47 protein-coding genes and 2 pseudogenes (2 of these 49 cut by a window edge) are annotated in these 57,671 nt (G+C 68.6%); 22 read left to right on the top strand and 27 right to left on the bottom strand.

Translation table 11 applies throughout. The annotated features are described in order from the left end of the window. The 4 genes from rseP to IPG50_14885 all read left to right on the top strand — a co-directional run. Positions 1-943, top strand: the 3' portion of a protein-coding gene (gene rseP, locus IPG50_14900) for an RIP metalloprotease RseP (protein ID MBK6693476.1). Its footprint begins 755 nt before the window's first position; 943 of the gene's 1,698 nt are visible here — the last part of the coding sequence; the start codon falls outside the window, past its left edge; it ends in the stop codon at positions 941-943. Positions 944-1,071: 128 nt separating this feature from the next. After that, positions 1,072-2,889, top strand: a complete 1,818-nt coding sequence (locus tag IPG50_14895; protein MBK6693475.1) for a hypothetical protein — start codon at positions 1,072-1,074, stop codon at positions 2,887-2,889. Continuing rightward, complete coding sequence (locus IPG50_14890) at positions 2,886-4,223, top strand: Sun protein (GenBank protein ID MBK6693474.1); 1,338 nt, start codon at positions 2,886-2,888, stop codon at positions 4,221-4,223. Before IPG50_14895 ends, IPG50_14890 begins: the two co-directional genes overlap by 4 nt. A gap of 50 nt (positions 4,224-4,273) precedes the next feature. Next, positions 4,274-5,623 carry a 2-oxo acid dehydrogenase subunit E2 gene (locus IPG50_14885; GenBank protein MBK6693473.1) on the top strand — a complete coding sequence of 450 codons (1,350 nt, stop codon included), beginning with the start codon at positions 4,274-4,276 and terminating at the stop codon, positions 5,621-5,623. Between the two features lie 45 nt (positions 5,624-5,668). Here the strand turns inward: IPG50_14885 and IPG50_14880 are convergent, their stop codons facing one another. The 4 genes from IPG50_14880 to IPG50_14865 all read right to left on the bottom strand — a co-directional run bounded on the left by IPG50_14880 (position 5,669) and on the right by IPG50_14865 (position 9,545). Next, a complete protein-coding gene (locus tag IPG50_14880; GenBank protein MBK6693472.1) occupies positions 5,669-6,976 on the bottom strand; it encodes a hypothetical protein in 1,308 nt (435 codons plus the stop codon). Positions 6,977-7,004: 28 nt separating this feature from the next. Then, positions 7,005-7,658 carry a hypothetical protein gene (locus tag IPG50_14875; protein ID MBK6693471.1) on the bottom strand — a complete coding sequence of 218 codons (654 nt, stop codon included), beginning with the start codon at positions 7,656-7,658 and terminating at the stop codon, positions 7,005-7,007. A 185-nt stretch (positions 7,659-7,843) separates the two neighbouring features. Continuing rightward, positions 7,844-8,818, bottom strand: a complete 975-nt coding sequence (locus IPG50_14870; GenBank protein ID MBK6693470.1) for a putative sulfate exporter family transporter — start codon at positions 8,816-8,818, stop codon at positions 7,844-7,846. A gap of 10 nt (positions 8,819-8,828) precedes the next feature. Next, positions 8,829-9,545, bottom strand: coding sequence for a class I SAM-dependent methyltransferase (locus IPG50_14865; protein ID MBK6693469.1), 717 nt, complete (start codon positions 9,543-9,545; stop codon positions 8,829-8,831). A 22-nt stretch (positions 9,546-9,567) separates the two neighbouring features. Here IPG50_14865 and IPG50_14860 point away from each other — a divergent pair, with 22 nt between their 5' ends. The 4 genes from IPG50_14860 (at position 9,568) to IPG50_14845 (ending at position 14,132) form a co-directional block, all read left to right on the top strand. After that, positions 9,568-10,713, top strand: coding sequence for a tetraacyldisaccharide 4'-kinase (locus tag IPG50_14860; protein MBK6693468.1), 1,146 nt, complete (start codon positions 9,568-9,570; stop codon positions 10,711-10,713). A gap of 70 nt (positions 10,714-10,783) precedes the next feature. After that, positions 10,784-11,683, top strand: coding sequence for a GGDEF domain-containing protein (locus tag IPG50_14855; GenBank protein ID MBK6693467.1), 900 nt, complete (start codon positions 10,784-10,786; stop codon positions 11,681-11,683). Further along, on the top strand, positions 11,674-13,011 hold the full coding sequence (locus IPG50_14850) for an aspartate aminotransferase family protein (protein MBK6693466.1): 1,338 nt from the start codon (positions 11,674-11,676) through the stop codon (positions 13,009-13,011). The genes IPG50_14855 and IPG50_14850 overlap by 10 nt, the downstream gene beginning before the upstream one ends. After that, a complete protein-coding gene (locus tag IPG50_14845) occupies positions 13,008-14,132 on the top strand; it encodes an acyl-protein synthetase (protein MBK6693465.1) in 1,125 nt (374 codons plus the stop codon). The genes IPG50_14850 and IPG50_14845 overlap by 4 nt, the downstream gene beginning before the upstream one ends. 7 nt (positions 14,133-14,139) lie before the next feature. On the opposite strand, the gene IPG50_14840 is transcribed toward IPG50_14845, so the two are convergent. The 12 genes and pseudogenes from IPG50_14840 to rpmH form a co-directional block, all read right to left on the bottom strand. Further along, positions 14,140-15,879 (bottom strand): VCBS repeat-containing protein, encoded by a 1,740-nt coding sequence (locus tag IPG50_14840; GenBank protein MBK6693464.1) that lies wholly within the window; start codon positions 15,877-15,879, stop codon positions 14,140-14,142. 39 nt (positions 15,880-15,918) lie between these two features. Then, positions 15,919-18,090, bottom strand: a complete 2,172-nt coding sequence (locus tag IPG50_14835) for an SLC26A/SulP transporter family protein (protein ID MBK6693463.1) — start codon at positions 18,088-18,090, stop codon at positions 15,919-15,921. Between the two features lie 175 nt (positions 18,091-18,265). Next, the gene (fdhF, locus tag IPG50_14830) at positions 18,266-20,851 is read right to left on the bottom strand and encodes a formate dehydrogenase subunit alpha (protein MBK6693462.1); all 2,586 of its coding nucleotides are present in this window, start codon (positions 20,849-20,851) and stop codon (positions 18,266-18,268) included. Then, entirely contained in the window at positions 20,848-22,284 is a 1,437-nt protein-coding gene (locus IPG50_14825; GenBank protein ID MBK6693461.1) for an SLBB domain-containing protein, read from the bottom strand. The genes fdhF and IPG50_14825 overlap by 4 nt, the downstream gene beginning before the upstream one ends. Positions 22,285-22,392: 108 nt before the next feature. Next, positions 22,393-22,863 (bottom strand): hypothetical protein, encoded by a 471-nt coding sequence (locus tag IPG50_14820; GenBank protein MBK6693460.1) that lies wholly within the window; start codon positions 22,861-22,863, stop codon positions 22,393-22,395. 195 nt (positions 22,864-23,058) lie between these two features. Continuing rightward, complete coding sequence (locus tag IPG50_14815) at positions 23,059-23,553, bottom strand: hypothetical protein (protein MBK6693459.1); 495 nt, start codon at positions 23,551-23,553, stop codon at positions 23,059-23,061. A 12-nt stretch (positions 23,554-23,565) separates the two neighbouring features. Further along, positions 23,566-24,258: a KH domain-containing protein gene (locus IPG50_14810; GenBank protein MBK6693458.1), complete on the bottom strand. Its 693-nt coding sequence runs from the start codon at positions 24,256-24,258 to the stop codon at positions 23,566-23,568. After that, positions 24,251-24,964 carry a membrane protein insertase YidC gene (locus IPG50_14805; GenBank protein ID MBK6693457.1) on the bottom strand — a complete coding sequence of 238 codons (714 nt, stop codon included), beginning with the start codon at positions 24,962-24,964 and terminating at the stop codon, positions 24,251-24,253. The genes IPG50_14810 and IPG50_14805 overlap by 8 nt, the downstream gene beginning before the upstream one ends. A 4-nt stretch (positions 24,965-24,968) precedes the next feature. Continuing rightward, a pseudogene (gene yidC, locus IPG50_14800) lies at positions 24,969-26,003 on the bottom strand (membrane protein insertase YidC). A 33-nt stretch (positions 26,004-26,036) separates the two neighbouring features. After that, positions 26,037-26,312, bottom strand: a complete 276-nt coding sequence (gene yidD / locus IPG50_14795) for a membrane protein insertion efficiency factor YidD (GenBank protein MBK6693456.1) — start codon at positions 26,310-26,312, stop codon at positions 26,037-26,039. Beyond that, positions 26,309-26,758, bottom strand: coding sequence for a ribonuclease P protein component (gene rnpA / locus IPG50_14790; GenBank protein ID MBK6693455.1), 450 nt, complete (start codon positions 26,756-26,758; stop codon positions 26,309-26,311). The genes yidD and rnpA overlap by 4 nt, the downstream gene beginning before the upstream one ends. Beyond that, positions 26,755-26,904 (bottom strand): 50S ribosomal protein L34, encoded by a 150-nt coding sequence (rpmH, locus tag IPG50_14785; protein ID MBK6693454.1) that lies wholly within the window; start codon positions 26,902-26,904, stop codon positions 26,755-26,757. The genes rnpA and rpmH overlap by 4 nt, the downstream gene beginning before the upstream one ends. A gap of 183 nt (positions 26,905-27,087) precedes the next feature. Here rpmH and IPG50_14780 point away from each other — a divergent pair, with 183 nt between their 5' ends. Next, the gene (locus IPG50_14780) at positions 27,088-28,848 is read left to right on the top strand and encodes an OmpA family protein (protein MBK6693453.1); all 1,761 of its coding nucleotides are present in this window, start codon (positions 27,088-27,090) and stop codon (positions 28,846-28,848) included. Between the two features lie 77 nt (positions 28,849-28,925). Continuing rightward, a complete protein-coding gene (locus tag IPG50_14775) occupies positions 28,926-29,918 on the top strand; it encodes a hypothetical protein (protein MBK6693452.1) in 993 nt (330 codons plus the stop codon). A gap of 552 nt (positions 29,919-30,470) precedes the next feature. Here the strand turns inward: IPG50_14775 and IPG50_14770 are convergent. From IPG50_14770 to IPG50_14760, 3 genes are all read right to left on the bottom strand, one after another. After that, positions 30,471-31,700, bottom strand: a complete 1,230-nt coding sequence (locus IPG50_14770) for a CAP domain-containing protein (GenBank protein MBK6693451.1) — start codon at positions 31,698-31,700, stop codon at positions 30,471-30,473. 141 nt (positions 31,701-31,841) lie between these two features. Beyond that, positions 31,842-33,524, bottom strand: a complete 1,683-nt coding sequence (locus IPG50_14765; GenBank protein ID MBK6693450.1) for a DUF4339 domain-containing protein — start codon at positions 33,522-33,524, stop codon at positions 31,842-31,844. A 367-nt stretch (positions 33,525-33,891) separates the two neighbouring features. After that, a complete protein-coding gene (locus tag IPG50_14760) occupies positions 33,892-35,463 on the bottom strand; it encodes a hypothetical protein (protein ID MBK6693449.1) in 1,572 nt (523 codons plus the stop codon). A 241-nt stretch (positions 35,464-35,704) separates the two neighbouring features. Between IPG50_14760 and IPG50_14755 the strand changes: the two genes are divergently transcribed. Further along, positions 35,705-37,624: an OmpA family protein gene (locus IPG50_14755; GenBank protein ID MBK6693448.1), complete on the top strand. Its 1,920-nt coding sequence runs from the start codon at positions 35,705-35,707 to the stop codon at positions 37,622-37,624. Positions 37,625-37,645: 21 nt separating this feature from the next. On the opposite strand, the gene IPG50_14750 is transcribed toward IPG50_14755, so the two are convergent. The 3 genes from IPG50_14750 to IPG50_14740 all read right to left on the bottom strand — a co-directional run bounded on the left by IPG50_14750 (position 37,646) and on the right by IPG50_14740 (position 40,859). Beyond that, positions 37,646-37,960, bottom strand: a complete 315-nt coding sequence (locus tag IPG50_14750) for a hypothetical protein (protein MBK6693447.1) — start codon at positions 37,958-37,960, stop codon at positions 37,646-37,648. Positions 37,961-38,424: 464 nt separating this feature from the next. Continuing rightward, a complete protein-coding gene (locus IPG50_14745; protein MBK6693446.1) occupies positions 38,425-39,945 on the bottom strand; it encodes an FHA domain-containing protein in 1,521 nt (506 codons plus the stop codon). Between the two features lie 155 nt (positions 39,946-40,100). Next, positions 40,101-40,859, bottom strand: coding sequence for a competence/damage-inducible protein A (locus tag IPG50_14740; protein ID MBK6693445.1), 759 nt, complete (start codon positions 40,857-40,859; stop codon positions 40,101-40,103). Between the two features lie 71 nt (positions 40,860-40,930). Between IPG50_14740 and IPG50_14735 the strand changes: the two are divergent. From IPG50_14735 to IPG50_14705, 7 genes and pseudogenes are all read left to right on the top strand, one after another. Beyond that, positions 40,931-41,397, top strand: a pseudogene (locus IPG50_14735) (response regulator). Between the two features lie 9 nt (positions 41,398-41,406). Continuing rightward, the gene (locus IPG50_14730) at positions 41,407-43,560 is read left to right on the top strand and encodes a chemotaxis protein CheA (protein MBK6693444.1); all 2,154 of its coding nucleotides are present in this window, start codon (positions 41,407-41,409) and stop codon (positions 43,558-43,560) included. Beyond that, positions 43,557-44,045 (top strand): chemotaxis protein CheW, encoded by a 489-nt coding sequence (locus IPG50_14725; GenBank protein ID MBK6693443.1) that lies wholly within the window; start codon positions 43,557-43,559, stop codon positions 44,043-44,045. The genes IPG50_14730 and IPG50_14725 overlap by 4 nt, the downstream gene beginning before the upstream one ends. Next, the gene (locus IPG50_14720; protein ID MBK6693442.1) at positions 44,042-44,512 is read left to right on the top strand and encodes a purine-binding chemotaxis protein CheW; all 471 of its coding nucleotides are present in this window, start codon (positions 44,042-44,044) and stop codon (positions 44,510-44,512) included. Before IPG50_14725 ends, IPG50_14720 begins: the two co-directional genes overlap by 4 nt. Further along, a complete protein-coding gene (locus tag IPG50_14715) occupies positions 44,509-46,575 on the top strand; it encodes a HEAT repeat domain-containing protein (protein ID MBK6693441.1) in 2,067 nt (688 codons plus the stop codon). The genes IPG50_14720 and IPG50_14715 overlap by 4 nt, the downstream gene beginning before the upstream one ends. A 1-nt stretch (position 46,576) precedes the next feature. Further along, positions 46,577-47,467 carry a protein-glutamate O-methyltransferase CheR gene (locus tag IPG50_14710; GenBank protein MBK6693440.1) on the top strand — a complete coding sequence of 297 codons (891 nt, stop codon included), beginning with the start codon at positions 46,577-46,579 and terminating at the stop codon, positions 47,465-47,467. A gap of 60 nt (positions 47,468-47,527) precedes the next feature. Further along, a complete protein-coding gene (locus tag IPG50_14705; protein ID MBK6693439.1) occupies positions 47,528-48,040 on the top strand; it encodes an N-acetyltransferase in 513 nt (170 codons plus the stop codon). 3 nt (positions 48,041-48,043) lie between these two features. On the opposite strand, the gene IPG50_14700 is transcribed toward IPG50_14705, so the two are convergent. Further along, positions 48,044-49,558 (bottom strand): PAS domain-containing protein, encoded by a 1,515-nt coding sequence (locus IPG50_14700; protein MBK6693438.1) that lies wholly within the window; start codon positions 49,556-49,558, stop codon positions 48,044-48,046. Between the two features lie 174 nt (positions 49,559-49,732). Between IPG50_14700 and IPG50_14695 the strand changes: the two genes are divergently transcribed. Further along, positions 49,733-50,998 (top strand): hypothetical protein, encoded by a 1,266-nt coding sequence (locus IPG50_14695; GenBank protein ID MBK6693437.1) that lies wholly within the window; start codon positions 49,733-49,735, stop codon positions 50,996-50,998. Between the two features lie 19 nt (positions 50,999-51,017). Here the strand turns inward: IPG50_14695 and IPG50_14690 are convergent, their stop codons facing one another. Next, the gene (locus tag IPG50_14690; GenBank protein ID MBK6693436.1) at positions 51,018-52,049 is read right to left on the bottom strand and encodes a hypothetical protein; all 1,032 of its coding nucleotides are present in this window, start codon (positions 52,047-52,049) and stop codon (positions 51,018-51,020) included. 102 nt (positions 52,050-52,151) lie between these two features. Further along, a complete protein-coding gene (locus IPG50_14685) occupies positions 52,152-53,156 on the bottom strand; it encodes an MBL fold metallo-hydrolase (GenBank protein ID MBK6693435.1) in 1,005 nt (334 codons plus the stop codon). A 65-nt stretch (positions 53,157-53,221) separates the two neighbouring features. Here IPG50_14685 and IPG50_14680 point away from each other — a divergent pair, with 65 nt between their 5' ends. Continuing rightward, positions 53,222-54,145 carry a LysR family transcriptional regulator gene (locus IPG50_14680; GenBank protein ID MBK6693434.1) on the top strand — a complete coding sequence of 308 codons (924 nt, stop codon included), beginning with the start codon at positions 53,222-53,224 and terminating at the stop codon, positions 54,143-54,145. Between the two features lie 469 nt (positions 54,146-54,614). After that, complete coding sequence (locus IPG50_14675; GenBank protein MBK6693433.1) at positions 54,615-55,028, top strand: rhodanese-like domain-containing protein; 414 nt, start codon at positions 54,615-54,617, stop codon at positions 55,026-55,028. Positions 55,029-55,077: 49 nt separating this feature from the next. Here the strand turns inward: IPG50_14675 and IPG50_14670 are convergent, their stop codons facing one another. Beyond that, positions 55,078-55,473: a hypothetical protein gene (locus IPG50_14670; protein ID MBK6693432.1), complete on the bottom strand. Its 396-nt coding sequence runs from the start codon at positions 55,471-55,473 to the stop codon at positions 55,078-55,080. A gap of 162 nt (positions 55,474-55,635) precedes the next feature. Next, positions 55,636-56,031, bottom strand: a complete 396-nt coding sequence (locus tag IPG50_14665) for a hypothetical protein (GenBank protein ID MBK6693431.1) — start codon at positions 56,029-56,031, stop codon at positions 55,636-55,638. A gap of 138 nt (positions 56,032-56,169) precedes the next feature. Here IPG50_14665 and IPG50_14660 point away from each other — a divergent pair, with 138 nt between their 5' ends. Further along, positions 56,170-57,671, top strand: the 5' portion of a protein-coding gene (locus IPG50_14660; GenBank protein ID MBK6693430.1) for a hypothetical protein. The gene runs 211 nt beyond the window's last position; only the first 1,502 of its 1,713 coding nucleotides appear in the window; its start codon is at positions 56,170-56,172; its stop codon lies beyond the right edge, outside the window.

Genomic DNA, 57,671 nt, shown 5'->3' with positions numbered 1-57,671 from the left:
CACGCAGCTCCTCTCGGCCAACCGAGGCGACACCGTCACGCTGTCTTATCTGCGACCCGTCCCGGTCCTCGCGCAAGGTGGGCTCTTCGATCTCGCGGTGATGGAGCCAGGCGTCGCCACGTTGACACCGCTCCCGCGGCCCGCACCCGTGGAGGGCGGCGTTTTGCGCGAGCGCGACGTCCTCGATCGCGTCGGCATCGAGAGCTCGGAGATGTTCGTGGCCTTCGTGCCCGAGGGCTCGAGCGAGTGGAAAGCGGGCCTCCGCGCAGGGGATCGCATCACGCACCTCGACGGGAAGCCGCAGCGGCTCTGGCTCGCCATGAAGGACGAGCTGAAGCGCGGCGCCAGTCAGATGCGGGAGCTCCGCTGGACGCGCGAGGGCGAGCCCAAGCGAGGCTTCTTTCAGCTTCGCCGCGAGGGCTGGCAAGACGAATACGGGCAGAGCTACGAGCGCTACGTCTTCCGTACGACCTCTTGGGCGCCGCGCCACGTGGAGCTCGTGCCGAACCCGAACCCGGTCCTCTATGCCCTTCGGAGTGCCATCGAGGAGACGGGCAGCGTCATTCGCTTCATCAGCGTCGGCTTCGTCCGGATTCTCCAAGGCAAGATCAGCCTTCGCTCGGTGAGCGGCCCCATCACGCTCTACGACGTGGCCGGCCAAGCGGGCGCCAAGGGCACCACGTATTTCGTCTGGGCCATGGCCGTCATCTCCATCAACCTTGGCCTCGTGAACCTCTTGCCGATCCCGGTCCTCGACGGCGGGCACCTCGTATTCCTCGGTCTCGAGGCCCTAAAGAAGCGCCCCGTCAGCATGCGCGCTCGAGAGATCGCGAGCCTCGTCGGCATGAGCATGTTGGCGCTGCTCATGCTTCTGGCCTTCAAGAACGACGTCGAGCGGCGCTGGGAGCTCATCTTGGGGCAGCTCCGCGATCTGTTTGGTTAGGCCTTCTGCGTACCGCAAAAAGCTGCGGCAAAATACCTAGGCTCGTCCGTTCAGTGCCGGGGTCCCCGAGAACTTTTGCAGCGGAGCTGGCACGGGGCCCGAGGTTGTGCCACTTTCCCGGCGAACCAATGAAGTGGCTTGCCTGGGGCTCTGTGTTCGTTCTCTGGGCCGCTGCCTGCGCCACGACGGAGCCCATCGAAGCGAGCGACGTCCCGACGCCTCCGAGTCCGGAGGCGGCGCCGCCTCCCGCCGACGCCGGCACCGACGCGCGCGCTGAAGCGTCCGTGAAGCCTGAGGCCGGCGGCGGTGACAGCTCCTTCGTGGCTCCCGCGCCCATCGTCTCGGCCATGACGCCGCTCAAAGCCACCGCCGGCGGCGTTGGCCCCACGCTCGTCGTCACGGGCGATAAGTTCGTGAGCTGGTCGGTCGTTCGCGTCGATGGCGCCGACTTGCCGACGACCTTCGTCAGCCAGACGAAGCTCCAGGCGCAGCTCCCGGCGTCCCGCATCGACAACGCCGGCATTCTTCAAATCGACGTCTTCACAGCGGCGCCGGGCGGCGGAAAGAGCGCCAACCTGGGCTTCTTGGTCGAAAACCCGATCCCCGTGCTCGCCTCCATCGCGCCGTCCTCGGTCCAGGTCGGGTCCGGTGACATGATCCTCACCCTCAACGGAACGAATTTCTCGAAGTCGCCGAAGGTCACCTTCGACAACGTCGACCTCGTGATTCAATCCGTCACAGCGAACGTGCTCACGGCCACGGTGCCCGCCGCCCTCGTCGCGGTCGCCGGCAGTCGGCCCGTCACCGTCGCCAATCCCGCGCCCGGCGGCGGCAAGAGCTCCACCATCGCGTTCATCGTCACCAACCCCCAAGCCATTACAGTCACGGGCGTGAGCCCCACGACGGCGCTCGTGGGCAGCGGCAACGTAACGTTGACGATCGCCGGCGCGGGCTTCGTGCAGGGCTCCGGCGGCTCCGGCTCCAGCGTCTCGTTCAACGGCGTCAACATCCCGACGACGGTCACCGACCAAACGCAGATGAGCGCGACGATCCCCGCGGCGCTCCTCACCACGTCGGGCACGTTCCCCATCGTCGTGACCAACCCGCCGCCCGGCGGTGGCGTCTCGAGCCCCGTGACCTTCGAGGTGCAGAACCCCGCGCCTTCCATCACCAAGCTCCAACCGAACACCGCCTTCTACGGCGGCTCCGACAAGAAGATCTCGGTCCTCGGCACCGGCTTCGTCCCGCAGTCGGTGGTGCGCGTGGCCAACACCGACGTGACGACGACCTTCGTCTCGGGCAACGAGCTCGAAGCGCTCGTGCCGGCGCCGAAGCTCGCCGCGCTGGGCACGCTGGGCATTCACGTTCATTCGCCCGGACCGGGCGGTGGCGACTCGGCGACCTCGCCGCTCCTGGTCGTGTGTGATCCCTCTGGTGTCGACGTCGCGCTCGGCGCCGCCGGCGACGTCACGACGGTGTTCACCAGCTTCAGCACCGCGCCGACGGCGCCGCCGCTGAACGCCGGCGTGTGCCCCACGAGCTTGGCCACGACGCGCACCCCGCAGCCGTATCGCACGTGGGTCGTTCAGAACAACCAACCGCAATCGCTCACCCTCTCGGCGTGGGCCGTCTGTTCGACGGGCACCCTGTCGGAGGACGACGCATTGCTTGCAATCTACAAACGCCCCACGCCGCCCGCGACCGACGGCGAGCGCCTGCAATGTGCGACGGTCATGTCGGAGGGCTCCTTCGGCTCCTACCCGGCCGGGGCGACCTACAAGAGCCCCGAGTCGAACGGATCGAGCTGGTGCCCCGGTCTCACGAAGGCCAACGGCGGTGGCGTCGCGCTCGCGGCTTGTGAGAAGGCCGTCGTCTTCACGATGCCCTACGACGCGAGCAGCATCTACTACACGCCGCCGTACGCGCTCCGCCTCAAGGTCGAGTGAGCGTCGCCACCAAGTCCCGCGTGCCTACGGCGCGGCTCGTGGCGGAGGCGGCCCTGGCGCGCGTCTTCGACGACGACGCCTTCGCTTCCGCGGCGCTCGAGGCCGAGCTTGTTCGCGCGCCGCAGCTCGACGCGCGCGAGCGCGCCTTGGCGACCGAGCTATGTTACGGAACGTTGCGGGTCTTGCCTTGGCTTGAGGCGAAGCTCGACAAGCACGCGAAGAAGAGCGTCACCAAACAGAGGCCGCGCGTGCGCGCCTCCTTGGCCATCGCCTCGTATCAGATTTGTTTCCTCGACCGCATTCCGCCCTACGCCGCGGTCAACGAAGCGGTGGTGGCCATCCGCGCCGCGTCGGATGCGCGCGTCGCTGGGTTTGCCAACGCGATCCTGCGCAAGGTCGCCGCCTCCGTGAGTCCCGAGCGTCCTTCGTTGACGCTCGCGCTTCGGGCCTCCGTGCCGCCGTGGCTCGGGCGCGCGCTCGAACGTTCCATCGGCAAAGAAGGCCGAGACCAAATGATCGATCTTGGCGCTAGTTCGCCGCCGCTCGGTCTCGTGGTGCCTCATGCGGAGGAGCGCAACGCGATTCTCGAGCGGCTGCGCGCCGTCGCTCCGCCAGAGGCGGTGCTGGAGCCGGGCCAAGTCTCGCCGCTCGCCATCGTGGCGCGGGGCGCCGGCCGCATCGATGAGCTGCTCCCCGGCGAGTCCGTCTCGATCCAAGAGGAAGGCTCGCAACTCGTGGCGCTCGCGCTCGGGGCGAAGGGCGGTGAGCGCGTTCTCGACGCGTGCGCCGGTCGCGGGCACAAGACGCGACTCCTTGGCTTCCGCGTCGGCGCCGGCGGCACCGTCGACGCGGCGGACCTCCACCCGTTCAAGCTCGACCGAATCGCGACGCCCAGCGGCGGACCGTCGTCGACGACGTACGCCGTTGATTGGACCGCCGGCAGCGGCGATGTGCCGGCGGGCTACGACGCGGTGCTGGTGGATGCGCCGTGCTCCGGCAGCGGCACCCTTCGTCGCCGCCCGGACCTGCTCCTTCGTCGAAGCGAAACGGGGCTCGCGGAGCTGCAGGCGCTGCAGCGCGCCATCCTCGAGCGCGCCAGCTCGCATGTGCGGGTCGGCGGCCGTCTCGTCTATGCCGTGTGCAGCGTCCTTCGTGAGGAGGCCGAAGACGTCCTCGCCGCCGCGGCCCTCGACGCCCATGGATTTAGGCCCGCGCCCTTCGCGAGCGACGAGGCGCGCGCGATCTTCGGTGACGCAACCATGGGGCGACTCTTGCCGCACGTCCACGGCACCGACGGCTATTTCCTCGCCAGCTTCGTGCGCACCGCCCCGTAGGCCCGACCGCCTGTTGCCAGCGCCCACCCAGGGGCGTAAAAGCATTGCCAATGCTCATCGACGTCAAACTGCCCCAGCTCGGCGAGAGTGTGGCCGAAGGCACCGTCAGCAAGTGGCTCGTCCGTGAGGGCGACGTCGTGAAGAAGGATCAGGGGATCGTCGAGATCGGAACGGACAAGGCCGACAGCGAAATTCCCGCCCCTGCGGCAGGACGAATCGCCAAGCTCGTCGCGCACGAAGGCGACGTCGTCCCCGTCAACGCTGTGCTCTGCCAGATCGAAGAGGGCGTGACGGCGGCGGCGGCCGCGGCTCCCGCAACAACCGTCGCGTCGGCCGTCGCGGCGCGGACGCCCATCACCGAGCCGCCGGGGGCTGTGCGCAGCGCCACCGGCGCCGCTCTGGCGACGCCCACGGCCCGCAAGGCGGCTCTCGAGAACGACGTCGACTTGAGCGCCGTCAAAGGGTCCGGCGACTTCGGGCGGATCACGAAAGACGACGTGATGCGCGCGAAGCCCGGCGCCGCGGGTGCCGATGGCAACGGCGCGCCGCTCGTACCCTCCGCGCCGGCCCGGTCCGCAGCGGCGGCGTCGCCACGAGCCCAGGAGCTTGCCCAGATGGTCAACCAAGGTGGCGGCTTCGTGCCGCCGATCCCCGGCGTCGGATACGGGTCCTTCAAGGTGCCCGCCTACAAGCAGCACGACGGTGACACGGTCGTGCCGTTCACCCGTCGTCGGCGCATCACCGCCGACCACATGACGTACTCGAAGGTCTCCTCGCCGCACGTCGTGACGGTGGCGGAGGTCGACCTCCATCGCGTGTCCCTTCTGCGCGAGGCCAACAAGGACGCCTACAAGAAGGAGGGCATGTCGCTCACGATGCTCGCCTTCGTTTGCGTCGCGACGGCGCGAGCGCTCCGCGAGAACCGCTCGCTTAACGCGCGCGTCCTCGACGACGCCTACGTGCTCTTGAAGGACGTCAACCTCGGCGTGGCGGTGGACTCGCCCGACGGCCTCGTCGTGCCCGTGGTGCGACGCGCCGACGAGCTCGGGATTCGTGGCATGGTGCGCGGCGTGGACGACCTGGCGAAGCGCGCCAAGTCGGGCAAGATCACCATCGACGACTTGAGCGGCGCATCGTTCTCCGTCTCGAATCCCGGCATGAAGGGCAACCTCTTCGGCGGCGCCATCATCAACCAGCCGAACGTGGGCATCCTCCGCATGGGCGAGATCCAAAAGCGCGTCGTCGTCGTCGAGGGGCCAAACGGCGAAGACCTCATGGCGATTCACCCGGTGATGTACGTGGCGCTCAGCTACGACCACCGCATCGTCGACGGCGTGGCCGCCAACTCCTTCTTGTGGCGCGTCACGGAGATCTTGGAAAAGGGCGAGTTCGAGGTCTAGCTCGCTGAGCGTGATCTGCTTGAGCCCAGGGCGTGCTGGCTTCGCTCAGCGTCGTCGGCGCCGAAGCACAATCACCACCGCGGCGAGCGCGACCCCTGCCGCCAGCTTGCCGGCGCCAGCGTCACGTCCGGCGAGCGTGGAGCAACCGCCCTCGGCGCTGTAGATGCCGAGGCCCTTGCCGCCGGGGCCCGCTGAGCCCCCATCGACGGCGCCGTCGGTCGTGCCGTCGGCGCGCAGCGTGGCGCGGAGCGCGGGCCAGTCGGCTTCGCACTGGGCCGTGGAGCTTCCGGCGCCGCAGGCCAGCGGGCCGCGAACGTCCTTGAGTTCAAGCACCGGTTTGAAGGTGCGTCCTTCGTCGGTCGACGCGCCGAGCGCGAAGCTGCCGCCGGTGGCGCCGCATGCGTAGAGCGTCTTCGCCGTTCGAAACAAGCACTGCACCGCGAGCTCCGAGACGCGCGCAAACGCGAGCGCGTCACGGTCCGCCACGTAGACGCCCTCCGGCGACCCGATGGTGATCCGCGAGCCGTCGGGCGCGAGCGCGAAGCCGACGAGCGGCGCACCCGAATGGACCGCGCGGAAGGATTTACCGCCGTCGTCGGTCACGAGGAGACGGCCCGACTTGCCGCTCGTGCGGACGTAGACGCGGTCCTTGTTGTTGGGATCGACGGCCGCGATGAACGGGTTCAGCTCGGCCGGCTTCTCGAGCGGGACGGTGCGCTTCTCGTAGGTGACGCCGCCGTCGTCGGAGACATAGAAGAGCCCCTGCCCGTCGCCGCTGCCGGAGACGTAGACCCGCTGCGGCTCGCTCTTTGCGACCTCGATCGTTTGCGCGATGAACGTCGGTTCGAAGGCGCTCGAGACGACCGTCCACGTCACGCCCGCATCGAGGGTTCGGAAGATCTCGGTCGTGTAGAGCGCGGCGCCGGCGTCGGTCGCCCCCACGTTCTTCGTGGCGAGCACCAGACCCTCGCGCGGTGCGTCGCCCCGCACCGTGGAATCGATGATCGCCTTCTTGCCGAGCGTCGCGTCAAAGGCCCAGCCGCAGCCGCCGTTTCGCGAAATCGCCAGGCCGTCGATGGTGCCCGCGAGAATCGCGCCGCCCTCGAAGACCGACATGGGCGGATCGTAGAGGCCGCCGTAGCCGATGGCGCGCTCGCAGATCCAGTCCCAGCTCGCGCCGCCGTTCGATGAACGAAGGACCCCGAAGGTGACCCTGAGCGTGAGCTCCTGCTCGTTGCCCGGCGTCACGACGAGCTGGTTGGCCGCCGGAAAACGGCCGTTGGCGCTGGCGCTCCCTGCGACGGAGAGGGCCAGCGCGGCGGCCGCGGCGGCGAACGAGCGGGCGAACTTCACCGCGCCATCTTAGCAGCCGCGAGGATGTTTAGAACGACGCGCCGAAGCTGATGTAGCCCCACGGCAGGACGCCGAACTCGCCGGCCTTCGCGGAGAGGCCGACGCCGCTTCCTGCGAAGGCCATGAGGCCGACGCGAAAGTTGAAGCCGGCGCCGTCGACGGGGTGCAACCGATAGCCGATCATCGCGAGCGGCAGCGCTCCGAGGCCCGAGCTCGACGATTCGCGGCCAAGGCTTGACCCGGCTCCCGACGCGTACATGAGGTTGACGCCGCCGCCGACCTCGAGGCCGCTCTTTCGGCCGCGAACGCCGAGGTAGCTGGCGGTGATGGGGAAGCTCATGAGCGACGCACTGGACGACGCCGTGCCCGCCGACGCGCTGAAGGAGAGGTAGCTGAAGCCGGCGCGGACACCGAGGTCGTCGATGACGCGGCGCTCGTAGTTGATCGAATAGGCGATCGCGGCCCCGAGGCCTTCGGCGTAGATGGTGTTGGGCGAGGGCTTGTCGGCGGCCGCGGTCTCGCCGCTCGCGGCTGCGGGCGTTGCGGCCGGGGGTGCGGCGGCCGTCGCCGATGCAGGCGCGCCTGCGGGGGCGGCGGGCGCGTCGGCCCACGCCATAGGCGAAGCGAGAGCGGCTGACACGAAGGCGAGCGAAGCGACAGCGCGACCGATGGTATGCGTCATGGAGGTCCTCCCAGCTTGAAGAGACGAGGCTAGGAGGGTCCTGATGGAACGGGACAATATCCGACAACGATTTGCCTCCGACGTGTCGGCCCGTGTCGTCGCGATCGGTCGCTTCGTCGACCATGGGCCGGTCTGAGCAGTGACCAGCCAAGCGTGGTCCTATGTGGTGTTTGAGTCAGGCGCGACTACGAGATGAGCCCGAGCCTCAGCGCCGCGAGCGTGGCCGCCGCGACGACGACCCACAACGCAAGACCCATCGCGAGCGGACGTGCACCCACCGAGCGGAGCGCGCCGCGCGTGAGGTTTGCGCCGATGAGGAAGAGCGTCAGCACGAGGGACTGGCGCGCCACGCGTGCCGCGAGCGCACCCGCTGTCGCGACCTCAGGGACAAATGTGACGACGGCCGCCGCCGCGAGGAATCCCACGATGAACCACGGCTTCTTGACGCTGGGGCGCGGGCCCGCTTCCGCGGACCGACTCCGCGAGCGCCACCACCCGATGAGCAACGCGAGCGGCACGATCCAAAGCGCGCGCGCCAGCTTCACGGTCGTCGCGACCTCGAGGGCGACCTTGCCGTATTGGCTCGCCGCACCGACCACCGAGCTCGTGTCGTGAATCGCGAGGGCGGCCCACAGGCCAAAGCGCGCTTCGTCGAGGCCAAGGGCGTGGCCGATGAACGGAAACGCGACGAGGCCCAGGGCGTTCAGGAGGAAGACCACGGCGAGCGACACGGTGGCGTCGTCATCGTTGGCGCCGATGGCGGGCACCACTGCCGCGATGGCGCTGCCGCCGCAGATGGCTGTGCCGACCGTGAGGAGGAGCCCGACGTCGCGCGGAACACGGAGCAGGACACGGAGGAGGGCGCCGACGATGAAGCAGCCGACGATGCCCGCGAAGGTCATCGCAAAGCCTTGGAGGCCGGCGGCGAGGACGACCCTGAGGTTCATCCCGAAACCGAGCGCCACGACGGAGAGCTGCAGCAGCGTCGCCGTCGCCTTCTTGGTGAGCTTGGCGTACGGGTTGCCGAAGGTAAGCGCCGCTGCGATGCCTACGATGAGCCCCACGCTCGCCGTCACAGCGGGATGCAGCGTCGCGGCGGCGAGCGCGAGGAAGACCACACGCGCCAGGAGCGATGGCGGCGCGGCCTTGGAGCTCGTCATGGGGCCGTGACTACCTCGATCGCGCGGGCACCGCCAGCGTCTGACGCGTCGCGAGCACCAAGAGCTCGACGGGGCTCATGGGCTCGATGCGCACCCGAAAGTGCTCGCCCAAAAGGGCCGCCCACTCGGCGTCGCTCAGCACGTGGCCCTCGATGTGCACGCCGAGCCGCCGATCCTCGTGGAGGACGGCTTGCGGGCCCGTCCGCCGGACGGCGCGCGCGCCATCGTCGATGGGCCGGTGGTCGAGCTGCGCCAACCAGCCCAAGGACGGCACCTCGAAGGCGAAGAGGCCACCGGGAGCGAGGACGCGCGCGACCTCGCCGATGAGGCGTGCCTGCGCCTCCGCATCGGGCGGATGCGACAGCGTTCCGTGCAGCGCCAGCACCGCGTCGAACTCGCCATCGGCGAAGGGGAGCGGCGCGTAGAAGGTCTGGCACACGAGGGGGATGGGGCGTGCGCGCCGCCGGCAAAGCTCGAGCATCGCCTCGGAGGCGTCGAGGCCCGTCACCCGAAAGCCGAGATCCAAGAGCGTTGGGAGCTCGCGTCCCGTGCCAACGCCGAGGTCCAAGACCTTGCCGCCCGAGCTGCTGCTGCTGCTGCTGCTGCTGCTGCGCGGGATGTCCTTGGCAATGCGGCCCACGCGTGCGCGCGTCGTCGCCGCGTCGAGCGCGTAGTCGCGATCGTAGCGAGCCGCGATGGCATCGAAAAACGAGATGGCTGACGACACGGCTCGACTGTAGCTTGGCCCGATGCGGCTTTCGAGCAGCATCCGGGCGAGCGTGGCGCAGGCCCTCGAAGAGGGGCGCCTTCAAGGTGCACTCGCGCGCTCTCTCTCCTCCGCGTGGGCGAAGGCCGCCGACGCGCGACTCGTGAAGTCTCTCGACTGGCCGCCGCACGTTCGCGCCATTGGTGTCGGTGGGGGCACGCTCGGAGGGTCGTACAAGACGCCGCTGGCGCTCGCCGTCGCGCATCAGGTCGCAAGCTCCGGGCGAAACCGCGTCGCCATCGTCGGGCACGGCTACGGCGCGCGCGTCGAACGCGCTCGCGCGGTGGTGCGCACCGACGAAGCCCGTGACGTGGGCGACGAGGCCGTCTGGCTCGCGGAGAAATTCACGCGCGGCGTGGTCGTTGTTGCCGCGGAGCGGAGCGACGCGGTCCGCTACGCCGTCGCGCAAGGGGCCAATGTCATCGTCTTCGACGGCCTCCACCAGACCACGCCCCGGAGGCTCGACCACGCGCTCTTGGTGCTCGACGCGGAGAGGCCGTGGGGCGCGAGCCAGAGCCCGCCGAGCGGCGACGCCCGGGCGTCGGCGTCGCGCCTCCGGTCGCTCGCCGACGAGGTCGTCCTCGTTCGCACGCGACGGGGGAGCGCCGAGCGCCACGCCGACGACCACGACCGCGACCGCGACCACGACCACGACCGCGACCGCGACCGCGACCGCGACCACGACCACGACCACGACCACGACCGCGACCACCACCAGAGGGTGCACGAGGGGAGGTACCTCCTTGAGGGCGCGCGGCTCCTTGGAGGGGCCGAGCGGCTATCGATGGCCGAGCTGCGGGGCAAGCGACTCGGGCTCTCGACCGCCATCGCACGGCCGTCACGGCTCGTTGGCATGCTCCTCGATGAAGGCATCGTGCCCACGCGTGTGGTGAGATCGGCCGACCATGCGGGGCCAGCCTTCCCCCCTGTCCTCGAAGGTGAGCGCCCTCCCGTGGACGGTTGGCTCGTGACCGAGAAGTGCGCCAGCTGGCTCCGCGCGGAGCAGCCCGAATCCTACAAGCGCTTACAAGTTCCGGTCTTCGTCCTGGAGGCAACCCTCGCGGTTCCTACGCTGCTCCGAAAACTCGAGGCGGCGAGCGACCTTGACCGGCACAGGGGGGCGCCATAGCATCGGCCGAGCGCCGATCTCGGCGGTCTCAGCGAGCGGATCCTGGTGAATTTGCCTCTTTTGGTGCGACGTGTCTGAAGACGAGAAGACGCGCGTCACGACCATCGTTCAGAAGCCCGTCCGCGACGAAGATCGGCCGCGGGGCACGGACTGTTTGGTCGTGATTTACACGAAGGAGCCTTCGCTCCTCGGCAAGCGCTTCATGCTCGACCAGAGCCCCATCCGTGTGGGCCGAGGCTCCGAGAACCACATCGTCCTCGAGGGCGACTCCGTCTCGCGGCGTCACGCCCACTTCGAGCTGCGCAACGGTCGCTGGTACGCCGTCGACGACAACTCGACCAACGGCACCTACGTCAACGACGACATGATTCCGCGCGAGCTCACGCTCGGCAACGGCGACCGCGTCAAGGTGGGCCCCACCATCTTCAAGTACTTGTCAGGCCACGACGTCGAGGCCCAGTACCACGAAGAAATCTACCGGATGACGATCATCGACGGTCTCACGGGAGCGCACGTGAAGCGCTACCTGCTCGAGGCCCTCGAGAAAGAGATCGTGCGAGCGCGGCGTCACCAACGCGACCTCGCGTTCATGATGTTCGACATCGACCACTTCAAGAAGATCAACGACTACCACGGTCACTTGGCTGGCGATTACGTCCTCAAGGAGCTGGCTCGCATCGTTCAAGCGCGGATTCGTCGTGACGAAGTGTTCGCTCGCTACGGCGGCGAAGAGTTCGCGCTCCTCCTTCCTGAGACCTCGATGGAGGGGGCGCGTCTCTTGGCCGAAGGTCTTCGCGAGAAGATCGAGAACTCCACCTTTCAGTTCCAAAACGAGACCATCAAGGTCACCGTCTCCATCGGCATCGCGGCGCTCACGGAGCAGATCAAGTCGTCGCAAGAGCTCATCAAAGCCGCCGACGACAAGCTCTACGAGGCGAAGCGCTCGGGACGTAACAAGACGTGTCTGTAACGGACGCCGATAGCGCCGGCCCCAAGCTCGTCACCCCTGTTCCCGGACCCAAGTCGCGAGCCGCAGCGGCTCGCCTCGCCGCCGTCGAGTGCCCGGCCTTCGACGCGCGCCGGAAGGAGCGTGGCGCGCAAAGCGGCGAGGAGCACGCGAGCCTCGTCTACGCCCGCGGGCTCGGCTCGAACCTCTGGGACGTCGACGGCAACCGCTTCGTGGACCTCGTGCTCGGCTTCGGCGCCTTGTCCTTCGGCTACGGCGCGCCGCTCGTGCTTGGTGCGCTTCACGAGGCTCAAGAGCTGCTCCTCATGGCCCTCGGCGATGTCTATTCGTCGGAGACGAAGGTGGCGCTCTTGGAGGCGCTCGTTCGGCTGATGCCGGAGGCCGGCGCGCGCGTCCTCCTCGGCTTGTCGGGCGCCGACGCTGTCACGGCGGGGCTCAAGACGGCAGCGCTCGCGACGGGCAAGGCGGGTGTCATCGCCTTCGAAGGCGCCTACCACGGCCTGAGCCACGGGCCTCTGGCAGCCTGCGGTTATCGCGCGTCGTTCCGCGAACCCTTTGCCCACCAGACGGGCGACTTCGTGCGGTTTGCACCTTATCCAAGCGAGGCCACGGCGCTCGACGCGTCGCTCAACGCGGTGCGCGACGGGCTCCGCAGCGGCAACGTGGGCGCCGTACTCGTCGAACCGATCTTGGGCCGCGGCGGGTGCGTCGTGCCACCGCCGGCGTTTCTGCCGTCGCTCGCCGCGCTCTGCAAAGACGCTGGCGCGCTGCTCGTCGTCGATGAGGTGTGGACCGGCATGGGTCGTAGCGGTTCGATGCTCCTGTCGGTCGAACAAGGCGTGCTCGCCGACGTCGTTTGCGTCGGCAAAGCGCTCGGCGGTGGCGCGCCCATCTCGGCGTGCATCGGGCGCGGCTCAGTGATGGAAGCGTGGGGCGCGTCGGGCGGTTCTGCCATTCACACGGCGACCCACTTCGGTTCCCCACCGGCCTGCGCCGCCGCGCTCGCCGTGATGCAGGCGCTCACGCCGCAGCGGCTGGCGGCGATTCGCGAGAAGGGCGACGCGTTTCGACGAGTCCTTTCGGAGCGCCTCCTTGGCCGCGGCGTCCGCTCGGTCCGGGGCCGCGGTCTCATCGTCGGCATCGAGCTCGACGGCGACGGTGCCCGCGCGCTCGCCGTGGCTTCGCGGATGTTGCGCGCCGGCTACTTGGTCCTGACCGGCGGCACCGCTGGCAACGTGCTGACGCTGACGCCGTCTTACGAGGTCGATGCCCGTCTCTTCGAACCCTTCGCGGCGGCCCTCGATGCCGCCCTGAACGAGGGAGCGTCGTGACCAAGCTTGAAGCCAGCGAGCGGCTCCACGAGCGCGCCCGCGCGTTCGTCACCGCCTTCGAAGGCGCCGAGCCCTCTCCCGAGCCTTTCGACGCGCTCGCCTGTGATCTGGCCCGCTTCCAGGCCGCCCACGTGCCCGGCTACCAGCGCCTCGTTCGAAGCCGCGGCGTCGACGTCTCGCGTCTCGTCCGCGCAGGCGACGCGCCAGCCGTTCCGACCGACGCGTTCAAGATCAGTCGGGTGTCGGCCTTCGACGAGGCTGACACGCCCAAAGCCTTCCGCACGAGCGGCACAACGCTAGGCGCCCGCGGCACTCACTTCTTTCGCCATACCGCGACCTACGATCGGGGCGCCATCGCCTCTGCCAAGGCGACGCTCTTCCGCGACCTCCCGGCGGCAGCGCGCGCTCTTGTCGTCGGACCGCCGCCGGCCGCGCTCCCCGACTCATCGTTGACCCACATGCTCGCGCTCTTCGTGGCCGCGTTTCACGGCTCGCGTGACGTCGACGTCGGCGCATCCTTCGTGCTCGACGGCGATGTCTTTGACGTCGCAGCGCTGGACGAGCGCGTCGCAGAAGCGCAGGTCGAAGAGGTGCCCGTCGTCCTTATGGGCACGTCGTTCGGCTTCGTTCACTTTCTCGATGCGCTGGGCGACGACACCTTTCGGTTGCCGCCGGGCAGTCGCGTCATGACGACCGGCGGATTCAAGGGCAAGTCACGCGAGGTCTCCGAAGGTGAGCTTCGCGCGGCCATCGCGCGCGTCTTCGCCGTGAACCCAGGCGACGTGGTCTCCGAATACGGCATGACGGAGCTGTCGAGCCAGTTCTACGAAGGAACTCCGATGGGTGGTCCGGCGGGCGTTTTCGTGGAGCCGCCATGGGCCCGCATCACGCCCGTCGACCCCGATACGCTCGAGCCGGTGAAGGACGGGGAGGTCGGCATCGCGCGCATCACCGATCTCCTCAACGTAGACAGCGCGGCGTTTGTCCTCGCTGCGGATCGGGTGCGCCGCGTTGCGGCGAGCGCGTTGCCTAACGGCAGCGGCTTCGAACTGATCGGGCGAAGTCCCGGCGCGCCGCCGCGCGGCTGCTCCATCGCCATCGACGAGATCTTGGGGCGGTAACGTCGTGCTACCGGACCCAGCCATTTCTTAGGAGGTTCGCCCTACCCGTTGGCCATAGGAGGCAGTTGGTCTTCGAGCCAGCGACGGTGAAGACGTGCACGCTCTCGTTGGCCGGCTCGTTGTCCTTGAGCGACACGACGATCTCCAAGGTGCCATTGCCGTCGACGTCGGCGATGGTCGGCACGGCCATGGATCCGCGCTTCGGTAGCGGGACCTTGTGGAGCACCGCGCCCGCCGCACTGAGCACGAAGAGCGCGCCGCCGCCCTGATCGGGCGAGTAGGTCGCGAAGACGACCTCCGGTACGCCGTCCGCCGAGAGGTCGGCGGCCAGCACGCCGCCGGTCAGCGCGCGGCCGTTCGTCGCGTAGGGCGTGACCCACAGCTCGGTCTTGTTGGCCGCGACAGCATGAACCTGCCCGTCGAACCCTGCGAAGAGCATCTCGAGGCCCGCCTTTGACGCGTCGATGTCGGCCACCGTCACCTGATTCGTGGCGCCCACCAAGTTCCCCGCACCGGCCACGGCCGGATCGCCCAAGCCCGGCGAGAAGCCGTCGTTCAAGCCCATCACATACGTCGGCGCGTGGAAGGGCGTGTCCCAGCCGGCGAGGCGCGAGGCGTCGGAGTGCAACGCCCACAGGCCCACGCCCCGCAGGCGGTCGCTCTGCGCGGCGTTCTGCGCGCTGCCGAGCATGATGATGTCGAACTTTCCGTCCTTGTCGATGTCGGCGATCGCCGGCGCCGTGTTGGTGAAGTGCGCCTGGTTGGCGGTGGCCTCGTTGTTCGCGTAGCCCTGCTTCGCCTCTGCCAGCGCGTGCAAGTAGCGGACGCCCGGCGTCTTCGGGCGCCCCGCGAACATGGCGTTCGAATCGAAGGCCGCGCCGGTGCCCTTGAAGAAGCTCGCGTAGGCGTTGTCGTGGGGGACGACGAGGTCGTGCTTGCCATCGCCGTCGAGATCGCCGACGGCCAGGTTCTGATCGTAGAGCCCGGCGAAGTAGCAGGGGCCCGGCGTGCACCCGGAGCCGCCCGCGGCGACAGGCGGAAAGCCAGCGACGACCGCGCCGGAGCCCTTGACCGCCCGTACGATGTCGGTCGCAGCGCCAGCCGTGCGCACGGCCGCGATGAGGTCGAGGGCGCCGTCGCCGTCGACGTCGCCTGCCGCGAGGGTCCGCGTCTCAGTGCCCCACGCTGCTGGGAAGCCCGGGGCGAGAGCCCCGGTCGCGTCAAGCAAGTACGTCGAGTCACGTGCCGCGACCGCGACCTCGAGCTTCGCGTCACCGGCGAAGTCCCCGACGACGGGGCTCGCCCAAATGCGATCCTTCGTGGTGTTGTACGCGAAGGCTCGCGCGCCCGTGTTCTTCCACGCGAAGACGCGGCCCGAGCGCGCCACGATGAGCTCCGGCTTCGTGTCGCCATCGAGATCGGCGACGGCCGGTGAGGCGAGCCACCCCTCCTGCCCGTCGTCCTTGAGCTTCAGAAGGAGCGTCGGTGCCGAGACCGTCGCGCCGCCGCCAGCGGCGCTGCACGACGGAGGCGGAAGTGCCGTAGTGCCGCCCTCGGGCTTCAGCGCATCGGGCGCGGCCGCGCCGTCGCTGAGCGACACGCCAGTTTCACCGCCGCCTTCACCGCCGCCACCGTCGTTGCTTGGCTCACTGTTCTTTGCATCGGCCGCGGCTTCGTCGTCGCCACAGGCGGGGTAGAGGAGGGCGAGCGCAAGAACGAGAGCCGCGCCGGGGAGTGTCCGAACCATGGGAGGAGGGTATCGAACAGGAGGTCCGATGGCGAAGGGTCACGCCTCTTCCAAGGTCGTGATTTCGCGGTCCGCTTGTCGAAGCCGCAGCGCCGTCGCGCGCGCGAGGCCCGCAAAGAGGCTCTGGCCAAGGCGCGGGTGTACGGCTGCCACCACGTCGAACCTCTTGCGGGATATGACGAAGAGCTCCGTGTCGACCTCGGCGGTCGCGTCGGCGCTGCGCTGTCCGCCGTCGAGGAACGTGATCTCTCCGAAGAAGTCGCCGCGACCAAAGCTGGCGACGTGAAGGGTGCCGCCCTCGAGGGGCAGGGCGATGCGTACGCTCCCTCGCCGTACGAAGTAGATTTCGTCGCCCGAGTCGCCGTGTCGGAAGACGACGTCGCCGGCAAGCGCCCTTCGACTCTCGACGCACTCCGCGAGCTCCTTGATGGTCTCGGCCTTGCGCCCCTGAAACATCGGCATCGCCAGGAGGTCGAGCGCGGCCTCGCTCGCTGGCGGCGGCCCGTGTTTGGCCAGAATGCGATCTTCCGCCCAGGCCAAGGCGTCGGAGAGTTGCTCGAAGAGGTGCTCATGGCCCTGCTCGATGAGGCCGACCTCGCGGAGGTATTGCTCGGCGTCCTTGTGGCCCGCGAGGGCCCTCGGCAAGTGGCAGAAGAGCATGGTCGCACCCCGCTTGCCGACTTGCGCTCGCATCTGCTCCAGGATGTGCACCGCCGTGAGGTCCACGGCGTCGACGCGGCGCATGTCGACGATGAACGTTTGACGCGACTCGAGATCGCCTTGGAGCTCGGTGCGCAGCTGATCCGTCGTCCCGAAGAAGAGCGAGCCTGCCAGCTCGATCACAAGGGTCTCTTCGCCGTGAGCGGCGAGTACCGCGGCGTGGTCCGGCAAGCGTCGCTTCTTTGACGATATCTGCGTGCCCGAGAGCTTGCGGCGGATGACGGGCGCTCGGGACTCGTTGCGGATGAAGAGCAAGATCGAGAGCGCCACCCCGACGCCGGAGGCGGTGATGAGGTCGACGAAGACGGCCACGGCGATGACGGCGAGCACCACCACGAAGTCAAAGAACGTCGAGCGGCTCGCGGCCCAGCGCAAGGCGCCGAAGTCGAACATGCGCCAGGCAACCACGATGAGGATGCCGGAGAGCGCCGCGAGGGGGGCCCAGGCTACGACGCCTCCCAGCGACAAGAACGCCACGAGCACCAGCGCTCCCTCGATCACCGCCGAGCGGCGCGTTTGGCCGCCGCTCGCGATGTTCACGAGGGTGGCGCCAGAGGTTCCCGCGCCGGGCATGCCGCCTATGACGGACGACGCGAGGTTTGCGAGCCCTTGACCGAAAAGCTCGCGGTTCGACTCGTGCCGTGAGCCGGTGAGGGAGTCGACGACGACGCAGGTCTTGAGCGTGTCGAGCGACAGGACCACGGCCAGCGTGGCCGCCGGGCCCAGCACGTGCGTGACATCGGTCACATGGAGGCCGCCGAGCGCCGCCACACGCGTCGAGAAGGCCTCCCCGAAGGAGGCGATGCTGCCGCCCAGGGGACCGATGACGAGCGTGTTCCCAGTGAGCGAGCGAAGCCCTGGCAAGAGCAGCGCCAAGGCCCCGTACGCGAGCACGCCGCCCGCGAGGCCCACGATGGCACCAGGCACGGCCTTCGTCATTCGCGGCGCCAGAAACATCAGCGCGATGGTCGTTCCGCCCACGACCAGCGCCGGCCACGCCCACATGCCGGGGTGAAGGAGGCCGGCGCCGAGCTTGACGCCCTTGGCGAGGCCCAAGAGCGATGGCAGCTGTTTCAAGAAGATCACGACCGCGACGCCGCTCAGGTACCCGGTCACGACCGGGTAGGGGATGTACTTGATGATGCTGCCCGCGCGCGCGAGCCCGAGCGCGATCTGAAGGCCGGCCGCGAAGAGGCCGACGAGCGTCATGAGGAGCACGACCCGCGCTGGCTCGCCGGGGTAACGAGCGCTCGTCTCGAGCGCGAAGGCGCTCATCACGGCGACGGCGGGCGCGCACGGCGCCGACACGAGCTTCGGCGTGCCACCCGCGAGCGGCGCGACGGTGCCGAGCGCCGTGGCGCCGAGGAGCCCCGCGAGGGCGCCGGCGCCGGCGCCGACGAGGGGCCCGAAGACCGCGACGCCGAACGCCAAGGACGCGGGCAACGCGACGAGGGTGGCCGCGATGCCGCCCCACACGTCGCCTACGAGCACCGAGCGTGCCGTACTCGCGAGCGGGCTAGGGGCTTTCGAGGTCACCGTTTCGTCACGCCGAGCAAGACACGCGCCGCCCTGAAACGCCCGCGCGCAGAGTGCTTGGCGCCGCTCGGGCGGCGCACAAGCTGCGCATCGACGGCACCGACTGCGTCGGCCGACTGCGTCGGCCGACTCAGTCGACGAGCCGCACGTCCACGGCTGTCAGCTTGTACTCGGGCGTGTCGGCGATCCCATCGACGAGGTCGCTCGTGACCCGGTTGGTGCCCGACTCAGGGAAGTGGAAGCTCAAAAAGAGGGTCCCTTCGCGCACCGAGTCGGTCAGGAATGCTTTGACGTGCGCCTCGCCATAGTCGCTCAGGACGACCACGCGGTCACCGTCGCGAATGCCACGAGCCAAGGCGTCCTTCGGGTGCATCTCGAGGGCGTCGTGGGGCGCGAGCGCGACGTTCGCGGAGCGCCGAGTCATCGATCCGCTGTTGTAGTGCGCGAGGACGCGGCCCGTGATGAGCTGGAGCGGCCGCGTGCTCGCGAGCGCCGGCGACGGGCGGAAGGCGACCTCTGAGAACGCCGCGCGGCCGCGAACGAACTGATCCACATGGAGCGTCGGCGTGCCGTCGTGGTCCTCGCTGGGAACCGGCCACTGCAAGCCGTCGCCCTCGAGCCGCGCGTACGACGCGCCGCGGAAGGCAGGGACGACGGTGCGCAGCTCGTCCCAGATCGCCGCCGGTGAAGCGAAGCTCTGTGGCATCCCGGTCCGCGTCATGAGGTCGCACAGGATCTCCCAATCGGCGCGCGCACCGCCCGGTGGGTCGATGGCCTTGCGCACCCGCTGAATGCGCCGCTCGCCGTTGGTGAACGTCCCGTCCTTTTCGAGGAAGCTCGCACCGGGAAGGACCAGGTGAGCGAGCTTCGCCGTCTCCGAAAGGAAGAGCTCTTGCACAATGAGGAGCTCAAGTGCGCCGAGTCGCCGCGCCACAACGGACGCATCGGGATCGGTGGCTACGACATCCTCGCCCAAGAGGTACATGCCGCGAACGACGCCCGTGTCGATGGCTTCGTACATGCGAGGCAAGGTCAGCCCAGCCTCCGCGGGCATAGGGCGACCCCAGGCCGTCTCGAAGCGGGCACGCGCGCCCGTGTCTGTGACCGGAACGTAGCCGGGCAAGAGATCGGGCTGGCAGCCCATGTCGGCCGCGCCCTGCACGTTGTTCTGACCGCGCAAAGGATTGACGCCGACGCCCAGGGAGCCGACGGCGCCGCAAAGGAGCGCGAGGTTGCAGAGGAGCATGACCGACTCGCTGCCCTGCACGTGTTCGGTCATGCCGAGGCCGTGGAGTTGCATTGGCGCGCGCGCTGCCGCGAGCATGCGAGCCGCAAGGCGCACGTCTGCCGCGGCGACGCCCGTGACGGCTTCCGTTGCCTCGGGGGTGAAGGCACGAACGAACGCGGCATAGGCGGCGAAACCCTCCGTTCGCGCCTCGATGAACTCATGGTCCACGAGGTCTTCTAGGACGAGCACCGCCGCCAGGCTGTTCAGCAGCGGCACGTTGGTGCCGGGTCTGAGCATGAGGTGCACGTCGGCGATGGACGCCAACTCTGTGCGGCGCGGGTCGACGACGACGAGCTTGGCGCCGCGAAGGACCGCCTGCTTGACGCGAGCCCCGGTGATGGGATGGCTCTCCGTAGCGTTTGAACCGGCGACGAACAGGAGGTCCGACCGCTCGATGTCGGCGAGCGAGTTGGTGGCGGCGCCGGTGCCGAACGCTCGGCGGAGGCCCGCCGCGCTGGGCGCGTGGCACACGCGAGCGCAACAGTCGACGTGGTTCGTGCCGAGCCCCGCACGCATCCACTTCTGAACGAGGTAGTTCTCCTCGTTCGTGCAGCGCGACGACGAGAGGCCCGCCATGGAGCCGCGCAGGCGCCCGATTTCGCGCGCGGCGTAGTCGAGGGCTTCGTCCCAGCCCACTTCGGTCAGGACGCCGCCTTTTCGCAAGAGCGGTGAGCGGAGGCGGTCCTTGTGCCGCGTGAAGCCGTGGGCGTAGCGGCCCTTGACGCACAGGTGCCCGTGATTGACCGACGAGGCGGCGCCGTCGATTTGAACGACGTCGTCACCGGTCGCTGAGACATGCGCGTCGAGTTGGCAGCCGACGCCGCAGTACGAACAGGTCGTTCTCACCGTTCGGCCGAGCGCTCGGTCACCCTTGAGGCGCGCCCGGTCAATGTCTGAGATGGCGCCCGTCGGGCACGCCGATGCGCAGGCGCCGCAGCTCACGCAGTCGGTCTCGGAGAACGCACCGCCGCCCCACGTGAGCTCGCTCTCGGCGCCTCGACCCTTCACGGCGAAGACAAACTGACCTTGGAGGTCGGCGCAGGCGCGGACGCAGAGTCGACACAGGGTGCACTTGTCGAGATCGATGCGGAGGTAGGGGTGGCTCTCGTCGGTCGAGCGGTTGACGACGGAGGCCCGGGCCACCGATCGGGCCGCTCGCTCCTCTTTCTCTTGCTCCACGAGGGTGCCGAGGTGCTCCCGGTACGCGAGCAAGCGAGGTGTCTCGGTCAGAACGTGCATGCCGGCTCGGGCTGGCGTCGTGCACGCGGCGACGTAGCGGCCGTCGATCTCGACGATGCAGCCACGGCAATGCCCGCCCGCTTGGAGGCGCTCGTCCTTGCAATGGGTGGGCACGTTCGCCTTCGCGTTTCGGCACGCGTCGAGGACCGAGCCTTGCGCGGCGATAGGGGCGCCATCGACGTGCATCACGCGAGCACCTCGCTGCCGTAGAGACGCACGAGATCACGAATGGGGCGCGGCGCCCCTTGACCGAAACCGCACATGCTCCCCATCTCCAGAGTCTCCATGAGCCGTTCAAGGTCCGCGAGCGTAGGCATCTCCTTCAGCTTGGCCGTGCCCACTCGGCACGGCGTGCAAGCGCCGCAGGACTCGCTGGCCGCGAAGGCAAAGAGGTGCTCGGCAAGCCTCCGGATCCGCACCGTCTCGTCGAAGACGACGATGCCGCCGTGACCCATGCCCGGCAGCGCGTCGTATGACAAGGCAACGTCGAACTCGTGCGCCGCCACGACGCGCCCCATCGGCCCGCCGACGAGCGCCATCTTCCACGACCGGCCCGCGGGCGCGCCGCCGGCGCCTGCGACAAGAACGTCGCGAAGCGGCGTCCCGAGCTCGATCTCGACGACCCCGGGGCTCACGACGGCGCCCGACACGCACACCGCTTTGGCGCGCCCTTCGCTGCGTGCTCCAGTTTGCCCGGCGGGCGTTTCGGCGCGCACGATGGCTGGCACGACGGAGAGCGTCTCGATGTTTTGAACGACCGTCGGCAGGCCGTAGAGGCCTCGCTCGGCGGGGAAGGGAGGTTTGGGACTCGGCTCGGCGCGCAGCCCTTCGATGGAACGAAGGAGCGCTGTTTCTTCGCCGGCGACGTAGGAGCCCGCGCCCACGAGAACGCTCACCGCGAAGCCATCGAGCGCGCCCGTGGCCGTCGCCTCTTCGATGGCGACGGAGACGCGCTTGGCCGCCTCTGGGTATTCGCCCCGCACAAATACGATGCCTCGCGACGCGCCGATGGCTCGTGCACAGGCAAGCATGCCGGCGAGGACCGAGTGCGGCGCCTCTTCGAGCAAGAGCCGGTCGACGTACGAGCCGGGATCGCCCTCATCGCCGTTGGCGACCACGAACCGATCGGGCGCTTCGGTGCGCGCCGCGACGCGCCATTTGGCCGCCGTCGGGTAGGCCGCGCCGCCGCGCCCGCGGAGCCCCGACGCCTCGAGTCGCGCGAGGATGGTCTCGCCGTCGGGCAAGCCGTAGTCGTCGAGGGGGCGTGTGGGGCCGAGCACGTGACGCAAGACGACCGGCGTGGGCGCAAGCGAGCACCGCGGAATCGGCCGCGCGCGCGTGAGGATACTCGCCGGCGCTTCGTAACACCGACCCAGGCAATGGATCCCTGGCGTCTCGGCGCTCCCGCCGTTGCCGGAGAGCGCGTGCCGTGCGCTTGCGCAAGCGGTGCCTACGCAGGCCGTCTGCAATTCATGCAGTTGATCATAAAATGTACGGACCCCGTCTTCCCAGGCGATGGGGAGTCCCGAGACACCGCGCGCGCCGCCCTCGCGCAGCGCATCGATGGGCCGCGGCGCCTCGGCGAGGTGCAATCGGCGCCTTGTCCACTCGAGCACGCTCATGGGGCGATGGTACGCCCAACGGTCGCGCTTTCAGCGGGCCCACGTTGTAGAAAGGCGCCGCGCAAACTTGGCGCAACGGGCGGCGCTCAGGCGATCGCTTTTCGAGGATCAGTCGTTGCCGCCGTCGAAGACCGGCAAGCCGTACGCGGGGAAGATGCCCGCGTCCATGGGCGGCAAGCCGTACGGCGGCTGAACGTTGCCCCCGTCGGGCGGAAGTCCGTACGCGGCCTGCAGGCCGCCATCGTCTTTGGGGCCCGTGTCGCGGGCGGCGTCGCGACCTCCGTCGGGCGGCGGCAGACCGTAGGCCGATTGAAGCCCTCCACCGTCCTTGGGGCCAGCATCAGCGCCGGCCTCCGTGAGCAAGGTCCCGCCGTCGTCCTTGTTCGTTCCGTCATCGGCGACGTCACCGCAGGCGGCCACGGACACGGCCGCCGCGAAGGTGAACGTGGCCCATCGGTCGAGCCTGCGCGTCGGCAGCGTGCGCGGCGCGACGCGCGGCGTGGCGGCCGCGCAAAACGGGCAGGCGTGGTCGTCGACTTTGATGTGACGGAGGCATTGAGCGCAGGGGACGAGCGTCATGGGATCCTTTGGCCGCGGTGGCGTGGCTCGTCTGCCTAAGCACGGATGATGCCGCCGCCAACTCGAGGAATTCTCATCTCTTGCGGTGCGGGCCCCGTGCCGCCTTGTGCCACCGTCGCGGCCGGCGGGCAGACGACGTCGATTCAGGCCGCTGGCGCCACGCGATCGCGTCAGACGAGGAACTCAGGCGCGAACTCAGCCCGCGTCGCTCGCATCCGCGGGCGCGTCGGTCGACGCGTCGCTCTCCGCGTCGTTCGCTGAATCCGCCTGTGCATCGATCGGCGCCGCGTCTGGCGTCGCGTCGAGCGCGGAGGCGTCGCCGGCGTCGTCCGGTGCCGTCGCGTCATCCGTCGCGTCATCCGTCGCGTCAGGTGGCGGTGGTGCTCCCGTGTCGACGAGCGGTCCCGTCTCGGGCTCGCAAGAGAAGTCCGTGCGGCACTGCCACAGGCCACCGGCGCAGAAGCACCCGCCGGTGGCGCACTGCGGAAAGCAGCGCAGCGTCGGCGCGACGCGACACGCCTCGCCAACGTGCGTGTACGTGCTGCAAGGATCCGCGTCTGCGGAGACGTCGCTCGCAGCGTCGTTCGACGCGAGGGTCGGGTCGTCCCCCTCGTCGTCGCTGCACGAAGCGGAGGCCGTCGGCACGAGGGCCCACGCCATGAGCGTCGGGACGAGCCATAACTTCCGCATGGGCCTTGACGCTCAGCTGCGCGGTTCGCGCGGCTTGCGCGGGCCGCCAGGACCACGCCCGCCGCCACCGCCGGGCCGACCACCGCCACCGCCGGGACCGCGTCCGCCGCCGCCCGAGGGTCGCGCGGGCGGGGCAGGAGCTGCACCGGCCGCGGGCGCGGCGCTGGCAGCTCGGGGGGACGTGGGGATGAGTTGCACGCGCCGGTCCGAGCCTTCGCCGCTCGACTCCGTGCGGACGCCGGGCATGTCCTTGACGGCCATGTGCACGACGCGTCGATCGCGCGGCGACATCGGATCGAAGGTGATGACCTTGCCTTCCGCGGCGACGCGCTCGGCGAGCTTCTTGGCCATGGCCGAGAGCTGTTCTTCGTGGCGCGCCCGGTAGCCTTCCGCGTCGACGGAGATGTGGCGACGCGGTTCGCCGAGCCGCTGCACGACGCGCATCGTGAGGTACTGGATGGCTTCGAGGACCGAGCCGCGCTTGCCGATGATGCGGCCTGCGTCGGGCCCTTCGATCTCGAGGCGGATCTCCTCGCCTTCGCCTTCGCCATCGTCGGGGGCGACGACGACCTCGGCGTTCATGTCCATCTTCTCGAGGAGCGTGCGAACGAACGCGAGCGCTCGGTCCGTTTGTCCATCGATCGATGTGCCCGCCGGGGCATTGGGAGAATCGCTGACCGTGGTCGTGTCGGTGACGTCAGACACTCGCCTTTTCCTTTCCGAGAGAGGACCCGGGCTTTTGGCCCTTGTCCTTGCCGAGCGGCTTCACCCCAATTTCGCCCGGCGGTGCCGAGCCTGATTTGGGAGCGAAGCGCTCGACCACCAGCTGCTGGACGATGCCGAGCACGCTGTTGGTCATCATGTATACGCCAAGGGCTGCCGGCAGAAACAGCATCATGATCATGAAGACCGCTGGCATCAGGTAGGTCATCATTTTCTGTTGCATCGGGTCCATGCCCTGCATCGGCACGAGCCGTTGCTGGAGGATCATGAGCGCGCCCAAGATGACCGGCAAGACGAAGAAGCGGTCTGGCGCCGACAGGTCTTGGAACCACAAAAACTTCGTGTGGTACATCTCGACGGCCGTCTGGAGCGTCGTGTACATCGCGAACCACACGGGCATTTGCGCCATCTGCGGCAAGCAGCCGCCGAGGGGGTTCACGCCGTGTTTCCGCCAGAGCTCCATCATGGCCATGTTTTTGGCCTGCGGATCGTCGGCAAACTTCACGTTGAGCGCGTCGACCTCGGGCTTGAGGCGACGCATCGCGAAGCTCGTCCTGATCTGCTTCACCGAGAGCGGGAAGAGCGCGGTGCGGAGGCACACCGTCATCAGGATGATCGCGAGGCCCCAGTTCTGGAGCGTCACGTGGTCGTGGAAGAACTGCAGAATGCCGACGAGAACCTTCGCCACCGGCGAAGAAGCCGAGGTTGATGAGGTCGCCGAGGCCCTTGGCTTGTCCTGCGGCGTGCGTGAGCACCTCGCGCTCCTTAGGGCCGAAGAACGCGGCTTGCCGATACGTCGCTACAGCCTTGGGTGCGAGCTCCTGCGCCGCGTAGGCGAGCCGTGCGTGGTAAACGGCGCCGGCTTCCTCGTGGTCGCGAGCCTGTCCCGCCGCGTACCAGTCTTCGGCTAGGATGCCGCACTCGGCGGCGCCGCCGACGGGGACGAGGGCCTTGCCGAAGTAGTAGTCGGTCACCGCGGCGAAGCGATCGGTGCCGGGGACGTTGAGCCAGCCCTCTTTGAAGTCGTCCTTGTTGTGCCGCGTGACCTCTTTTGAGGTCGCGCACGCCACTTCCGTGATGAACGGCGAGACGGAGCCGAGGTGCCCGGCGATCTCCTTGTTTCGCCGGAAGGCGAAGGTCTCGATGGAGAAGCGGTGACGCTTGGGCGCGTCGGCGAGGTTCTGGATCGTGGTCTCGACGTCGAGCTCGAAGGGCCGCGCGCTCGCGGTGACCGTCTTGGTGATCTGAACGAGGGTCTCGTCGGTGTACGTGAAGCGGCACGCCTTGCCGTCGAGCGACTCGACCTTCCAGGGGAAGCGATCGAACTTGAGTTGATCGTTTGCGCCCTCGGCGCGGAACAACGTCCGCAGCGAACGCCAGCGCTCGTGATCCGGGGTCGTCGACATGTCGGCGGCCTCGGTGTTGGCGTAGCGATCCTGGAGCCTGAAGTGCTTCACACCGGCGCCGCGTGCGGAGAGCTCGGCGACGAAGCGCGTCCCCTTGATGGTGCAGAGCTCACCTTCCGGTGGCGTCGTGGAGCGGTCGCGGCCCGGTCCCGGCGTGTCCAGGACGTCCGGCGGAAAGCCTGGCGCGTCGACGTATTGCTCGACGGGGATCGGCTGGTGTTTGCCTTCCGACTGGCCAGAAAATTTGGGCCAAAGGAAGTGATAGAAAAGCAGGACGCCGGAGGCGATGACGACCCAGCGCAGAATGGTGTTGCGATCCATGGGCGAAGAACGGGCTCGGTCGCGGGGCGTCGGTCAGACGGTCGGTTCGGTGGAGGGCGGCGTTGCTGCGTCGGTTCGGGACCGCCACCGGAAGGTGGCGGGCACCGGGTCATAGCCGCCCCGATGCAGCGGGTGGCACTTACACACGCGCAGCAGCGAAAGCAAGGCGCCGCGGGCTGCGCCGTGTTTCGCGACGCAGCCGGCCGCGTAACGAGAGCACGACGGCTCGAAGCGACACGCCGGCGGTAGGAGCGGCGAGATCGCGAGCTGGTAGCCGCGAATCAGGACGAGGAGCAGGCGGGCGATCATGACGGGGTCTCGCGGCGCCCTTTGGGAGGCGCCAACGCGCCCGGAACATGCGACAGCGGCGGGCCTTTGGCCAGGAGCTTTTTCGCACGCAGAACGCCGGAGCGAAGCTCTGTGGCGACCTCATGCGCGGCGAGCGTCGCGGCGCCGGGGCGGGGAATGATCAAGAAATCGACGGCCGCCGGCAACTCGTCGCCGGCCTGACGAAAGGCCTCACGGCAGAGCCGCTTGATGCGATTGCGCACCACCGCGTTGCCGGCCTTTCGGGACACCACCAACCCGAGGCGCGAGGCGCGACTCGAGGCATCTTCGGGGCGAGCCGAAAATACGAGTACGAAATGAGGCAACGTCACGCGTCGACCTTGTTGGAAGGTCGCGTCGAATTCGCTCTTTCGCCGCACGCGCCGCTCGCGGCCGAAGCCGAGCGCGCTCTCGCGGCGCCCGGTCACTTCTTGTAAGTGCTGACCGTCAGGCGAAGCCGACCCTTGCGGCGGCGATTGGCGAGGACCTTCTGGCCGCCGCGGGTTTCCATACGAGCGCGGAACCCGTGGGTGCGGAGCCGGCGAAGATTGTGAGGTTGATAGGTGCGTTTCATGGCTCAGGAGCTCTCAGGAGCTGGGGCGCGCGGGGCGCCTCGAAGGGGGCGCGAATACAAGCACCCGGCCCTCCTCCCGTCAAGCGTCGACTGCAGACTCGGCTCCCTATCGCTTCGCTGGCTCGCCGGTCCCGGTTTTTCGCCGCCCCCCCTCAGGATTGTGTAACGTGGCGCCGCTCGAACATGGGTCGCTTGCGCTTTTCGTGCGTTCGCGCCGGTCTCGTACCGGCGGCATTCCTGGCTACGCTGCTCGCTTCCGAGCGGGCGGGGGCCCAACAGCCGACATTTCACCTCGACCGGCTCCAGGTGCCCGGCGCACCCGACGACGGCGTCGTCATGTTCCGCCCTGTCACGCAGCCGAAGCCCACGGCCTTCGCGCAGCTCGCCCTCGGGTATTCCAAGAACCCCCTCAAGGCGAGCAACATCACCCGCGATCGCTCGACGTTGGCCGTCTCCGAGACCGGCGTCGTCAACTACCAGCTGACGACCTACGCGACCATCGGGCTCGAGTTCTTGAACCGCTTCGTCGTCTCGGCGTCGCTGCCGGTGACCATCGTCCAGGGCGGTCAGAACCCCAATTACGTGGGCACCGTCTTCGGTAGCCCCTCGGCGACGCGCGTCATCGCCGATGGCGGGCACCTGAACGACATGCGGCTCGATTTCCGCGCCGTCTTGGCTCGCACCGCGAGCGAGAAGGGCGCCGTCGGGGCGCGCCTCGCGCTGCTCCCACCGAGCGGCTCCAACTCAAACTTCGGCGGCGACGGCTCCACCAGCGGCATGCTGATGATCGACGCCGAGTACGACCTCAACTGGATCGTCGTCACAGGAAACACGGGCTTCCACTTCCGTCCCCGCAACTCGATCAACGACCCGAACAACGAAAACGGCCTTGGCGTCGGCAACGAATGGCGCTGGGCCGTGGGCGGTTTCATCCCGTTCAAGGCGGGCCGCTACCGCATCGGCGCGTCGCTCTTCGGGCAGACGGGCATCGAGAGCGACGCCATCATCGGCGAAACGACGTTCAAGAAGCGCAACACACCGCTCGAGTGGAACGCCGAGGGGCGCATGCGTTTCGGCCCCGAAGAGCGCTTCTGGGCCGGCGCCTCTGCGGGCACGCTCATCAGCAACGGCTACGGCGCCCCCGACCTCCGGATCCTCGGACTTTTCGGCGTGTACACCACGCTCTTCGACGTCGACGTCAAAGGGCCCGGGCAGAAGAACGCGCTCCGCGCCAAGTGGCGCTCCGAGAAGAGCGCCGACAGCGACAAGGACGGCATCCCGGACGACATCGACGCGTGCCCGAGCGAGCCGGAGGATCACGAGGGGAGCGATCCCAACGACGGTTGCCCCATGCCGCCCGATCGCGACGGCGACGGCATCCCCGACCAATACGACAAGTGCCCCGACCAGCCTGAGGACAAGGACGGCATCGAGGACGGCGACGGTTGCCCCGAGGACGACTTCGACAAGGACGGCGTTCCCGACGCGACCGACGCGTGCCCGAAGGAGCCGGGTCAGCCGTCGAAGGATCCGAAGCGCAACGGCTGTCCGCAATTCATCAAGCTCGATGGCGGTGGGGTCGAGATTCTGCAGCAGGTCCACTTCCAGACCGGCTCGGCCACGATTCTGCCCGACAGCTTCCCCATGCTTCAGGAGATCGCGAGTCTCTTGAAGGCCAACGCCTCCATCAAGAAGATGCAGGTCGAGGGGCACACCGACGACCGCGGCGACGACAACATGAACCTCAAGTTGTCGCAGTCGCGCTCCGAGTCGGTGGTGAAATACCTCGCGCAAGCGGGCGTCGATCAGGCCCGGTTGTCGGCGCAGGGCTTCGGCGAGACCAAGCCCATCGAGGACAACAAGACCGACAAGGGCCGCGCGGCCAACCGACGCGTCGAGTTCAAGATCACCGAGCAAGAAGACGCCAACGCCATCAAGAAGTGAGCGAGCGGTCGGCGGCGGCTCCCCATCGTACTCAAGGCGCCGTAGCACTTTTGCGCGCGGCGCCGCACAATGCCGGCGTGCTGGCGCAGGTCATCAAGCGGCCGCTCGGGCGGATGCTCGCCATGACAGCGCTCGTCGTGACGCCCGCGTGTGGCCTTCTCATCGGCTTGGACGACCGGCCCGGTCGGCCCGCGGCCGATGCGTCGACGTCGCCGCCCGTCGACGGATCCGTCGATTCTGGCGGGGCGTCGTATTGCGCGCGCGTCGACGCGTCGTTCTGCGACGACTTTGACGAGCCCAACGCTCCCGCCTTCGCGCGGTGGAAGGGCTTTCCGCCGGCGCAGCCCTACACGGTCATCGGTGAGGCGGGCCTCACCGTCGCGCCGCTCGACGCGGCTCCGTCTCCGCCCAACGCGCTTGTCGCCCAGGCTGACATGCTGGACCCCGACGGTCGCGCCCAGGCGTTGCTCATTTCGAGGGTCGTCATCCCCGATGTCAAAGCCGTCGAGCTCGCCTTCGATCTTTGGGTGACGGAGCTCGTCTCGACGGGCCCCCTGCGTGACGCTGGCCCCTACGAAGGGGGCAACCCGGACTACGATCTCGAGGGCGAATACCAGACGGCCGTCGCCGGGGTTGGCACCGTGGTCGGTGGCGAGCCTACCGGTGCGTTTCTCATCGTGACGCCTCAGTCGCTCGCGCTCGCCATCGGCAAGGATCGCGAGGTCGCAGTCGGGGGCCCTGAGCTGACCTACGGCCGCATCGCCGCCGTCTCGCTTCAAGAGGTCGGCCGCTTCACGTGGACCCGAGCGACGATCTTGGTCGGTGAGGCGTCCGCCGTTCGGCGCCGCGCCCGAGAGGTCTTCGGCGCCGACCCCCAGTGCCCCGCGGCCGTCGCCGTCGCCGTTGCCGGCTCCGACGCGACCTTCAGCAGCACCAAGTGCGTAGCCCTGGCCGACGAGGTCGCCAACATCGGACGACTACCCGTCCTCATCACGATGGGCGCGTCGCTCTTGGCGCCTGGCCGGCTCCGGTACCGTGTCGACAACGTCGTCGTGCAGCGCGTCTTCTGACGCGGACGCTGTCGGCAGCGCCGGAGGGGCAACACGTCGCGCGAATGAAGCGCCCGCGGCGTCTTGGTCAGAAGCGCCGCGGGCCGTACAGAGCGCGGAGTGAAATAAGCGCAGGGCGGGGCGGGAAAGCGGGGAGGAAGACGCGCAGGCGACGCCGAGCGCAGAGCGAGCGAACGCGAAGCGGAGGCGAAGCGGAGGAAAGTGGAGGCGAAGCGGAGGCGAAGCGAAGGCGAAGCGGAGGCGAAGCGGAGGCGAAGCGGAGGCGAAGCGGACCTAAGAGGGAGCGGCAAAAAACGGAGCCGTGAAGCGGAGCGGAGGTTCTTGAGGCGAGTACGGGAAGCAGAAGCGCGGGCCACCAAGCGGCGATGACAGGGGTTGAGCAGGAGCCGTGCCGGTGTGGAAGTGGTCAGAATGTCGTCCAGCGGTCGGGGCCGCCGCCGCAGATGACCGGCGCCGCGTGGATCGAACGCGCCGTGATCCGGTCATGCGTCCCCGACGGGAGCGCAGTCGCGGGGGGCCGCATCCCGCAAACGCCGCCGACTCCCGGAACGACTACCGAGCGAAGAGCTGCACGGCCCAAACGCTCCCGTCGGGGGCCTTCGACACGGCGACGCCAAGGCGAGTGAACGCTGCGTCGACGAGGTTCTGCCGATGAGACGGACTCGCATAGAGAGCACGGTGGACGCCGAGGACCGTCTCCGCTCGGGCCACGTTCTCGCCGGCCTTCTCGGTCACGACGCCCGCTTGCTCCAAGCGCTCCTTGGGATCGCCATCCCCTACGTCGTGGGCCACGCGGTCCCGTGCGCGCATGCGCCGGAGGTGCGCCTCGGCGACGGCGTCGAGCTGCCGATCACGCGTGAACGAGCCCAGTCCGAGCTCGCGCCGAAGCCCCGAAACCAGCCGAAAGAGCTCGTTCGCGTCGCCGCTGCCCGCGAGCTCATCTTCGCCCGGCGCCCGGTGCACGAGCTCAAAAGGCGCAACGTCCGCGAAGATCAGGGCCTCCGCCAGCGGGCGTGGCCCGCCTCCTACGTCGCCGACGATCTGCGCCACGAAGCGCCCCGGCTGCCTTAGGGCGAAGCGCGCGCGCAAGTGTTCGCTCGACGAGTTCACGGGCACGGCTTGAGGCACCTCATCGGGCCCCACGAGAATGACGCGCACGTCCCGCGTTGGCGCCAGCAGCGTCGCGTCGATCGTGAGCCAAGCGCCGGTACGTGACGTCGTCGGAATGGGTGTAAGATGCACGAGTGCGAACGTCGTGACGGCGACGGCAACGTCGTCCTGGCCCCGCCCGGCCACGAGGGCGAGGCCGCACAGGCGGACGCCATCGCCCTTGGTTTCGCCTCGGAACGCCTCCAAGGGCGCTTTGACTTTGGCCCACGAGAGACCTCGGCCTCGCACGAGCCAGACCCGCGGCCACGCGTGCGGCACGCCCGCGAGGCGCATCCGCTCGCTGGTTCGCGACAGATCGAGCTCGCCGCGAAGTCTCGCCTCGGCCAGGCCCCTCGCGACACCCTCGAGGCGGGCGTCGCGCCGCCCGCAGCTGCGGTAGGCGTCGCCGTCGTCGGTGAGGCCAGGCTCGTCCGGCGACGGCGCACGCGTGTCGGCAGCGACCGTCGTTGCCGGAGCCGCTGCGGCTTGCGGCGACCGCGGCGGCGACGGGCTTCGAGCGTCCACCGGGACCGGCGGCGTCGTTGCGCTGCACGCGAGCAACCACGTCGCAGCGACGACGAGGGTCGCTGAGCAACCGCTTTGGCGGAGGCAGCTCGAGCGCCCGTGGCTCAATGACTCACGTCCCTAGGCTTTGCGCGCTTGCTTGCGCCGCGCGAGCGCGACGCCGACACGGACGCCCAAGAGGAAGCCCGCGACGATGCCGAAAAATGCGCCGAGGAGCCCCATGCCGATCGGTAGAGGCTCGCCCGCGCGTTACAGGCTGAAGCTCTTGCCGGCGGTGATGGACGAGCCCGCGAACGCCGGAATGCGCGCGCCGCGGAACTTGCCGAGGATGCAGCCACCGACGGGCGTTCCCGCGAAGGAGCCTTCGGCGAACTCGACCTTGCTCACGCTGCCGTTCGGCTCGAAGGTGACCTTGACCTTGCCGGGCCCCGTCGGGCCGTCGGGCTTCTTGCAGGAGCCCAGGCTGCCGGCGACGCCGCCGAGCGACGCCGAGGCGGCGCCCTTGTCGAAGGGAGCCGTGCCGCCACCTGCAGCCGCAGGCTTCTCTTCCGTCTTCTTTGTGCCGGCGGCCTCCTGCATGGCCTCTTGGATGCTCTTCGGCTTGCTCGGAGCCGCAGGCACCGGCGTCGGCGCCGCGGCCGGCTTCTCCTCGGGGGTCGGCGAGCCGCCCAGCGAGGGCTTCGGGTTGCCGGCGACCTTGCCCGCGGGCGGCTTGTCGCCGACGGCAACGGCGCCCGTCGAAGGCGGCGTCGCTTGCGTCGTGGAGGTCGTGGTCGGAGCGGCCGCCGTCTCGGCCGGCTTCGCGGTCTCGGCGGGCTTATCGGGCGCCTTCTCCGTGGAGTCGGTCTTCGCGATGGGATCTTTCTCGTCCTTCTTGCCGCCCGACAGGATGACGGCGGCGGCGAGGCCGAAGACGCCGAGAATGCCGGCGACGCCGAAGACCATGATCATGGTCTTGTTGCTCTTCTTCTCGCCGGGATGAACGCTCATCGACGAGAGATCGGCGGAGGGAGGCGCGAGGACCGGCGCCGCGAGGGCCGCGCTGAAGGCGCCGCCTCCCGACAGGTTCATGATGTCGTCGACCTTGTTGTTCCGCTTTCCGTCGTCGACCCCCATCGATGACGCGAGGGCGCGGATGTCGATGAGGCCCGAGCCGTCGGCCTGAGCGCCCGAGTCGGCGGGCTTCGGCGGGCCGCCGCCGCCTTGTGGGGAGTCGGTGGTCAGCGCGGAGAGCGAGAAGAGGACGCTGTTCTCGTTGCGCGCGCCGGTCATCTTGCTCGCGTCGCCGCCGGCGGCGCTCGTCATGACTTCGCTCTCGCTGCCGGCTTGCGCGGCGCCACCAAAAAGGTCCGCGTTGCCGGTCTGACGGCCACCCGCGCGCCGCGCCGCCGCGTTGGCCGCGCTCGCGCTTTGGGCGCTTGAGGCCGAGAAGAGCGCGTTGGAGCCGTTCACGTCGGTGTGCTCGGCGCCGCCGTTTCCGCCGCCGCCAAAGAGACCAAAGCCGCCGCCGCTCTCTTCCGCTGCTGCCGCTGGGGGCTGGGCCGCCAGACTAAGCGGCGTGAAGCCTTCAGCGCTCGTCTGGAGCGCCGGCGCCGGCCCGAGGGTGCATGCGGAGTACAGCTGCTCAATCTCGCGGAGCGGCAGCCAGTCGTTCATGCCGTCTTTCCAGCAGTACGTGTCGTCGCCCACGACGCTGTTCTTGTACTCCTGGACGATCTCCTGGAGCGTCATGGAGCGCTGGTCGCCCTCGGCCACGTTGACGGTCCATTGATCGTCGCTGCTCGCTGTGTAGTCCGCGACGCCGCCGCTGGCCGCGTCCGACTCATTGCCGTTGACCACGATGGTCGCGCCGCACTTCTTGCAGCGGATCTTGACGACCTTGCCGACGACCTTCTCGTCCGCGATCGTGTATTGGCCTGACAAGACTGGCACGAAATCTTCATCGCGGAACCATCCTTCACGCGCGACTCGAAAGAGCAGCGAGAACCCTCCGGCCTTGCGCCTCCCACTCAAGGAGGTGCCGACCGGGGCAGAGAGTGAAATCCAGAGGAAGTATAGCGGGGCGCAACAAATCCGATCAAGGAATGGACCAGCGAATCCCCAAAGGCTTGGGCGGCGCCCTTCATCCCGTACACGTGAACGTGCCCGTGCCCGTGGACGGCCGCGCTCGTCCAGCACGGGATCCCTCGCCTCGTGCACGTTCACGGGCGCCGGCACGTTCACGGGGGTGCCCCCGTATCCCCTGGTGATCTCAGCACTTCGTGCACGTCCACGGGCACGTTCACGGGACCCGCGCACCCTAATTCACAAGCACCAACGCCGTCCCGTCCTTACCGCAGAACGTGGCGGTTCCTTCAAAGCGGTCCCCACAGGTGGGGCAAATCTTTCCTTTGGCGGGCATCGAGGGCGAGGTGCCGAGGACGCCTCGCGCGGCGTACGGAACAAGTGTCTCCCCGTGTTCAGGGCACGTCTTGGTGCCCGCCTCGAAGGCGCGGTGGCAGGTCGGGCAGACGCCGCCGCCGGGCTTGATGGCCGCGTCAACCTCCGACGCGAGCACCAGCTTCGCGCCGTCCTCGGGGCAAAAGGTGGTGGCGCCCGCAAACTCCCGCCGGCACACCGGGCACGCCTTCTTGGAGGCCTCGATGCGCTCCGCCTTGATGCGCTTGGCGCGCTCGACGCTCTCTTCGTGGGCCAGAAGGGCCGCCTGGTGCGCTTCCTCCGTCTCTTTGCGCCGGCCCTCCACCTCGCGGACCCGCACCTCGTGGCGAAGGCTCGCCTCGCGCTCGAGCTTCTTGGCGCGCCGCGAGCGACGCGCGCCGACGACCGCCAGCACGCCGAGCACGGCGGCGATCCCGCCGACGATCCCGATAAAGAGCGTTCGCCGTCGCTTTCCGGCCTCGATGCGCACCTCGGAGCCGCCCAAGGAAGCGGTCCCGAGCGGCGTCACGACCGCCTCGGCGCTCTCGCCGGAAGCCCCGAGGCCGGACTGCACGAGGAGCGCTTCGAAGTTCTCGGCCGAGCCCACCTCAAGGCGAACGCGCGCGCTCTTTCCGGCCGCCGAGGCCACGATCTCGTAGGCGCCCTCGGGCACCTCGGCGCCGGCGCGCACGGTGCCGCCTTCGAGCGTGAGGCCCGGCGGCGCGCCCGGCGCGGTCCACGTGGTCGCCGTGGCCGTGCGGCAGCCGGCGCCATCGAGGACGTCGGCGCGAAAAGTGAAGCTCTCCCCGGAGCGAAGGAGCTTGCGTGAAGGCCTCACTTCGAGCCGCGTCGGCTCACCCGGTGACTTGCAGCGATTCGGCTCGGGAGCGCTTGGTGCGGTCGCCGTCGCCGACGCGACGGGGGGAGGGGCGCTGGGCGCATCCTTGACGCGATCGAAGCTGCGCGAGCGCTTCACGTCGGCGATGCAGCGACCGTCTTTGAGCGTGATCTCGTAGCGACCCGTCTCGATGAGGTCCAAGTGGTTCTCGTTCGCGACGTTGACGCGGGTGTTGATGACCGCGCGGCGAGGGTCGTTGGGCGGCGTGGTGCAGCGCGTGAGCCACGAGCGGCCCGACGCTTCGCGCGAATGCAGGTCGCGCGCGATGGTCGGCAAGAGGTCGTAACACTGGTTGGTCTTGTAGACGCGGCCGCCGCCGACGATGGATAGCTCGTCGCCCTCGCTCTGAATGGTCACCACCTCGCCACCGCCAGCGGCGCTGCTCGTGGGCGTCGGACCGCAGCCGGAGAGCCATTGCTGAACCGTGAAGTCCTCGCGAAGAGGCCCTTGTTTCCACTTGCCAGCGAGGTCAGGCGTTTGCGCCAAGGTGGAGCGCGCCACGAGGGCGAAGGCCACCGCGAGGAGGGCGCTGACGCTGGAATCGCGAAGCCGCATGGGAACGCTCGTGAGCCTAGTGCATTCCAGTGAGCTGACTCAAGGCGGTGAGCTTCTCGTTGGCTCGCTCGGGTGACTCGGCGCACAACCCGGCCGGGGCCCGGCCGCGCCTGCTGTTCGCTACAGATTCGGCCCAGGGTAGGACAACGATGATATGGTCCCCCCAAACTGCGCGGCGCGGGCAATTCGCTGGTTCCGAACGAACGAGCAGGGGCCAGCGCCGCCCTCGACGGATCTGCCAATGAGCACCCGAACGACCCGAACGCTGGTGGCGACCCTCCTGGCCGCGCTCCCTCTCCTGGCCTCGAGCCGCGCCGACGCCGACAACGGTGTGGTCGATGGAAACGGCGAAGGCTTCGACACGCACCTCTTCCGTCCAGCGATGGACTCCAAGGGGTTCTTCACCACCAACGGCTCTGACATCCTCGGCAAAGACGACGTCAGCCTCGGCCTCATCCTCGACTACGGCAACACGCTGCTCCGCGCGAAAGACGTCGGCCAGCAGACGCCGGCCCTCATCAGCCACTCGTTCCAAGGAACGCTCAACTTCAACTACGGCCTCTTCAATCGAGCCGTCATCGGTTTGAGCGCGCCCATCATCCTGATGACCGGTGATGCGCAGCAGACGCCCGCGGCGCAGCCCGCGGTGACCGGCTGGAGCTCGACGGACGTCAACCCGCAGACCATTTCGAGCGTCGCCCTCCACGGAAAGGTGCGTATTACACGCGTCGAGTACGGCCCGGGCCTCGCCGTCGGCGTGCAAGTCGGCGTGCCCACCTCCGACGCCGCCAAGAGCGGCGGCGCCGATCCGTCGCTCTGGTACTGGCCGCAAGTGATGTTCGAGAATCGCTTCGGCGCTACGGGCCGCTTTCGCGTCGGCTTGAACGCCGGCTACCGCGGTCACACGGCCTCGAGCACGCAGCTTCCCCTCGCGGAAGGCCTCTTCAAGGACGGCTCCCGCGTCACCTACGGCGGCAGCGCCAGCTTCCGCGTCTTCGAGCCGCTCGACGTCGTGGCCGAGACCTACGGCACCATGTTGCTCAGCGACGCCGACAGCAAGCAGAAGCTGTCGAACGAAGTCGTCGGCGGTCTCAAGGTGTTCGTCGACCGAAACTCCTTCTTGATGCTCGGCGCTGGCCCCCGCTACACGCCGGGCTTCGAAGCCGCCGATTTTCGCGCGTTTCTCGGCTTCGTCTTCGAGCCCTCGATTGGCGACCGCGACGGCGACGGCATCAAAGACGACGAGGACAAGTGCCCCGACGATCCGGAAGATCGTGACGGATTCCAAGACGAAGACGGCTGCCCCGACCCCGACAACGACAACGACGGCATCTTGGACGTCGACGACCGCTGCCCCAACGAGCCGGAAGATCGCGACGGCGACGAAGACGAAGACGGCTGCCCCGAGGGCAACGACGGTGACCGCGACGGCGACGGCATCCTCGACTCGAAGGACAAGTGCCCCGACGATCCGGAGGACCGCGACGGCTTCCAAGACGAAGACGGTTGCCCCGACCCGGACAACGATCAGGATGGCATCCCCGACAAGAAGGACGCGTGCCCGAACGATCCGGAAGACAAAGACGGCTTCCAAGACGAAGACGGCTGCCCCGACCCGGACAACGACAAGGACGGCATCCTCGACAAGGTCGACCGCTGCCCCAACGAGCCGGAGACCTTCAACGGCTTCGAGGACGAAGACGGTTGCCCCGACAAGGGCAACGTCATCATCCAGGACAACAACATCGTCATCCTGCAGAAGATCAAGTTCAAGACGAACTCGGCGGAGATTCTGCCCGAGTCGAACCCGATCCTCGACGCCGTCGGCACGACCATCGTGCACCACCCCGAGTTCGTGCTCATGGAGATCGCCGGTCACGCCGACGAGCGCTCGAGCGACGAGTACAACCTGCGGCTCACGCAGGACCGCGTGAACTCGGTCATGGCGGCGCTCGTGCAGCGCGGCGTTGATCGCTCGCGGCTCCGCAGCAAGGGCTACGGCGAGTATTGCCCCGAAGACGAAGGACACAACGAAGCGGCCTGGGAGAAGAATCGCCGCGTCGAGTTCAAGATCGTCAAGACCAAGGACGGCCCAACGGGCGTCGAGCTCGGCTGCCCCGGCGCCGTTGGCAAGGGCGTGCGCCCCGACCCGGTGCCGTAGCGCGGCGCAAGCGTCACACGCTCACGGAGCGCGGCGCACGGCGGGCCCTGCGGGGACCGTCGCCATCGTCGAGGCGACGCCTTCGAACGAGGGAGAGGGCCACGTGGCGACCATGCTGTCGGGGCCCGTCTCACGGACACCGGAGTGGGGAGCGTCGCCGCCGGCCCACTCTTCCGTGTCCCACTCGAGCGCTTCCGGAATGAAGGGAACGGCGGGCGCGCGCGGCGCCGAGGTCCCCAGAGCGCCGTCGAAAGCCGGCGGAACGAGTGCGGCGCGACCGACGAAGCGGGACGCCGTCGTGGAGGTCATCGTGTCGGCTGCGGCTCTCGTGCTCATGGTGAGGACTCAAGCAGGGAGCGTGCCTGCACCCCGCTCGAGGCTAAGTCCGCGGAAAGGCGCTGGTCACTTTCGGGGCCGGGAGTCGAGCGCGACCCGCCCGCGCGGGGTCAGGCGGCACCCACCCCGCCCACGGGACTCGCTGAGCCCCCGCTCTGCGTGAAATTCAAGGCACTTGCGCGAGGTCGCGCGGGACCCGCCTATCCTTTGTTCAGGCTCGGAGGAGCGCTCCGGCTATAGTCCCGCCCATGCTCCTCGCGCCCGCTTCGCCAGCCGAGCCGCCGACCGAGTGGGGACCTTTGCTCGGCATCGTCGCCTTCGTCGTTGTTGCCGCCGTCGTCCTCGGCTTCATCGGCTGGAAGAAGCGCGACTCCTAAGACCCCGAAGGCCGGGGCTTTCTCCTCACGCGAGGTCCGGCCGGTGCCGCACGAGCCGGCGCGCGCGCCAGTCTTGGCGGGCGCTTCTCAGGGCTGGCCGGCGAGCATCTCTTTGCAGCGGCTCACGCAGACCTGATCCTTCATGTCCTTGCAGACGATCCGCAAGAGGTCGATCTCTTGCCGCGACGCCTTGCCGCCGAAGACACGAGGCGTCAGCAGCTCCTTCGCTTGCTTGAGGCCGTCGGGCCCCTCCAGCATGAGCGCGCGAACCTTCTCCGATACGTTGCCGCCGGCGGCCGGCGCTGGCGGCGGCTTGGGCGCCGTTGGGCCGGGCGTCTTCGCTGTCACCGGCGATGGCGTGGAGCCGGTCTCGCGCGTCGGCGGCGCGGGCGTCGCCGACGACGGGACGGTGAGGGGCGGCGCCGCGAGCAGCGCTTCGGCCGTCGCGAGCCGGTCTGAGGCGTTGCGCCTACGGTTCGGGTCGACGCTCGCCGAGCGGGCCACGGGCTCGAGCAAGGCCTTGCGCTTCGCCGCGTCGACTTCGTTCTGCGCCCGCTCCATGCGGTGATCGGCCCACGCGCCGACGATCATCTTGAAGTCGTCGGAGTCGAGCAGCGGGGAAGTGATGGCGATGCCTTGCTGGAGCCGCTCGTAGGCCTTCTCGCAGTCGGCGCTGGCGCAGAGCTTCTTGGCCTCGGCGAGCGCGCCCGCTTCCTGATCTTGCGGCCCCGGCGGCAGGGGCTGCACCACCTCGGGCGGTTGACGCAGGAGCACGAAGGCGCCGACGGCCAGGAGCGCCATGACGGCGAACACGAGAAACCAGATGGCTTTCGGGTTCGTTCCCTGGCGGAGCGCGGCGTTGGCCACGCGATCGCCGATGGCCTCGAGCTGGGCGCTCTCGTTGACGCCAGGGACGAAGACCTGCCCCGCGCCGACGAACTTGAAGCGAACGTCGCCGAGCTCGATGACGTCGCCAGCCTCCATGATGCCGCGACGAAGATCGGCGCCGTTGACCCGCACGCCGTTCGAGGAGCCCTTGTCGACGATCTCGAAGCGCGACTCGCCGAGCGAGTGGATCTCGCAGTGCACGCGCGACACCGAGTTGTGATTGACCGAGATGCTCGCGTCCTCGGCGCGGCCGATGGTCATGCGCTCGAGCGTCAGCGGGAACTCGGCGCCCGGCGTTGGCCCGGCGAGCATGACGAAGCGATTCGGGCGCTCGAGCAAGAGCGAGCCGCGCGTGCCGAGCGGCAGCGTCGTCTTCCCGTCTTCGGTGGAGGTCGGGGCCGCCGGCTGGTCGGTGACGGTGTCGTCTTGAAGGATGAGCCGGTAGTCGCCGATCTGGATGAGATCGCCGTGCTGAAGGTCTTGCCCTTCGACGACGCGGACGCCGTTGACGTAGACGCCGTTGTAGCTCGAGCAGTCGTGGAGTGTGAAGGTCGCTCCGGCGCCGTTCATCTTCTTGCGAAGGAGCGCGTGATCGCGTGAGACGTTTCGCTCCGTCAGACGGATCGTGTTCCCCTCGCGACGACCTAGCGTGTAGTCGTCCCGCGTGAGCGGTACGACGGTCCGCTTTCCTTCGTCATCCTCGATGACCAGCTTCCACATGGGGTCGGTATTGGGACTCGGTTCGGGGGAGCTTCACACGGGAGGGGACGAAACGTACGGCTGACGGGGAGCTCGTGGGCCCGTCGGAATTCGAAGTCTACCGATGCCGCCTAAGTCCTGGCAACGCCTTGGCAAGGGCAGCGTCATTCCATCTTTTACGGCAACCCCGTAAGGCGGGCCTGAAAATGGTTGCGAGCGGCAAAAACCCGGCTTTCGACGCGCCCGTCGAAGGTGATCTTGGTTCGATAAGTGTCCTCGCTCGCGGCCACCACCGCGGCCCCCGGCGGGTGCCAACGCGGGTAAGAGCCGATGGACACGTCGGGAAACGCGGCGACCGCGTCGTCGAGCAGCGCCTTGATTTCGCTCTCGTCCTTGTGCGTCAGCACGCTGAGCGACACGTAGGCCTGGCCCCGCGGGAGGCGTTCCGCCAGCACCAAGACCTTCGCGCGGAAGATCTCCGGCACCCCTGGGAGCATCCACACGTTGCCGAGGCGGAGCACCGGCCAGGCGACCTCCGCAGTGCGTTCGAGGATGGCGCCTTCCGGCGCCAGGGCCATTCGGAGGTGAGCCTCCGTCAGTCGGTCGCCGTAGTGAGCCTCGAGCATCGCCTTGAGATCGGGATGGACGGAAGCCGGTTTGCCGAAGGCCCGGGCCACCGCCTCGATGGTCACATCGTCGTGCGTCGGGCCCACGCCGCCCGACGTGAAGACCCAATCGTGCGTCGCGGCGAGGCGTTTCGTCGCATCCGCGATGGTCCCAAGCTCGTCGGGCACGATCTCCGTCCGGAGGAGTTCAACGCCGTGCTCCCTCAGGAACCGCGCCAGGACCGCGAGGTTCTTCTCCTCGATCTTCCCGGAGAGGATCTCGTTGCCGACGACGAGGGCCGCCGCCGTGGCCGCCGGAGGGAGATCCATGGGATGACTCTTATACCTGAGGGCGGCCGCGAACTCCCACAAGACTCGGCCTCCAAGGTAGACTCGGGTTCGTGCGCCGCGTGCTCGTCGTAGAGGATTCCGGGTCCGCTCGCGCGCTCGTGCGCGCCATCCTCGAAGACAAGGCCTTCGCGGAGCCGCTGGGGGCTGCGAGGTTGTTGAGGCGTCGAGCGGCTTCGACGCCATGCGCCTTCTGCCGCGGGCTCGCTACGACCTCATTGTGACGGACATCAACATGGCCGACATCAACGGCCTTGAGCTCATCCACTTCATTCGCAAGTCGGAGCACCACCGCGGCACGCCCCTCGCGATCATCTCGACGCTCGCCAGCGAGCGGGACGTCGAGCGCGGTTTGGCTCTCGGCGCCAACGCCTACATCGCCAAGCCATTTTCGCCGGAGCAGCTCCGCAGCGTCTGCGGCAAGCTCCTCACCGATCCGCCCAAGATGCCGACCCCGAGTGGCTCCCGTTCCAGCGCGGCTCGTGGTTCGCGGCCCGGTGGCAAGGGCGAGAGCGAATAAGGACGGCTCATGGTCGAGTCGGGGTCCGGAGGCTCGGGATACGAAGGCGGCGCGGACAAGGCTCGCGAGGAGTTCTTCTCGGAGGCGCAAGAGCTCATCGACACGGTGAGCCGCGATCTGCTCGCCATCGACGAGTTGGTTAAGCTCGGACGCGCCGACGCCGAGCTCCTGAACGACGTCTTCCGCGGCGTCCATACGCTGAAGGGGCTCTCGGGTCTCTTCGGCGCCACGCTCATGAGCGGGCTGTCGCACGAGCTCGAAGACGTGCTCGACGACCTAAGGCTCGGTCGCCTCGAGCTGTCGGCGCGCCTCCTCGACCTGCTCTTTCGCGCCGTTGAGCTGTTCACTCGCCTCCTCACGGCGGACCGGACCCAGGCGCCGTTGCCGGAGCTCGAGGTGCAGACGCTGCTCGCGGCGCTCGGCACCCTGCGCGGCAGTCCGCAAGGAGTTGTGGCAGCCAGCCCCGTGGCGCAGTTCGAGCTCGACCCGTCGTTGCTCGGCGTCCTGACGGAATACGAGGAGCATCGCCTTCGCACGAACATCCAGGCGGGCCTCGGCCTGTACCGGCTGATGGTGGTGTTTCAGCTCCTCAGCATCGACACGGCGCTCGATGAGCTCAAGGCGCGGGCGCGGCCTCACGGCGAAATCCTCACGTACCTGCCGACGGGGTCCGCCGGCGACGCTGACTCCATCGAGCTTGAGATCTTGATGGCCAGCGGCACGCCGCTGGAAGCGCTGCAAGCGGCGCTCGCCTCGCCGAACATGCGGATCGAGGAGGTGCGGCGGCGCAGCCCGCAGACGATGCCTCCGGTGTCCGTCGACTTTGTCGGCGAATCGCCGACGTCGATAGCCGTCGGTGCGCGCGGCTCGCTGCGGCCCCCTGCCGAAGGGCATGAGCGCGACCGGTCGCTGCGCTCCGTGGCGCAGACCGTGCGCGTCGACATTCGCAAGCTCGATCACCTGATGAACATCGTCGGCGAGCTGGCGATCATTCGGACGGGCATCGGGCGCCTCGTCGATCGCGTTCGCCACGGCGGAGCGGGTCGAGAGACGGGGACCGAGCTGCATCGCTTGCACCGCGCCTTCGAGCGCAACCTCGTTCAACTGCAAAACGGGATCCTTGAGGTTCGCATGGTCCCCTTGGGCCAAGCCTTCGACAAGCTGGCGCGCGTGGTTCGCCAGATTTCCCGCGAGCACGACAAGGAGGTGAACCTCGTCGTCACGGGAGCGGAGACCGAGATCGACAAACTCATCGTGGAGGAGCTGAGCGATCCGCTCATGCACATGATCCGCAACGCCATCGATCACGGCATCGAGGCTCGCGACGAGCGCATGAAGGTGGGCAAGCCCGCCGTGGGAAGCATCGTCCTCAACGCCTTCCAGAAGGGCAACAACGTCGTCCTCGAGATCGAGGACGACGGCCGCGGCATGAACCCCGCGGAGCTCGTCACGGCGGCCGTGTCGCGCGGCCTCGTCACCGACGAGCAAGCGAGGGACTTGTCGGCGCGCGAAGTGCTGGCGCTCGTCTTTTTGCCTGGCTTCACCACGCGAAGCCAAGCCACCGATCTCTCCGGTCGCGGCGTCGGCATGGACGTCGTCAAGAAGAACATCTCGAAGCTCGGCGGCATCGTCGACATCTCCAGCGAGATGGGCATCGGCACCAAGATGACCATTACGCTGCCGATCACGCTCGCCATCATCAGCGTGCTCATGGTCGGGGTCGCGGGCCGCTCCTTTGCGGTCCCGCTGGCCAACGTCGAGGAGGCCATCGCCTTCGATGAAAAGGCCGTTCGCGTCATCGACGGTCGCGAGGTGCTCAATCAAAGGGGGCGTTCGCTCCCCATTTGCCGCCTCGCCCAGCTCTTCGGCTTCAGCGCCAGGGCGCCCAAAGAGCGGCGAAAGGGGTTCGTCATCGTGGGCCAGGTGGGCGGCCGGAAGCTGGGCTTCGTCGTCGATGCGCTCTTTTCGCAAGAGGAGATCGTCATCAAGGCGCTGGGGCCGTCGCTCGCGCGCGTCGCGGGCTTCTCTGGCGCCACCGAGCTCGGCGATCAGCGCGTGGCGCTCGTCATCGACGTCGCCGCGCTCATCGAGGAGGTGCTCGCGTCGGACGCGGAGCGCGGACCCGCGGCTCATGCGCTCTTGCCCCGCATGGATCGCCCATGAGCGGCCTCACGAAACGCCACGACGAAGGCGCCGCGTTGCGCCGCGCTGTCGAGCTTGGTCACCGGACCGAGGTGCTAGCGTTCCAGCTCGCCGGCGAGGCCTACGCCGTGCGCATCGAGCTTGTGACCGAAATTCTGAGGCCGCCACCGCTGACGGAGGTCCCGCGTGCTCCGTCGCCCCTGCGCGGCCTCGTCAGTGTGCGTGGGCGGCTCTCCACGGTCGTTGACTTGAGGTCGTGCCTGAGGCTCCCTTCAGCGCCCATCGAAGCCAAGAGTCGATTGCTCTTGGCGACCCACGACGGCGAATCGATGGCGCTGTTGGTTGACGAGGTGCGGCAGGTCTATCGGCTCGCGGAGGCGGAGATCGAGCCCGCCGCGGCGCTCGGCGGCGAGCAGCCGCCGTACATCTGGGGCATCGCGCGGCCCGCCGCTGGCGAGCTGCTGGTGCTCCTCGACGTCCGACAGCTCGTGGAAGGGCTCGCATGAGGCCTCGCACGCGTCACGATCCGCGCCGTGACCTCGTGGGCTTCGTGGTCGGCGACGTGAGCTACGCGGTCGCCATCGGTGCCGTGCGGGAGGTCACGCTGCCGCTCCGCATCGATGCGCTCCCCCAGGCGCCGCCGGCGGTCCTGGGGGTCGCCGACTATCGCGGCGTCATCGTACCGGTCATCGACCTTCGGCAGCGTTTCGGCCTCCCGGCGGCGCCTCTCCTTCGACGAAAATGGCTCTTGTGCGACGTCGGTGGACGACAAGTTGCGCTCGTCGTCGATCGTGTTTCGGAGGTCTTCGGCACCGCCGGCGCCGCGCTACGGCCGCCGCCGCTCTTGGGGACCGGCGCCGACGTGCGCGGCCTCGCGGGGGTCACCGAGCTCGACGGTCGACTCGTCTTCGTGCTCGACGTCATGCGTTTCGCGGAGCTCACCGCCCAGGTGGGCCGGGAGAAGGTCACATGAGCCTCGAGGCGTTGTCGCAGGCGCTCGCCTCCGAGGAGCCGGAGGAGCGGCGCCGCGCCGTCGCGGCGCTCGCCCTGCGTGGCGGCGAAGAAGCCATCGAGCTCTTCGTGCGGGCGCTCGGGGATGGCGACTGGCGCGTGCGCAAGGAGGCGTCCGCGCTCTCCGTTCGCGTAACACCCCGCGCGTCGCTCCTCGTCCGGTTGGCGCAGAGCCTCGACGATAAGACCAACATCGGACTGCGCAACGCCGCCGTCGAGGCCCTCGTCAACATCGGTCCCGACGCCGTTTCGTCGGTGCTCGGGGCGCTCGACGCGCTCGATGCCGACGCGCGGAAACTCGCCGTCGAGGTTCTCGCTGGCGTGCCCGATCCGCGCGGCGTCGCGCGTCTCATCGAGGCCCTCGCCGACCCCGACGCCAACGTGGTGTTGGCCGCCGCTGAAGCGTTGGGGCGCGCCGGCCTCGCCACGGAGCGCACCCGGGAAGACGCGACAGCGGCACTCCTTTCGCATTTGGAGTCCGAAGACCTGGCGCTGGCGCACGCCGTGCTCGACGCGTTGGTGCGGCTCGACGCGAACCTGCCGAGCTCGCGCCTCTTGCCGCTGGCGGAGCGGCCTCTCATGAAGCGCGCAACGTTGTCGGCGGCGGCGAAGGCCAAGGATGAGGCGGCGCTTGCCTTCCTCGTGAACGCCGTCGTGGAAACGCCCGGGGCGCGCGAGGCGATTCTGGCGCTCGCCGGTTGGTTGCGTGAGCTCACGCCGGATTCGGCCTTCGTCGTCGCCGCTGGCGCGATGATTCGCCGCGCTCCGGCGGTCCACGAGGCGCTCCGGAAGACGGCGTCCGAATCCTCCGAAGCGGAGCTCGCCGAGGGCGCCCTCGTGGCGCTCGGTGCTGCGCGTGATCCCACCGACGTGCCCGGCATCGTGCACGCGCTCGAGGGCGAGGGGCCGTCGTCGGGAGCCCTGCGGGCGCTTGAGCTCTTCGGTCCCGAGGTGGCGCTGTCGCTTGCAACGTTGCTCGATGTCGCGGCGCCGGCGCTGCGGGTGACGCTCTTGGAGCTCATCGTGGCCCTCGCAACAGAGCTCGACGCTCGAGCGCTCCGCGCGGTGCGCGAGACGCTATCCGACGCGTCTGCCGAGGTCGTGGCGGCGGCGGCCAACGTGCTCGGAAGCTTCGGCGACGAACGAGATCTAGGGCGACTCGTGGCGCTCACGGCGCACGGCGACGGCCGCATCGCGGAGGCCGCCTCGTCGTCGCTCACGTCGCTCGCGGCGCGCCATCGTGCAACGGCCCGAGCGCTCCTTGCAGCGCTCGACCCGACGGCCGAACACGCCGCCGCGGGTGCCGCCATCGTCGCCGCCATGACGCGTGTGGGGAGCGGTTCGGAACAACCCCCGGTGGCCGAGCTGATGGCCTTTGGCGAGCGAGCGCTCCGAAGCGCCGACCCGCGCGCGCGTCGCCTCGCCGTCGAGGCGCTCGCCGAGAGCGGGGCCGAAGAGGCGCCGGAGCGCATCGCCGTGGCCTTGGCCGACGAAGAACAAGAGGTTCGGCTCGCGGCCGTGCGCGCCTTGGGTCGGGTCGGAGCCGAGAGCATCCTTCGCGGCATTGTGGTGGCGTCCACCGACGAGGAGACCGTCTCGTCGGCGCTGCGTGCGCTCGCGAGCGCCAGCTTGCCCGCGGCCCTTGAGCTCGCCGAGGCGCACCTCGGCACCGCGCCGCCGGCGCTCGCGAGCACGGCCGTCGAGATCTTCGCGCTCGCGACGGGTGAGGCCCGTACCCGCGGCCTCCTGCTAGCGCTCGGGCATCGCGACCGTGACGTGGTGACGCTCGCGCTCTCGGAGCTCGCAGGCAGTCTCACGCCGGAGCTCGTGGGCAAGGTCGCGCCGTGCCTCGCCCATCCCGCCTGGGAGGTGCGGAGGTTGGCTTCGGAGATCTTCGCCGAGCTACGAATCGACGCGGCGCGCGCGCTCCTGCGCGACCGCTTTGAGGTCGAACGCGAGCCGGAGGTCCGCGCCGCCCTCGCCGAAGCGCTCTCTTTGAGGCCTCCACGCTTCGAGGGCGGCTGACGTGGCGCCGGGGCGTGGGCCCGAGTGGGAGCTCAAGGCCGAGGAGTTCCGTGTGCTCCGCGAGCTGCTGGCCTCGAAGCTCGGTCTTGCGCTCAACCTCGACGCGCGCATCAGCGCTGGCCGCAAGCTCCGCGATCGGCTCCACGTCCTTCATCTCCAGACCTTCGCCGAATATTTTCACTACCTCCGCTACCACCCGAGCGCCGCCGCTGAATGGGAGGAGGTCGTCGAGCTCTTCACGACGCACGAGACGTACTTCTTCCGCGAGGACTACCAGCTCCGCTCCTTCGAAGAGGAGCTCCTGCCGCGGCTCGCGGCCCAGGGCAAGTCGCGGCGGAGGCTCTCCCTGTGGAGCGCCGGTTGCTCGACCGGCGAGGAGCCCTACACCGTCGCCATGCTCGTCGAGCGCTCGGGCCTCTTCGGCGACTGGGAGGTGAGGGTGTTCGGTTCGGACCTCTCGAAGCGATGCATCGCGACGGCGCGCCGAGGCTTCTACGGGCCATCGTCGTTCCGCGCGACGCCAGAGCTCGTCAAGCGCACGTACTTTGAGACGCGCGCGGGCTTCGAAGCGCGCCCCGGTCTCGATGCGCGGGGCGGAGCAACCGGTGCCTTCGTCGTGGAGCGCATTCGCAACATGGTGCACTTCGGTCAAATGAACCTCTTGGACGACGAACGCGCGCGCACCGTCGGTCGCGTTGACGTCATCTTTTGCCGCAACGTCCTCATCTACCTCGACGCCCACGCGCGTCGTCGTGTCATCGAGATGTTCTTGGAGCGACTCACCCCCGGTGGTGTCTTGCTCCTCGGGCACTCGGAGTCGCTCTTGAACGTTTCGACGGCCTTCGAGCTGCTTCACCTCAAAGAAGATCTCGTCTACCGAAAGCCGGGCTAGATCGTGGAGGATTCGGACCCTTGTTCGATTCGGTTGGCGGAGCTCCGAGACGTCGGCGCCATGCTCTCCCTCGCCAACGAGGCCGCTGCGACCGGCGTCGCCAACTTCGCGACGGAACCCGAGTCCATCGCCGAGTGGGAGGATGCGTTCACGCGCTCCAACGAGCGGTTCCCTTGGCTCGTGGCGGAGCGAGATGGCGGCGGCGTCGCAGGCTTCGCGAAGGCTTCGCCCTATCGAACCCGCGGCGCCTACCTTTGGACCGCCGAAGTCACGGTCTATGTGGAGCCATCGAGGCATCGACGCGGCGTCGGCTTCGCGCTCTATCGCGAGCTCATCGATACGCTGGTGGCACAAGGCTTCGTGACGCTCGTCGCGTGCATCACGCGGGGCCAAGAGGCGAGCGAGCGTCTCCACGAGCGTTCGGGCTTCGTGCGGAGTGGCTGGCTCCACCGGGCCGGATACAAGTTTGGAGCCTGGCACGACATCGGGCTCTGGGAGCGCGGCGCCGCGTCGCGGAGCGCTGGTGCCGCACCGGCGCCGCCCAAGCGCGTGCGCGACGTCCGGGTCCGCTGAGGCTTACGACGGCCAGGCGCGGCGAAAGACAGCCTCGAGGGCCTGACTCGTGGCGGGCTTCTCGAGCCACGGATGCGGCAGCGACTCGAGGAACAGGCGACCCTCCTCGGTGCTCGCGCCACCGCTCATCATGACGACCTTCTGCTCGAAGCCAGGCCAGCGCCGGGTGACCTCCCGGTAAAACGCCGCACCGTCCATCCCCGGCATCGTGAGGTCGCACAGCACGACGTCGAAGACGCGGTCGCCGGCCAAGATCTCGAGCGCGTCTCGTGCCCCGCCACACTCGACGACGTCGTGACGCCTCGACAAGAATCGAGCGAGCGCGCGGCGCACGAGCGAGTCATCGTCGATAACGAGTACGCGCATGCGTGGCATGGACCGGGCCACCGCAGAAGTCTCTTCGGCGCGAGGGGGCGTCGCCGCCGGCAAGGTCACGCGCACCTTGGTGCCACGCTGCGAGTCGCTCTCGACGGCGACGTCGCCGCCGAGCCCGATGATGATGGAGCGCGTGACGGAAAGGCCGAGACCGGAGCCGGAGCCCGGGGCCTTCGTGGTGAAAAACGGCTCGAAGATGCGAGGCAGGATCTCGGGGGAGATGCCGACACCATCGTCGTTTACGTCGACGACGACGCGGCCGTTGGCCAGAAACGCGTGCACCTCGACCTTGCCCGGCGAGCTCGGCGGCACCGCCTGCAAGGCGTTGAGGATGAGGTTCAAGAACACGTGCGACAGGCGATCCCGGTCCCCGGCGACGGGGACGAGGCTCTCGAACCGCTCGACGACGGGGGCTGACGTCGGCATGCCGGTGCGCGCCAAATGGATCGCGTCGCGCAAGATCGGCTCAAGGTCCACGAGGCCTGGGGCGTCGGCTTCGACGCGCGAAAAGGTGCGGACATCCTTCACGATCTGCGCGACGCGTTGCGCGCCCTGGCGCGCCTCCCGAAGCGCCTCCTCGGCGCGTGCGACGGCGTCGGGGCCGCACAACCGCCGGAGCGCGGCGACCTCGTCGTCGAGAAATTGGAGGTTCGTCAGCACCGAGGTGAGGGGGTTGTTGATCTCGTGCGCGATCCCCGCCGCCAGCGTGCCGAGGGCCGCGAGGCGGTCGGCTTCGATGAGCCTTGAGTGGGCGAGGCGACGCTCCGTGACGTCGCGCATGACGCCGAGGAAGTGGGTGCACCTCCGCTCGTCGTCGACGACCGGCACAATGTCGAGCTCGGCCCAGAAGGTGCTCTGGTCCTTCTTGTACTTGAGCAGCTCGACGCGCACCGGCTGGAGCGCGTCGCGGGCCGCCTGGATCCGCCGAAGCGCGTCGCGGTTCGTGTCGGGGCCGACGGTGATGTCGAGGAGCTGACCGATGGCTTCGCTCTCGGAGAAGCCCGTCATCTCGGTGAAGGCGCGGTTGACGAAGATGATGGGCCTTACGCCGTGCGCGTCGCGTGTGCCTTCGGTGATCAGGACGGCGTCCTTGAGATCGCCCACGGCGCGGGCCAACAGCGCGAGCTTGGCGGCCGGGTCCATGTGCGTCTGCTACTTGGCGCTCGCGGCTCTGTCAACGAATGCCTCCCGAGGGTGGCCCGGCCGCGGCGAGCCCTTGCCGCCGCCGGCCGCATCGATTGGTGGCGCCGAGGCCACAGAACCGCGGTAGACATGGGGCGTGGCGCGGGCACTTGGCTCGGAGAAGGGCGACACGCGATGACCCTGTTTCGCGCAGCCCTCGGGCGCGACGTGACGACGGCGACGCTCGTCGGCGCCCTCCTGCTTCAGGCGGCCGCCTGCGGCGTCCTCATCGGCCTCGGCCCTGACGAGTTTGCGGTGGCTTCGGACGCGGCTGCGGACGGTCGTGCCGGGACCGTTGACGGTGGGGTCCCACGAGAGTGCCGCCCGATCCTCGACAAGCCGCTCATCGCGGCCAGCGCGAAGGAGGTTCCTCCCTTCGTGCTGGCGCTCTCGAGCTTGACCTTCGGGACCGACCAGGAGGCGGGCGGGTGCCCCACGGCAGGCCTCGCCCTCGACGAGAAGCAAACGGGGTTGGACCCGTCGGGGCGCAACGTCGACACTTGCCCGCGCGTCGCTGACGCCGCGTGCGCTCCCGCGTGCCGCGGCGGGACGGCGATGGCCGATGCAAGCGTCTTCGCGAGCGCCGAGCTGGACAACGTGCGCGACTACGCGGGCGGCGTCGACAACGCGTTCCTTCGCTTGCGCAGTCTTCTGCTGGCGACATCGTTCCAATCGGAGGCGGGCAAGGCCCTCGACCCGATGCCGGGTCTGCGTGCGGGCAAAGGGAACCTCCTCTTGCGCATCTCGAACTACAACGGTGAGCCGTTCGACGACGAGGTCGTCGTCGGGATCCTCGAGTCGTCGGGGCTCGAAGATCCGGCGGTCTTGGCGGGCGGCCCCTGGGACGGGAAGGAGCGGCTCACGTGGCGCGCGACGTCGACGGGGAACACGACGCGCGGGTTCGTGGCCGATGGCGTCCTCGTCATCGAGGACCTGCGCGACTTTGTGCTCCCGCTGGTGACAGGCCTTGCCGGCGCGCAGGCGTCTCGCACGCGTTTTGAATCGGGCCGGCTCACGGGACGGCTCGAGGTCGTGCCGCGGCAAGACGGGCCCGCCGACTACGCGATCGTGAGAGGCTTGCTCGGGCTCCGACTACGCACTCGCGAGCTCCTTCACACCGTGGCCCACGTGCCGGCGGCGCTCCTCGTGCCCGACGCAGGACCGGGCCTCGTCTGCGAGACGGGAGACTTCACCTTCCGTGACCTCCTCTGCTCGTTCGCCGACCTCTCCTCGACGGGCGCCGCCGACTGCGATTCGCTGTCGGTGGGGGCCTCCATCCGCGCGGCTCCGGCGCTCGTCGGTACCGTCTCCGGTGCCGTCTTTGAAGCGGACACGTGCGCCGGCGCGCCCGGCTACGATCCCAACTTCGATTGCGCGTACCTCGACGGCGGAAGCCGGTAGCGGGCCCAGGCTCCGTCACTTAGAGGGGATGTTGCCGGAAGAACTCCCACATCTTGTCGGTGACGTTCATCGAGTAGCTGGTGTGACCGAAGGCAGGGACCGGCAAGCCCCCAGGCCATGTATGGCCGCCGCCCTCGATGATGCAGAGGGTCACGTCGCCGCCGGCTTTGCAGCCGGGGTACGTCTCGCAGCGCGCGTCGAAGTTCCGAAAAACCTCCGTCGGCGTTAGCGAGCAGCCGTTCCGGAGGGCCCACGCGTCGGCGGAGTTCCGAGCCGAAGGGAAGCCTTTGATGGCGTCGCCGAAAAACGGAACCAGCGCGTCGAGCGTGCCGTGCGTGTGAAAGACCGGGACCGGTCGCGACGGCGTGCACGTCGGTGTCGCGACGACGCCGGCCACCGGTGCGATCGCCGCGATGCGATCGGCGAGGGTGCACCCAAGCTTGTGGGAGAGGAAGGCTCCGTTCGACATCCCGGTGACGAAGATGCGTCGCTTGTCGACGCACAGGCGCTTCTCAGCTTCGTCGAGGAGCGCTGAGACGAAGCCTACGTCGTCGATGCTGTCGTTCATGGAGGAGCCGCAGCAGGCGCCGGCGTTCCAGCTCGATTGGAGGCCCTCCGGGTAGATGACGACGAAGCCCTCCTTGTCAGCTTTCGCGCTCATGCCCGAGAGGAGCGATTGTTGCGATGCGTTGGAGGTGAATCCATGGAAATTCATGACGAGCGGAGTCTCGACGTCCGCCTTCACGATCGCCGGCACGTGCACCTTGGCGACGCGCTCACGCCCGCCTACGGAGAGCGTCCAGACGCCCTCTTCCGGCTGCGGCACACGGGTCGCGCAGGTCGGTGATGGGCCGCCGGCGGGAGGCGGCGTTGACGCGGCGCCGGCGTCGGCAGCGACGTTGCCCGAGGCCGAGGATGCGGGCTCGCTCGAACCGCCGGGAGCGGCTTCGGCGCCGGGGCCTGCGCCAGTCGCCAAGGGCGCTTCCGCGGTGCCGCACCCGGCGATGGTGAGAGCGAGGGCCGTCAGGGACGTAGCGACGATGCAGCGCACGCGCTCCGAGTAGGGAGGTTTGTGCGGTGCGTCAAGGTGCTGCCGCCCTGGGCCTCGCTTGAGACGTCGCTCGCTTCCGCCTCGCCTTGCGGCGCGCCCGCCTCAGTGGACGCTCGCGACCGAGGGCGACGACGCCGGGTGCTGATGGCCCAAGCGAACCTCCATCTTCGGATGCGCGGCCACGAGCTCGCGGAGGCGCGCGAGGCTCTCGGCGTTCTGCTTCCCGTCGCGGGTAAACTGGCCCGGCGGCACGCCGTGCTCCCAACCCCATTGCGTATGGCAGGTGTCGCCGACGTAGAGGACTGGACCCGCCTCGGTGCGCGCAAGATAAGCCGCGCTGCCGGCCGTGTGGCCGGGGACCCAGAGCGCGAAGAACGAGCCATCGCCGAAGACGTCGAGGATCCCCTCGAAGCGCCCATCGGGGTCGCGCGCGAAGGGGAGCTCGGAAATGGGCGCGTGCCCCGCGAGGGCTTCGTCGGTGGGGCCTTTCGCGAAGGCGTTTAGGAAGAACCGCTGGCTCGTCTCTCCGGGCCCCGTGTAGAGGGGCGTGCCCTTCGGAATGTCGGGCAAGCCGGCGATGGGATCGGTGTGGAGGTGCGTGAGGAAGACGCCGGCGAGCGGCCCCTCGGCGGCCACGACGGACGCCGTGTCGTGGGTCACCTTCATAAGGTCGATATGCATGGCCTTCGCCATGAAGCCCCGGAGGACGGCACGCTCGGGGGCGTCGCGCACGGCGCGCTCGACGCCCGTGTCGATAAAGAAGGTGCCCCGCTGCGGGTGCCGAACGACGTGCAGGTAGATCTGAATCGGCTCGAGGCCGCTCTTGAGGCCGGCCTTATTGGCCTCCGGATGTGCGAGATCGATGAGGCCCTCGCGGTCGACCTGCCAATCGGCCGACACGAAGGTCTTGGTGGAGAGCGGACCTGGCCGGTCGATGAGGGAATCCATGCGGGAGAAGGGGACGCGCGAGAAGGGGACCGACGGCCCGGGCGTTGCCGGTGCCGTCGGGTGGTCGCTGGCGCGCACGCCGATGCCCACGAAGAGGCCGAGGGCGGCCGCCAGACCTAGCGGGGCGAGGAGCAGAGAGCGTTTGGTTCGCGTTCGCATGGGAAGACTGTGACGCATGCAAATTCGGTTGGTCAGTGGCAAAAGTTGCATGCCACCATACGAAAATGGATATCCCGTGGGACGACGTAAAGGTGTTCCTCGCGGTCGTGGAGGAGGGCAGTCTCTCGAAGGCCGCCCGGCGCCTCGCGATGACCCAGCCCACCGTGAGCCGGCGCATCGCCGAGCTAGAGGTGTTGTTAGCGGAGGCGCTCTTCTTGCGCAGCGCCGGCGGCGCGACGCTCACGGCCTACGGTGAGCGCCTCGTTCTTCCCGCCAAGCGCATGGCGGAGTCGGCCGGCGAGTGGGCTCGCGCCGCCGAGCGAAGCGACGCTCAGCCGGAAGGCGTGGTGCGGCTGACGGCGGCACCAGGCATCGCCTACGAGTTCGTCGCGCCCTTTGCGCGATGGCTACGCGGCAAGCTCCCAGCCGTGCAGCTCGAGGTCATCTCGACGCTGCAGTACCTCGACCTCTCACGCCGCGAAGCCGATCTCGCGCTGCGCATGCAGAAGCCGCAGCAGCGCGACCTCGTGTGCCTCGCCGAGGTAAAGACCGGAGTCGCTGCCTTCGCCGCGCCGGCGTACGCAGCCAAGCTGCCGCCGAAGCCGACGGCGCGCGACGTGGATTGGATCGGCTGGGCGCCGCCGCTCGACCACCTGTCGCCCAATCCCCAGCTGGCCGCTATGATCCCGGGCTTTCGGCCCGTCTTCGCTTCCGACGACTACGCGATTCAGCTGCGTGCGGCGGAAGAAGGGCTCGGTGCCGTGGTGCTAGGACGCGTCGCCACACGCTTCGGACGTCCGCGGCTCACCATGCTCGACCTCGACTTGGGGCCTTACAAGGGTGAGCTCTACCTCGTGTGCGCGCGAAGTGCGCTCGCGATCCCGCGGGTGCGTGTCGTTGCCGAGTTGCTCGCCGACGAGCTTCGGGCTGCGCGCGAGCCGCCGAGCGAACAAAAGGGGCCTCGCGCCAAGCGAAGCGCGACGCGCTAAATCACCGAGCGTGATCATGATCACGCTCGGTTGATTCAGTTCCGCTCTTGTGGGGCTACGCGCCCCCTCGAATCGCGGCGATTCGAGCCTCCCCGCCTTCGCCTTCGGCGAACCGTGCTTCGCACGGCCCACGCATGAAGTGTTCGAGAATCATGCACCGTCATTTAGTACCTCGACCCATCGATTCTGATGGGTCGAGTACGGCAAATGAGAACGAAACGCCCAGACACAAACCCGTGGAAGCGAGGCAGGTTCGACTGGGCCCGTCGCTCGCCGGGGGGCCCAGGCGCACCTGCCGATTTCACAGTGTCGGGGTACTAGGTGCCCGATGACTGGCCATGCGACGCAACTCGCAAGGCGCGTTTCCGAATCTGCGAAACGCGACCCTGCGAAGTTGTGGCCGCCGCGAGTTTGTCCCCTCCAACGTCGCGGCGTGCATGTTGCAGCGACTCCGACGGAGGTCCCGTCCATGCCCGGTGCTCTTTACGGATTGCTCATGGCCGGTGGCCTCTCGGGGGCCTTCATCGGTGCCTTTCACCACTACGTCGTGCGCGTCTCGAGCGCGCGCGTATGGCTCTCGAATGGCGCAGTGCTCGTCGACGTCGATCGCTTGCCGCAGCTCGGCCTCGTCCCTGACGTCGTCGCGCTCGACATTCCGCTCGAGGACTTGCCGCGTCGTGCGCACGAGCTGGGGTCGCGTCGGCGCCCCGTGGTGGTCTTCGCGAAGAGCTTCTTTCGCGCCGCTCGCGCCGCCCAGACGCTACGCGGTATGGGATTTTGGGACGTCGCGAACGCGGGGGGCGTGGACGAGGGGAAGCTGCGCGCGTCGGCGTCTGCGTCGGTGCGGCGAACCCTCGCCCGCGGGCCGCGACGCAACGCTTAGGTCTCGAGCGCGGGCTCCGTCGCACCGTGAGCCGACCGCCGCGGCGTGGCTAGCGGCCTGCGTCTGGCGCGTTGGGATCGCAGGACTCGCCCGGGGCCAAGTCTCTTGGCGTCGATGCGTCTAGAAATCTCGGCGGCACACCCGAGAGCGGTACGTAGGGCTTGGGGAATCTTCCGCAGCCCGTGACGACTCTGCCGTCGCAACCGCAAACATAGTCGTTGGCGAAGCAGGTTGCTTCCTTGTAGCAACCGACGCGCGCTGCCGCACCGCAGCCCGGCTCCGCGTAGCCAAGTGCGGAGCCGCTGGGGCACGCGCCGTTTTGTGGTGCCTGACCTTCCTGAAACGGCGGCGGCTCGGTGGTCTTGTCGCTCTCGCTACAACCGGAGCACCCGAACAGAATCAAGACGGGAAGGAGTGCGCGAAGAGCGGGAAGCGGAGATTGCATGTTCATGAGTTCGATGCCGTTCGGCGACTCGCCGCGGCCGTGCGAATCGCGTGCCGCCCAACACCGCGGTTCAAAGTTGGCGATCCCTCGTCACTGTCCACGAACAGCCATGATCCCGGCGTCGCGGGCGACGGCCGCGCGGCGCTCGATGGCACACCGCGTTCAATCTTCGAAGCCGTGCTCTCGCGCGATCTTGATGAGCTCCACCACGCGCTCACGGCTCTTCATCATGGCCGCCGCCGCCGTCGCCGCCGCGACGGCGCTCTCAAGCGACGTGAAGTGGAGGTAACAAGTGTCGCCCTCCGAGTTGCCGTGCATCTCGTCGCCGTCGGGATCGCCGCCCGCCGCGAGGAGCGCCGCCCTCACGAGACCTTCGACGCCGTAGCCATTGAGGTAGTACCCGTCCACGGTGTCGGTCCCCATGAGGCCGTGGAGGAAGCCCCAGTCGTCAAACGACAGCCGCACGTCGGCCCACTCGGTCGCGAGGCAATTCTGGAGCTTGAACGGAGCGAAGGTCGTGCGGTCTTGGCCTTTGGCATCGAAAGACGGGGCGCTCATGGCCGAGCAGGGTAGGCGTCGCTCGCCAGCCGTGCCAGCCCGGCGAGCCCCGAATCGGGAGAGCCGAAACTTTGGCTCTTATCCGGTGTCGGACCCTCGTTGAACTTCTCCCGCTCCTTGGTCCTACACTCGCTGGCCGTGCGCCCGCTCCTCGTGGCCTTCTCGCTCGTGCTTGCCGGCCTCCTCATCCCAAGGGCGGCCGGCGCAAAGATGATGTTCCACCACGATCTCACGTCGCTGGCGCTCGACGCCGACGCCATCGTGCGGGGTCATGTCGTTGGCGAGCGGCGGCAAGACGAGTGGACGACCTTCAAGGTCATTGCCGTCGATCGGAGCTACAAGGGCCCTCTCGCAGCCGGTGCGCGCATCGAACTCTCGTACGACCTTTACTCGATGAGGCCCTTCGCGGAAGGCTGGGGAGGGCAACCGGACGCGGGGCCGCCAGCCGTCCTAGGCACTGAACTCGTCTTCTTCCTGAGGCGCCACAAGCCCGCTCCTTACGAGGTGGCTCGCTTCGTCGAGGCGGGCGTCGATCCGAAGGCGGAGCAGTGGTTCATTCTGTCGAGTGGCCTCCGCATCTTCTTGAACGGCAAAGCGCAGCGCTTCGAGCAGTGGAACAACCCCGGCGGCTTCGTGCCCGTCCCGCAAGGCCGAGACCCGTACGATCTCCACGGCGATCCGCGCGGCGGCGAGCCGCTCGACAGCGCGGGCCTCGACCGAGAGATCGCGAGTGCGCTCCAGCGCGCCAACGAACTTCTGACCGCGCTCGACTCCGCCGACGGACCTTCGCGACGAAGGCGCCTCGTGGAACTCGCGGGGCCGCCGCCGGAAGACGCGAGCCGAGGCACCACGCTTGGCGGCTTCTACTCCAACAGCGCGAGCAAGCGCATCGTCGAGGCGCTGGCGAAGACCGGAGATATCGCCGTAACACTCGAGGCGCTCGCTCGGGCCAGCGGCGTCGCCACCTTTGGCCTTCGTCACGAGTTTTCTCCGGTCGCCGTTCTGGATGCAGCCGCGAACGCCAAGCTTCCGCTCTCGTCGCGGCTTGCGGCCATCGGTCTCGCCGACGGCTTGTGGAGTCAGCTGCGCGAAACGCCCAGCGCCGACGCGCGCGTCATCGCGCTCATGGCCGATGCTGAACCGTTGGTCCGCGCCGCAAGCGTGTCGCTGCGACCCACGGAGAAGGCCACGGCCGCGATGAAGGCCGCCATCAAGGCTCGCTTTGCTATCGAACAAGACGAGCGCGTTCGCCTCGCCCTGTTCCACGCGGCCGACTCGCGCGACATGCGCACCGATCTCCAGAGCCCGCCGTCCAAGATGCCCATCGTCGTCGTGACCCGGACGCGCGACGTGGTGAACGTCGCCTGGGCCGACCTCGACACGCGAACCAACTGGATGGTGGCGGACAGCTCGTCGATCGTCGTCAATCAGGGCGGCAATCGCCTCGTCGAGACCTTCTTTGGCGCCGACACGAGCTACTCGAACGGCGCTTCCGGCAGCCTAAGGACGCGCATCGCGGGGGCGAAGGTCAGCGGCAACGTCGAGGTCGAGCTGGTGCTTGAAGACTTGAACAAGCATCGTGGACGGATCGCTCGCCACGTGCCGCTCGGTCTCTTCACGCCCGCGTCGCCGGCTGAGGC

It is taken from the genome of Myxococcales bacterium (assembly GCA_016703425.1).
GTDB lineage: Bacteria > Myxococcota_A > Polyangia > Polyangiales > Polyangiaceae > JADJCA01.
The sequence above is the reverse complement of the archived record's forward strand: the minus strand, read 5'-3'. Positions and strand labels throughout refer to the sequence as shown.

Bases quoted from the DNA above. Each gene is read 5' to 3' on its own strand.
- IPG50_14895 (MBK6693475.1), top strand. From the start codon at position 1,072: ATGAAGTGGCTTGCCTGGGGCTCTGTGTTCGTTCTCTGGGCCGCTGCC.
- IPG50_14885 (MBK6693473.1), top strand. From the start codon at position 4,274: ATGCTCATCGACGTCAAACTGCCCCAGCTCGGCGAGAGTGTGGCCGAA.
- IPG50_14875 (MBK6693471.1), bottom strand. From the start codon at position 7,658: ATGACGCATACCATCGGTCGCGCTGTCGCTTCGCTCGCCTTCGTGTCA.
- IPG50_14870 (MBK6693470.1), bottom strand. From the start codon at position 8,818: ATGACGAGCTCCAAGGCCGCGCCGCCATCGCTCCTGGCGCGTGTGGTC.
- IPG50_14860 (MBK6693468.1), top strand. From the start codon at position 9,568: ATGCGGCTTTCGAGCAGCATCCGGGCGAGCGTGGCGCAGGCCCTCGAA.
- IPG50_14840 (MBK6693464.1), bottom strand. From the start codon at position 15,879: ATGGTTCGGACACTCCCCGGCGCGGCTCTCGTTCTTGCGCTCGCCCTC.
- IPG50_14825 (MBK6693461.1), bottom strand. From the start codon at position 22,284: ATGAGCGTGCTCGAGTGGACAAGGCGCCGATTGCACCTCGCCGAGGCG.
- IPG50_14820 (MBK6693460.1), bottom strand. From the start codon at position 22,863: ATGACGCTCGTCCCCTGCGCTCAATGCCTCCGTCACATCAAAGTCGAC.
- IPG50_14815 (MBK6693459.1), bottom strand. From the start codon at position 23,553: ATGCGGAAGTTATGGCTCGTCCCGACGCTCATGGCGTGGGCCCTCGTG.
- yidD (MBK6693456.1), bottom strand. From the start codon at position 26,312: ATGATCGCCCGCCTGCTCCTCGTCCTGATTCGCGGCTACCAGCTCGCG.
- rpmH (MBK6693454.1), bottom strand. From the start codon at position 26,904: ATGAAACGCACCTATCAACCTCACAATCTTCGCCGGCTCCGCACCCAC.
- IPG50_14780 (MBK6693453.1), top strand. From the start codon at position 27,088: ATGGGTCGCTTGCGCTTTTCGTGCGTTCGCGCCGGTCTCGTACCGGCG.
- IPG50_14760 (MBK6693449.1), bottom strand. From the start codon at position 35,463: ATGCGGCTTCGCGATTCCAGCGTCAGCGCCCTCCTCGCGGTGGCCTTC.
- IPG50_14755 (MBK6693448.1), top strand. From the start codon at position 35,705: ATGAGCACCCGAACGACCCGAACGCTGGTGGCGACCCTCCTGGCCGCG.
- IPG50_14750 (MBK6693447.1), bottom strand. From the start codon at position 37,960: ATGAGCACGAGAGCCGCAGCCGACACGATGACCTCCACGACGGCGTCC.
- IPG50_14745 (MBK6693446.1), bottom strand. From the start codon at position 39,945: ATGTGGAAGCTGGTCATCGAGGATGACGAAGGAAAGCGGACCGTCGTA.
- IPG50_14740 (MBK6693445.1), bottom strand. From the start codon at position 40,859: ATGGATCTCCCTCCGGCGGCCACGGCGGCGGCCCTCGTCGTCGGCAAC.
- IPG50_14730 (MBK6693444.1), top strand. From the start codon at position 41,407: ATGGTCGAGTCGGGGTCCGGAGGCTCGGGATACGAAGGCGGCGCGGAC.
- IPG50_14725 (MBK6693443.1), top strand. From the start codon at position 43,557: ATGAGCGGCCTCACGAAACGCCACGACGAAGGCGCCGCGTTGCGCCGC.
- IPG50_14720 (MBK6693442.1), top strand. From the start codon at position 44,042: ATGAGGCCTCGCACGCGTCACGATCCGCGCCGTGACCTCGTGGGCTTC.
- IPG50_14715 (MBK6693441.1), top strand. From the start codon at position 44,509: ATGAGCCTCGAGGCGTTGTCGCAGGCGCTCGCCTCCGAGGAGCCGGAG.
- IPG50_14705 (MBK6693439.1), top strand. From the start codon at position 47,528: ATGCTCTCCCTCGCCAACGAGGCCGCTGCGACCGGCGTCGCCAACTTC.
- IPG50_14700 (MBK6693438.1), bottom strand. From the start codon at position 49,558: ATGGACCCGGCCGCCAAGCTCGCGCTGTTGGCCCGCGCCGTGGGCGAT.
- IPG50_14695 (MBK6693437.1), top strand. From the start codon at position 49,733: ATGACCCTGTTTCGCGCAGCCCTCGGGCGCGACGTGACGACGGCGACG.
- IPG50_14685 (MBK6693435.1), bottom strand. From the start codon at position 53,156: ATGCGAACGCGAACCAAACGCTCTCTGCTCCTCGCCCCGCTAGGTCTG.
- IPG50_14680 (MBK6693434.1), top strand. From the start codon at position 53,222: ATGGATATCCCGTGGGACGACGTAAAGGTGTTCCTCGCGGTCGTGGAG.
- IPG50_14675 (MBK6693433.1), top strand. From the start codon at position 54,615: ATGCCCGGTGCTCTTTACGGATTGCTCATGGCCGGTGGCCTCTCGGGG.
- IPG50_14670 (MBK6693432.1), bottom strand. From the start codon at position 55,473: ATGCAATCTCCGCTTCCCGCTCTTCGCGCACTCCTTCCCGTCTTGATT.
- IPG50_14665 (MBK6693431.1), bottom strand. From the start codon at position 56,031: ATGAGCGCCCCGTCTTTCGATGCCAAAGGCCAAGACCGCACGACCTTC.